Below are 55240 nucleotides of genomic sequence, written 5' to 3' on the forward strand. Positions count from 1 at the left end.
CTTTGGCATGATTTGCTCCCTAGAAATTGTGAAGCAATACATCCAGAATCAGTCAGAGGGTGCTATCCATCCCCACCCGGGTGGGGAATTCCGCACCTTACGTTAATCAAACTTTTCCCTGCGCCGCTCCCCAGATGGTGTGGTCAAAATGTGTTAGGAAGCCTCTCCCCTCACAGCCTTGGCCACGCGGCGGAAAAATTGCCCCACACCCTTCACCAGATTGGGCGCCGATTCTGGACGAGGTGGGATCCCTGCCATGAGGGTGTGGTAGTCATCCAAGAGGGTGTGCTCTTCTGGAGAGACTGTGTCGTCAGCCATCATCAGGTTGCCAATTGCTCCCAAAAGTTGTAAGCGCTCGGTTTCACTGGCCTGAGCAAGATAATCGGCCATCCAGCGCTCGGTTTGTTCCATCGGGATGGGCTTTTGGATCAGTTCTCGCAGCTCGGTATCGTGCTCCAAACCATAGCGGCGCAGCAGGGATCCCAAGTAGGCCAGTTCCTGGGGTTCCAAATGCCCATCGGCCCAAGCGGAGCCGGCCACAATTTTGAGTATGAGCTGATGCTGGGTCGTCGGGTTCATGATCCCTTGTTGCTAAACGGCACCGTTGCCCTGCTGGGTGAGCGCCAGAGAAGGTTGACGCTAACTTAGCCCTAACTATAGCCCTGCGGCGAGCCAGACCTCTAGGATTTGCCGCTAAGATCATGTTCTGTATTCACAAACACTGAGCTGATTTCTCTCCCCTTTCTGGCAATGCTGAGCGCCTCTTCTTGCAAATGGGATCTGGCCATTCCGGCCCCAGGCCGGCTGTACCGCGGCAGCGGCATCCTCGAGGCCGTACCTCTGACGATCCTGGGATCCCGCGTGTTGGTGATCGGGGGGGAGCGATCGCTAGCTGTGGCTGAACTGCCCCTGAAGCGCAATCTGGAGCGGGATCCCGCCGTTCAGGTCTACTGGAGCACCTATGGCGTCGATTGCAGCGAATCGGAGCTGGCTCGTCTCCAGGCTCTGGCCACAGCAGAATCCGTAACCGGCATTTTGGGGGTGGGGGGCGGCAAGGCGTTGGATACGGCCAAGTTGGTGGCCCATCGGTTGGGGATCCCGGTGGCGACGGTGCCCACCTCTGCTGCCACCTGTGCCGCCTGGAGCGCCCTGTCCAACATCTACTCGGAGGCCGGAGCTTTTCAGCGGGATGTGGCCCTAGATCAGGCTCCCGCTGCTTTGATCCTGGACTATGACTTGATTCTGCAAGCACCAGCATGCACTCTGGTGGCCGGGATCGGAGATGCCTTGGCCAAGTGGTACGAGTCTTCTGTGAGCAGCGGCAGTTCAGAAGATGCCCTGGTGATCGGCGCTGTGCAGCAGGCCCGCGTCTTACGGGATTTGCTCTTGCAAAAATCGGTGGCGGCCCTGCGGGAGCCAGGTGGGACTGCTTGGAGGCAGGTGGTGGACGCCTGCATTTGCCTAGCGGGGATCGTCGGCGGCATGGGAGGGGCCAAGTGTCGCACCGTGGCCGCCCATGCTGTCCACAACGGCCTTACCCATCTGTTGGGGCACCGGGCCACCCTGCACGGCGAGAAAGTGGCTTTTGGCATCTTGGCCCAGCTTCGCCTAGAGGAGATCCTGCAGGGAAGCCAGTTGGCGCTGGCCGCCCGCACCCAGCTGCTGGAGTTCTACCGCCAGGTGGGGCTGCCCCTCAACTTGCGGGATCTCCACCTGGATCACCTGGAATCCGCTGAGCTGCTGCAGGCTGCCCAAGTGGCCTGCCAGCCGGGATCCGATATTCACCATCTGCCCTTCCCCGTCAGCCCGGAAGCCCTGCTGGTGGCCCTCACCACCACCGACTTGACCAGCTCCAGTCCCGTTCTGCCGCGGCTCTAGGCTGGCCTAGAGATCTTCCCGCTTTCCAACTTTGCCAGTCCAGGCCGGGGTTTGGGCCCTCTGCAGCCGGGCTTCCCTGTAGGCCCCAGAGGTGGCGCCTGCCAAGACCAAGGCTCCGCCCATCCAAGTCCACCCATCCGGGATCTCGGCAAACACCCAGAACCCGATCAGGCTAGCCCAGAGGAGGCGGAAAAAATCAAGAGGCAGCAGCATGGTCACCTCGGCCAGCTTGTAGGCTTGGGTGAGGGCCACCTGGCCCAGGCTGCCCAGCAGCCCCATGGTTGCCATCCACAGCCACTGCTCCGGCGAAGGCCAGCTCCAAACCCAAACAGCAGCCAAGAAGGAAAGGGGAGTCTGCAACAGGCCCATGTAGGCGGTGATCGTGAGGCTGGACTCGGTGCGGGCGAGGATCTTGAGCACAATGGTTACCCAGGCAAAGAGGGCTGCCGCCGCCAAAGCTAGCCCTGTCCCTAAAGAGAGCTCCCGAAAGCCCGGCCTTAGCATCACCAAGGCCCCGGCAAACGCCAGGCCCAATCCCAGCCAGCGGGAGGGGCGCATCTGTTCGCCCAACACCCAGACCGCCATGAGGCTGGCAAACAAAAGCTGGACAAAGCTCAGCGCCGTTGCTTCCGCCAAAGGCAACAGGCTGGCTGCCCAGAAGGAAAGCAGCATCCCCAAGGTGCTGATTGCCGAGCGCAGGAGGTAGAAGCCCATCTTGGCGGTGCGCAGAGAGTGGATCCCTGCTCGCAAAAGCAGTGGCACCAGGGCAAGTAACCCAAATAGGTTGCGCAAGAACACAATTTCAAAAGGGTGCAGGGCGGGCGTGTTGAGCCGGATGATCGCCCCCAAACAGGCAAAGCAAAAGGTGGCCAGCAGCTTCAGGGCAACCCCTTGCCAGGCTCTCATTTGGCCCCCCTCCGCAAACCGGCCCACTTGCGCGTTCTCAACGTTACAGCTCACACCCAAACGGTTTAGGCACAGAGTTTTCAGCCTCGAACTCTCAGCCTAAGCGGACTGTCAGGGATCCGACCGGCGCTCCTGGGCCCTCTCTGCCACCCCCCTGGTCAGCAGGGAAAAAGACGGGGATCCCTGGGAGCTATGGCCATCTCGAATAGCCATGAACAACAGTTGTCCCCTCGCTCTGTAGCTCCCCTCTCCCAAAGGGAGAGGGGATGGGGGTGAGGGAAGAGATCGGCTGGAAGTCCTAGGTCTTCTTTAGAATCTCCTGCAGGTAGCCGATGACTGTTTCTGGCCGGAGGTGGGCCATGCAGGGGTGGCCCTCCACCAGGCAGGCTTCGTTTTTGAACTTGTTTTCCACGCAGACCCGGCATTTATAGGAAGTTTGGGTAACGTAAACGTGGGGCAGGCGAGGTGCCCACAGCCGCACCGGGCTAGCTCCATCGCCATCGGCATCGTTGCCAAACAGGGCAATGGTGGGGCAGCCCACGGCCGCCGCAATGTGCATCGGCCCCGCGTCCACGGAGATACAGAGCCGCGCCCGCTTCAGGGCCCCGGCCAATTCGATCAAGCTGGTTTTGCCCCGCAGGTCGATCATCCCCGTTTGCGCCAGCAGCTCATCTTCGCCGCCGCCGTGGTAGAGGGATCGCTGCAGCTCGGGGGCACTGCCAATTAGCCCCACCTGCAGGCCCTGGCCCTGGCACCACTGGATCACCTGGCGCCAGTGCTCCAAGGGCCACATCTTGGCGCGGCGGGTGGTGGTGATGTGCACCAGAACTTCCGGCACGGGAAAGTCGGGATCCCGGCTGGGCAGCTCCAGGCGGAAAAAATCTGTTTCCACATAAGCCAGGCGGCAGAAGATCTCGGCAATGTAGTTGCTAGTGAGGATGTCTTTGTAGCGCTGCAAAAACTCCAGGCTGTTCCAGTCGTCGTCCTGGAGCAGGCGCTGCACCGGGTCGGGGCCGGGATCCAGCTTGCGGCGAAAATCCAAGGTCAGGCCGGCGCCGGCAATGTACTGGGGTCGCAGGGCCGTCACCGCCACCAGGTTGAGCTCGCTGAACTCGTCGCAGTTGATGGCCAGATCGTAGGGCCCGGCCTGGGCCACACGATCCCGCACTGCTGCTGTTAGGGCCTCGAGGTAATCGGGGCGGCGGCTGTAGAGGGGGAAACTAAAGTCGATGTAGGGGCAGTGGAGCTCAAAGTCGCGCGTAATCTCGCTGCCAAAAAAATCCAGCACACAGCCGGGGTATTTTTCCTTGAGGCCCCGCAGGAGGGGGATGGTGACCACAAAGTTGCCCACCTTGCTGGAAGAAAATACCGCTAGATGGGGTCGTTCCCGCAGGGGCTGGTTGGCAAACCGTTGCATAGGGTTGGGATCCCCAGAAAAAGCCGTTTGCGTCGGCGGCGCGGAGCACGTTTGCTAGGCTAACATCCCCAGATCCCCTTCGAGGCCAGCGCCGGGATCCCTGGGCCAGACTTCAGGGCCGGCTGGCCTGGCTGCCATCCCAGATGACCACCACGGCAAAGCGATCCAGAAAGCCATTGCTGGCGTTCATCTGGCGCAGGTTGAAGGCGTCTTCGGCGGAGATCACCAGGTCGTAGCCTAGGGTGCGCATGGCGCGGATGCGGTGGGGCCGTTCCCCAATGCGGTTGACCAGCCAGCGGGCCTGCTCTTCTGAGGTGGTATAGGCGGCAGTGCCCTCGCTGCCCACAAAGGCAGCATTGAGATCCTGGCCAAGGTTGAGGGGCGGGTAAACTGGGTTGCCGTCGGGATCCAAAAGGCGCATCGATTGGCTAGGGAGAAAATCCAGGCCGCGGGCATCCACGATCAGCCCTGTTACCTGCGGGGTTTGCCGCTGGGATCCTGCTTCGAGGCCAGCTCCCCCCCCTGGCCCCTGGCCTGTGCCCACCCCCGAGCCAGGGCTGGAGCCGCGCCCCCCGCCAGGCCCGATCACTTCTCCCTGTCCAGAACCCGAGCCACCGCCCCCGCTGCCGAACTGGCGCAACAAGTCCAAATCGAAAATCGGCCCTTCCAAGCTTGTGTTCTCGCTAGAAAACGCCGACTCTACTTCTACCTGGTCGGGAGTAACCGGGCGCCAGGGCGTTTCTTCCGGGAAGGGTTGTTTCTCAACCGCTGGGGCAGGGGATCCCCCTTGCAGGCGGTAAAGGGGAGGAAACAGGGTTTGTGCTTCGACAGCTTCCCCCGGCCAGACCAGGATCCCCAGCGCTGCCAAGATCGCTCGGATCCCTGCGCCTTGAGTTCTATCTTTCCACCACCTCATGCCCCCACCTCACGGCCTGAAAACCTGTGGTTTGCTCTGCAGCCGCCCACCCTTCCCCCATGCTACCCAGGCAGGGCCGGTTCGGTAGGGGATCCCGCGCAGTCCTCCCTTTGGCTGGAGAGCAGCGGTCGATGTTTTTCCCTCGTGGGGCGGGATCCCTGGCTCAAGATGGCTGGGAAAGCCAGGCGTTGATCCCCAGCGATCCCCAAGCTCTTGACCGCCAGGCAAAAATACGCAAACATGTGTTCATCATTCTTTGTGATCCCCGTTGATCCCGACCTGGAATCATCAGGGGTTGGAGAGTGCAAAGCAGGCCGTCACGCCAGTAGGTTCAAGGCTGTACTGAGCCACAAGCTGGGATCGGCCTTTGGGTTAGAAGCTGGAGCATTGCACAAAGCCTGAGTTGTCGAAGACAGGAGACCCTGACCATGCCACCAGAGCGGATCCCGTTGGAAGAAATGACCATCCGGCAGTTGCGAGAAGAAGCTGCCCGCTATCAGATCCCCAAGTACAGCCGTATGACCAAAGACCAGCTTATCGAGGCCATTCGAGAAGCCCAAGCCAAAACTGGCTGCCCCACCGATGCGATGCCGGAGCCCAGCGGGCAAGAGTCGGTTACCGGGACGAAGTATGTCGGCCAAGTAGCTAGCAAGCCGGATCTGGCCGATGTAGACAAGGGGCTGGGGGATCTGCCCGACGGCTATGGCGAAAGCCGCATTGTCCTGCTACCGCGGGATCCCCAGTGGGCCTACGCCTATTGGGATGTGCCCAACGAAGCCAAGGAGAGCAAGCGCCGCGAGGGCGGCCAACAGTTGGCGCTGCGTCTGTACGATGTGACAGATATTGATTTCGACCGCCAACCGGCCCACAGCATGCAGGAGTACCCCTGCGACGAGCTGGCGCGGGAATGGTACTTGCCGATCCCGGTGAGCGACCGCTCCTATTTGGTGGAGATCGGCTACCGGACGGCAGATGGCCGCTGGCTGATGTTGGCCCGCTCGGCAGCGGTGATGGTGCCCCCGGTTTATCCTTCCGACTGGTTTGAAGAGCACTTCCTGACGGTGCCCTTCGACGTGGCACTGCAGGGCCGCACCCTCTACCAGCTCACCGAGCCCTACAAGCGCAGCGCCACCGGCATGGGCGTGGTGGCCTACAAAGGCGATGAGCCACAGCGGGAGGCGACGGCGGATCCCTTCCTGGATATGGTGGGCGGCTTCGAGGCAATGCGGGTGGCGGGATCCCTGTTTGGCAGCCACCAAATGGGCAGCCGTCAACTGGTGCCGGAGCAGGCCATCAGCTCGTTCATTATCCCCTCGGGTGTGGGTATGATGGGGATGGCTATGGCCGAAGTGCCTGCTGCTCCCTGGATGGCTTCCGGATCGGGCCTGGGGCTGTTCTCCGGCGCTTCCGAAGTCCTGCCGCGGCGCTCCCGCAAGTTCTGGCTGGTGGCTGATGCCGAGCTGATCGTCTACGGGGCCACGGAGCCGGATGCCACCGTCACCATCGCCGGGCGCAAGATCCAGCTCAACCCCGATGGCACCTTCCGTTTCCACATGGCTTTCCCCGATGGCAACATCGACTTCCCCATCTTTGCTGTGGCTGCCGACGGCGAGCAAAATCGGGAGATCCACATGACCTTCGACCGCCGCACCCTCTCCCGCCGCACCAACACCAAGGAGGAGGCCATCGAGGAGTTGTTGCCCTAGAGGATCCAACTTTTCGTTGCTTGCCCCCTGGAGCTGGCCGGGGGCTTTTTGTTGCCGAGTGAGAGTTATTTAACCGGTGATGCAACCCAACTCCCCTCTCCCTCAGGGAGAGGGGCTGGGGGTGAGGGGATCCCTCAGGGAGAGGGGCTGGGGGTGCCTCAATCCAGTTTGTGAACTTATGAAACAAGGGATCCCGGCCCTAGGAGCGGTCGATCAACTGGGCCAGTTGTTTCAGCTTCTTCATCACCTGTCCAGAGCAAAGCAGGTCTTGCGCCTGTTGGATCCCTTCCTGCAAAGAGGGAGAATGGCCGAGGAGCCACAGATAGCTGCCCCCATTCCAGAGAACGGCTGGGGTGAGTTGACAAGGATCGCCGCTGAGCACCTGCTGCATCTGCTGCTGCAGCTCTTTTTCGCCGGCAAGAGGGATCTCTGGGCCTGCCAAGTGGCAATCGCGAGCCTTCAGGAGCAGCCGTTGCCCGCCCTGGTTCAGGATAGCTGCTCGTTCTCGCGGCAGGTCGCAACTGCCTTCCAAACCCTTGACGGTGGTAAATTGCCCGATCTGCCGCAGGGCAAACAGCTCCAGCAGCGTGGCCTCGGTGGGCGGGTGCACATAGCCCGCCACCAGGTGAAAGGGGCCTTGGTAGGGCGCCCAGACCAGCTCCAAGGTGGCCAAGGGGGGGCGTTTGCCGATTTGATCCCGGTAGTCCATCAGGGCCTGGGCTTGGGGAAAACAGGTGGGCAAATACAAAAATCCCAACCCGGTTTGTTCCAGCAGTTGCCCCACCTGCCCCAGGGATAGCCCCCGCCAATCGACCCCCAAGAGGCGCCAGACGACCTCCAAAGGTAGACCATACTTGGTGGGACAAAAGCCGGAGCCATGCAGCAAAACGGCTGCCCCTGCCGCGGCCAACAGCAAAGCCACCAGCACCCCCAGCGGCGCAGTCCGCGAGCGGCCATCGTAGGGATGGCCAAAGATAATCAAAGGATGGGGCAAATCCCGTTGGGGCAGAAGAGGGCCGTATTCTGCGTAGGCATCCAACATACCGGCCAGCTCTTCGGCGGTGGGGCGCTTGATGCGGTGGGCAATTAAAAAAGCTCCGATCTGGGCGGGAGTGGCTTCCCCCCGCAAGAGCATGCGAGCAGCGCTGGCCGCTTCGGCTCGGCTGAGATCTTGGTGAGTATGGGTGCCGCTGCCGATTTTTTTCAACAGCTCGCGAAACTCTTGGCTCATAGCATCGGCGATCAGGAGGGCTGGGCTACTCAGGATACTGACAACAACCTGGCAGATGGCTGAGGGATGTGGGGATCTGTGCCGGAAGCGGGCTCAACCTCGGGCTGCCTGATGAGCTGGGCGGCCAACTGCAAAAACCGGCGAATGGGCGGAATCTGGTAGCGATCGCTGGTGGTGACCATCACCACCTGCCGCCTCAACAGGGGAGGCTCGGTGGGCCGCACCTGCAACTCCGGATCGGCGCAGCAGTCCACCAGGGCCGACTCCGGCAGGAGAGCGATCAACTGCCCCTGTCGCACCACTCCCCGAAAGGCATCTAGGGTGTTCAGTTCCAGGGCTGCTTTGAGAGGGAGCCCCTGCCGGGCCAGATGGGATCCCACCAAGGAGCGCATGGCGTAGCCATCCTTGAAGACAGCCTGAGGATACTCGGCCAGCGCCTTCCAGGGGATCTGCTCGTAGCGGCTGAGGGGATGGGTGGAGGGCATCAACACCTGAATCGGCTCGGAATACAGCGGCTCCACCACCAGTTCTGCCCCCCGCGTCATCAGGGGATTGTCCATGACCAGGGCCACATCCACCAGCCCATCCCTGAGCACCTTCAAGGCGCGGTCGCTGCCCAGAGCCGTGACCCGCAACTGCACCTCTGGGTGCTCTTGACAAAACTGTTGCAGCACGGGCGGCAGTTGATGGGCAATCAGGGAATGGATCCCAGCAATGCAGAGTTCGGTCTGCTGGCCCTGCAGCCATTCTCGAAGGCTCTCCTGAGCCCGCTGCCATTCCTGACAGATGCGACGGGCATGGGGCAAAAGCCGTTCTCCCGCCACAGTTGGGGCCACCGGGTTTTTGCGATGCAACAGCGGGGCGCCCACGGCCTCTTCCAGAGCCTGGATCTGGCGACTGATGGCCGATTGGGTCAGACCCCTGAGGCGAGCAGCGGCCAAAAAGCTGCCCGTCTCCACCACGTTCAAAAAGGCTTGCAACAACTCCAGCCGCATTCGGGATCCCTTGGGCAATGTAACCAGCCACGGTGGCATCCTAGCCAGGGAAACGGTAGGCTTTTGTAAACGCCGTTACCAGTTGTTGGCTTGAGGATCCCCAAGCCAGGGGGAGACGAAGCAGATGAGTTGGGATCCGGCCTTGCTGACGGAGCTGCTCAACTCCGCCGTCCCGCGCCTTTTCCCCGCTGCCCAGGTGGCCATTCGCCACCGGGGAAAGTGTATTTACTCAAGGGCGGCAGGCTATCTTGACCCTGAGACCCGGTGCCAACCGACAACCTTGGCCATCTGTTTTGACCTGGCCTCCCTGACCAAGCTCTACACCGCCACCGCCTGCATGGTCTTGGTGGAAGCTGGAGCGTTGCAGTTGGATCAGCCGGTCAGTCTCCTGTTGCCGGAGTTTCAGGGATCCCGCCCCATTGCCCCCTATGAGGATCCTCTGCAGCCGGGGAAATGGATTGCTGTGGAACCGGAAATCGAAGGCGAGCTGATCCCGGCAGGGCAGGTGACGGTGCGGCAGTTGCTAGCCCACACCGCCGGCTTGCCCGCCTGGCGACCCCTTTTTCGACAGCCCGACGCCGCATCGGCCCGGCACATGGCCCTGCACACTTTTTTTTCCTACAAGCCGGGATCCCGTGTGGTCTACAGCGATCTGGGATTGATCTTGCTGGGCCTGGCTTTGGAACGTCTGAGCGGGGCCAGCCTGGATCAGATCTTGCACGCCCAGGTCTTGCGGCCTCTGAGCCTGAGCCAAACCCGGTTTTGTCCGGGGGATCCCTTCCATCCACCCCTTGCCTCTGTCCCTTGCGCGCCCACCGAGCTGTGCCCCTGGAGAAGGCGCCGTTTGCAGGGGCAGGTTCACGACGAAAATGCCGCCCGCCTGGGCGGGATCGCCGGCCATGCCGGGCTGTTCGCTACGGCAGAGGAGGTGGCCGCCTTCGGAGAGAGTTTTTTGACGGGATCCCTACTGCAGCCGCAGACGGTGCGGGAAATGACCCGCGAGCAGTTGCCTCAGCCAAATGCTCCGCAGCGCGGTCGCGAACGTCGAGGCTTGGGGTTTGCCTTACGCTCTGCGGATCCCTTGGCCAGCAGCTACCCGTTCAGCCCCGGCGCCTTCGGCCACACCGGCTTCACCGGAACCTCCCTGTGGATCGATCCAGAGCGGGAACTGGTGGTGGCCCTGCTCACCAACGCCGTCTATCACGGTCGGCAGGAGAACGGGTTCCAGGCTTTTCGGGTTGCCTTCCATCAGGCCATTCTGAGAGGACTGGCTTGATCTTCGATCTTTGTATCGCCTATCTGGCTGGCTTTCGCATTTGGGTTCAGGACGACCGCCCGGACTGGGTAACCCCTCAGCGCTTTCCCGATGCCGAGCGGCTGTACCCACAGCCCTTTGCCCAGCTTATCCCCGATCTGCAGAGGATCCCGCAGCTCTACATTGCTCTTCTCACCCGCAGCTACAACCTCGATGGCCAAACCCTACGGGCCATTTATCACTCCGGCCCCCATTACTTGGGGATGATCGGTAGCCGCAAGCAGGTGCAAGCCGTCCTGCAAACTCTGGCCCAGGAAGGGATCCCCAAGACCGCCTTCAGCTAGAAACCGCAGGAGCCCCGCCGTGGGGTCAGGGTCGGGAGAAATGCGGACGACGTATGATTGCAACATGACCCAAGTTTTAACCATCTCCTGCAAGCTCAAGGTATCTGCTTCGCAAGCCGTGAAGCTAGAGGCAACCTTATCGGCTTTTGCACAAGCACTCAACTGGGTCAACCAAAACACACCAGAGAAGGTGGTCAACCCAGTCAAGCTTCAATCGCTCTGCTACCGCGCAATTCGTACCCGCTTTGGGCTATCCAGCAACCTGGCACAACAGGTGTGCAGAAGGTTGGCCGCTGCCCGCAAGGTTGCCCAGCAAAAGAATCGTCCGGTCAAAGCGTTCAAGTCTGGCTTTGTGACCTACGATGCCCGCATCTTCTCTTTCCGGGAGAGGGACTGGACGGTGTCGCTGACCACCGTTGAGGGACGCGAACGCTTTGAGCTGGATATAGGTAACTACCAGCGCGGCATGCTGGCGGGTTCTCATCCCAAAGCAGCCACGTTGGTCAAACGCCAAGACGGTTTTTACTACATCCAAATTGGCGTGGAGCAGGACCCACCGGAGCCACGAGACACCACCGAGGCGATTGGTGTGGACTTGGGTAGGAGAGATATTGCCCATACCAAGGACTCCGTCCCGCTGACGCGAACAGAAGGAGACCACTGGAATGGACAGCAGTTGAACCAGGTCAGAGACCACTACTCCCGCTTGAGAGCGGCTCTGCAACGCAAGGCCAGTATGGGCACACGCAGCACTCGGCGCAGGTGTCGGGAGCTGCTGCAACGGCTGTCTGGTCGGGAGAGACGTTTTCAAGCTTGGGTGAACCACCGCATCTCCAAGTCCATTGTTTCTAGGGCACAGGCCACCCGCAGCTTTATTGCCTTGGAAGACCTGACCGGGATCCGTGAACGAGTCAACCAACAGCCGCGCAGCAAGAGAGAGCGGCGGCGGGCCAATAGTTGGGCGTTCTACCAGTTGCGGCAGTTTGTGCACTACAAGGCAGCCAGAGCAGGGGTGAAGGTGGTGGTGGTGCCACCTGCCTACAGCTCGCAGACCTGCCATCAGTGTTTGTGGCTTGGGCAACGGGAAGGGAAGCATTTTCGCTGTGTGAACCCGGTCTGCGGTTGGGAAGGGGATGCAGATTTGAACGGTGCCAACGTGATTGCGCTTTTGGGGGTCGCTGTAAACCGGCCTAGAGGCCCGTGGTTGGCTTGCCAACTGCAGGGCTACGGAAAGCCCGCTCCGTACCGCTTAGCGGTCGGAGTCGGGTAGTTTACCCTCACCGTCCAGCTTATCCAAGTGTGACGGGGATCCCTGAAGCCAATACCCACCCAAAACGGCGAAACTCGGTTGACACTCCCACAGCTTGGCCGGGGAGTTCCCACGCAGTCCGGTACCCAGTCTCCCGAGGTGTAGGCTTGCCGGCTGACTGCTGGAGGGGCTAAGCTAGAAAAACAGCGCGGGGTAGAGCAGCCTGGTAGCTCGTCGGGCTCATAACCCGAAGGTCACTGGTTCAAATCCAGTCCCCGCTATACGTAATCTCTTGCTTGATAGGCTCAAGCGCAGTGGGCCTGGTAAGTACTCTGTGCCACCACCTCTAGGCTCTCTTCCAGAGGTCAGGGATCAGCCTGATATTTGATTTGATTTTGATAATGACCACGAAAGGCGGCGGTTAAACAACGGCGGCCCTTCTCAGAGGGATCCCACCCTCCTCGACCCAATGGCCAGGCCCGCCGGCTCTAAAGCTTGGTGCCGCACTCGGCGCAGAACTTGTGCAGGCTGGGGTTTTTGGCGCCGCAATTGGGGCAGTAGATGAGCTCGGCGGCCTGTTCCAGTTGCCGCTTTTCCGGCAGCCCAATCATCTGGTAGTTGGCTTTGCCGGCAGGCACCATCGGGTAGCAGTTCTCATCCCGCTTGACCACAAAATCGGCCAGCACCGGCCCCTCGTGGCGCAGCATCTCCTGGATGGCATCGTCCACTTGATCGGGGTGATCGACGCGCATGCCCTTGACGCCAAAGGCTTCGGCCAGCTTGACAAAATCCGGCATGCCCGGAGCCATATCCGAGTGGGAGTAGCGCTCGCCGTGGAAGGCCTGCTGCCACTGGCGCACCATGCCCTGCCAGCCATTGTTGATGATGGCCACCTTGGTGGCAATGCCGTACTGGGCCACCGTGCCCAGCTCCTGCATGTTCATCTGAAAGCTGGCATCGCCGCTGATGCAGATCACCTCGGCATGAGGCAAGGCCACTTTGACCCCCATGGCCGCCGGGAAGCCGTAGCCCATGGTGCCCAGGCCAGAACTGGAGATCCACTGGCGCGGCCCGTTGCGCAAAAACTGCGCCGCCCACATCTGGTGCTGGCCGACATCGGTGGTGTAGTAGGCATGGGGAGCGTGGCGACGAAACGCATCGATCACCTGCTGCGGGGCGATCACACCCTCATAGCGGGGCACCTGCAGGGGGTAGTCCTGCTTCCAGCGCTCGATCCGCTCCAGCCAAGCCTGCGTCTGGCCAGGGGTGTGGGGCATTTTGCTCAGTTGCGCCAACAGCTCCACCAAAACGGTGCGCACATCTCCCACAATCGGCACGTCCGGAGCGCGGTTTTTGCCCACCTCTGCCGGGTCAATGTCGATGTGGATCACCTTGGCGTGCTTGGCAAATTCGTCCAGCTTGCCGGTTACGCGGTCGTCGAAGCGGGCCCCCACTGCAATCAGCAGGTCGCACTCGGTAACGGCAAAGTTGGCGTAGGCAGTGCCGTGCATGCCCAGCATCCCCACCGAGAGGGGATCGTTCTCATCGAAGGCCCCCTTGCCCATGAGGGTGGTGGTCACCGGGATCTGATAGGTGTGGGCCAGCTCGGCAATCTCCGCATGGGCCCCGGAGATGATGGCCCCGCCGCCCACGTAGAGCAGGGGACGCTTGGCCTGCAAAATCAGCTTGGCCGCCGCGTGGATCTGGCGCGGGTTGCCCCGCACCGTGGGCCGGTAGCCGGGGATGTTGACTTCGCTAACCGGCTGGTAGTCGAACTCTTCCAGGCCCACATCTTTGGGAATGTCGATCAGCACCGGCCCTGGCCGCCCGGTGCCGGCAATGTGAAAAGCCTCGGCCACAATCCGAGACATTTGGCGCGGATCCCGCACCACGTAGGAGTGCTTGACGATGGGCAGGGTGATGCCAAAGATGTCGGTCTCCTGAAAGCCGTCGGTACCGATCAAATGGCGGGGCACCTGGCCGGTGATCACCACCATGGGCACAGAGTCCATCATGGCGTTGGCGATGCCTGTCACCAGGTTGGTCGCCCCTGGCCCCGAGGTGGCGAAGCACACCCCCACCTTGCCGGTGGCGCGGGCGTAGCCATCGGCAGCATGGGCCGCGGCCTGTTCGTGGCGAACTAGAAAATGTTTGAGCAGCCCCTGAGATTCGGCTTTGTAGAGCTCGTCGTAGACGGGGAGGATGGCTCCCCCCGGATAGCCAAAGATGTGCTGCACCCCGTGCCGGTGCAGGCTGTCCACCAACGCATATCCACCCGTTGCCACGATGTCTTCTCCCCACTGAGATGACCGGATGTCAAGCGCCCACTCTCAGGAGAGCCGGCGTAGGCAAAGCGGCCAGAAGTTGGCCAACTTTGGTATTTGTATTCAACTCCACAGTCTAGCAGCGGTTTGCTCTCAAATCGCTCAGATTTTCACGGTCGGCTAAAGTAACACTGGGGATCCCCATCGTCGTCTTGTTTGCTGCTGCCCATGACTTCCAAACCAACTCCTTCTCCCAGCGATCCAGAGCTGGCAAGGTCGGAAAGAGACGAGCTGCTGCCGGGTGGTAGGCGGGCCGCTGGCACTTCTTCTGCTGAGGTAGAGACTGTTGCTCCTGCTTTGTCCGGCGTCGGGTCAGAGGGATCGCGGCGGTGGCTGCTATGGGGGGCGCTGGGGATCTTTCTGGTGGGCCTGGGGTTGCGCCTGTGGCGGCTGGACGAGTTTCCGGCTCCGGTGTTCGACGAGGTGTATTTCCCCAAGTTTGCTCAAAATTATCTCGACGGCGAGCCTTTCTATGATGTGCATCCCCCCCTCGGGAAATACTTCATTGCCCTCAGCATTCAGGTGTTTGGCCGCAATGAGTGGGGGTTCCGCTTCGCTACCGCTTTTTGTGGATCCCTGATCCCCTTGTTGCTGACGGGCTTGGCCTACCGCCTCACTTACCACGTGGGCTTTGCCCTGTTGAGCGGGAGCCTGCTGCTCACGGATGGAGTGTTTCTGGTGGAATCCCGCTTTGGCCTGATCAACGTGTATCTGGTGGCCTTTGGGCTGGCGGCCACCATTCTGCTGCTGAGCGGTCTGGAGCGCCAAGGTTGGCAACGGGCCGTCCACTTTGCCGGCTCTGGGATCCTGTTGGGAGCGGCAGCTGCGGTGAAGTGGAATGGCCTCTGGTTTGCCTTCATGTTTGCCCTGCTGGGGATCCTCGTCTGGGGGGTGATCTGGCTGCGCCCGCAGTGGATCCCACGATTGGGCATTTTGATCCAAATCCGCCATCTGCGCTGGTGGCACTATGCGTTCTGCTTCGTCCTCGCCCCGCTGGCCTTTTATGCCATCCAGTGGATCCCCCATCTGCAGCTCAACCCGCAGCAGGGGCTAACCCTGGATTGGAGCTGGACGGGCATCCAGAATTATTTCCGATCCCTGGTGCTCATCAACCAATCCGTTTACGGCGGGCACCTGCATGCCGATCTCGTGGTGGATGAAAACACCCCTGTTCACCCCTACTGCTCCACCAGCTTGCGATCCCTGGTGGCTTGGTTCCCCGTCTTGCGTCCTTGGCTGACCACGCCCTTGGCTTCGGCGGGGGCCTGGTCCTGGCCGATCCTGGGCCGTCCCGTGGCCTACTACTTCAGCAGTCAGGGCGACCTGTGGCGAGCGGTTCATGGCCTGGGCAATCCCTGGCTGTGGTGGCTGGGGACGGGATCCATCTTGGTGCTCGTCTGGCGGGGGATCCGTCGCTTCCACGGCCTGGAAGCCTTCATTTTGATCGGCTACGCGGCCAATTACCTGCCCTGGTTTCGAGTTAGCCGCTGTGTTTTTATTTACCACTACATGAGCGCTCTGGCCTTTAGCACTCTGGCCCTGGCCTGGCTGGTGCTGCTGGGCTGGCAGAGTTATCGCCGCTTCTGGCGCGGGACGAGTATCACGGCAGTAGCCTTGGTTTTGGCATCTTTTCTTTTTTTTTCCCCGCTTTGGTTTGGCCTTCCCCTCAGTCCCGGCGGATTTTACGCCCGCATGTGGTTTCGCCCCACGCCGACCCCGCTCTTTTGCTTTAGCCCCCAGGCCTGTGAGCGAGCACCCCTACGCCTGTCGCCCATCCCTGGCTTGAACTGGATTTGAGAAAGGCATGGTAAGCTTTGTGAAGTTCGTTTCGTGAAATGCTGCCCGCTGTTACCAAAAAATAGGGTATGGTTCGCGAAACCCTTGTGGTGGAGGTATGTGGAAACGTCATGGACCGATCCTGCCCGAGTCCTGCCAACTCTCCCCGCCGTCCACCGGCCTATACAGGGCAAGCTGTCCCGGTTGGGGTAATCGGGGTCGGCAACATGGGCCAGCACCACACTCGCGTGTTCAGCTTGATGAAGGATGTGCGGGTCGTGGGGGTAGCCGATATCAATGTGGAACGGGGATTGGATGTGGCCAGCCGCCACCGCGTTCATTTCTATGAGGACTACCGCGATCTGCTGCCCCACGTAGCTGCCGTGGCCATCGCCGTACCAACGGTTCTCCACCACGAGGTGGGCATGGCCTGCCTAGAGGCCGGCGTCCATGTGCTGATCGAAAAGCCCATCGCCGCCAGCATCAGCGAAGCAGAATCGCTGGTGAACCGAGCTGCCGATTGCAACTGTATTTTGCAGGTGGGGCACATCGAGCGCTTCAGTCCCGTTTTCCAGAAGCTGGGCCAAGTCTTGCAAAGCGAGGAGCCGCTGGCTTTTGAGGCCCACCGCCTCAGCCCCTATTCCGACCGCGCCAGCGACGTGTCGGTGGTGTTTGACCTGATGATCCACGACATCGACCTGTTGTTGGAGCTGATCCCGTCTCCTGTGACCCAAATTACCGCCAGCGGCAACCGCGCCTCTAAGTTGGGCTACCTCGACTACGTCACCGCCACCCTCACTTTTGCCAACGGCGTCATTGCTACCCTCACCGCCAGCAAGGTCACCCACCGCAAGGTGCGCAGAATTGCTGTCCACTGCAAAAATGCCTTGGTAGAAGCGGATTTTTTGCACAACGAGATCTCCATCTATCGCCAGGGATCCGCCAGCAGCAGCAGCGACTACGGACAGATGCCCTACCAGCGGGATTGCTTGATTGAGAAAGTCCACACCGACAATATCGACAAGCTCCATGCCGAGCTGGAGCACTTCATTAACTGTGTGCGCGGGGGCAATCAGCCCTCTGTGGGTGGGGAGCAGGCTCTGAAGGCTTTAAAGCTGGCCTCGGAGGTAGAGCGGATTGCTCTGGACGGATGTGCCTGGAGCGAAGCCAAGCCCCGCCGCAGCCTTTTATCTTAGTCCATCCCACCAACAAAGTCATTTCAAGTAGCAATAAAACAGTTCGTTACGTCGTTATTGCTGGGCAACGCTGTCGAGAACGCGCTGCTCCAACTTCCCTCTCCCTTTGGGAGAGGGGGCGGGGGTGGCTGCCGCAGAGCACTTAGGCGGCCTCGCAGTCGATCCCCTCAGAGCGCTTGCCATCCTCAGGCATGAGGGCCAAACCTGAAGATGTGAAACGTGGCAGCTCGGTCCATGCGCGTTCTCCGTTTCAAATTTCTTCTAAGATGCGAAATTGCACATGGTTAATGGCTAGCTCTCCAATCGAGGCTTGATCGGTGTTGATCGTCTCAAACGGGATCCCTTTGGCGATCTCGGCATGGGTCCAGGGCAGGCCCATAAAGTAGCGCTGCGGATAGGGGCGCTCCCCCCGATCGTCGGGGTTTGACTCCATCGGCACCCAACCCCAACCGGGCAGGTAAAACTCGATCCACACGTGGTTGTATTGGGGAAACAGCGGGATCCCTTTCAGTTCGGGGTGGGGAGGACACTTGTAGCGCCCCACCGTGCGGCAGGGGATCCCATTGAGGCGGGCCAAGGCCAGCAGCACCCCCACATATTCGCCGCAGGAACCGGAGCCACGCCGCAAAACCTCATCCGGCGGGTCGATGCGGGAGGTGACCCGGTAGGAAAGCTTGTCGTAGACATAGGCGCGAATGTTAAGCATTTTGCGCAGCAGGTTGGTCTCGCTGCCGACGGCCCGCCGCGCCGCCTCCCGGACAATCGCAGTGTCCATAGCCAGGTAATCATCGTCCACCAAGTAGCGATCCCGCAGATCCGGGGGCACGGCGGCCTCTTCTACATCCAGCGGATCGATGCAGTACTTGATGCTGTAGAGATCCAGCACCGCCCGCCAGCCAAAGAGGCGCACCTCATCGGCCCCCAGGGATCCCAGCGAAAACACCGCCACCTGTTGGCCGGCTTGCTCCTCCAGCTCAAACGGCAGGCCTACCCAGTGGAGGCTGCGCACCCGTTGGCGAGGGCTGTTGCAGGGCAAGGCAATCCGCCAGACCAAATCGGGCAGGGCGCGCGGCTCTTCTTGGGCAATTTCTTCCATATAGGTCAGCTCCACCCGGTAGCCGTGGGAAAGGGTGTAGGTGGCGCGCTCCCCCAGGCGCTGGGGCTGAAAAACCACCGAACAAGCAATGGCGGGATCCGTGGACTTGCTGCTGCTGACCCAAGGGGGGTCTGGGGGGGGATCCAAGGGCCGCAGGCGCAGGGGGGCCACCCAGGTTTTGTTGCGCAAGGCCACCGACAAGGGATCCGGAGCGTTGGGGTTGTCGTGGATATAGGCTTCTTCGTGGGCGTAGGCCACCCAGAGTTGTCCCCGCCAATGGGCCAAGCCGGTCGGCCCAGGAGAAGGGGTGAGGATGCGGGCCAATTCCCGCCCGGTCTGGCGCTCCAGCACGTAGATCGTCTCTTCCACCCGATCGCTCACCCAAAGGTAGTCTCCCTGTACCGCAATCTGTTCTCGGCCAATCCCAGGGGCGGGCATCTCCTGCACAATGAGCCCACGACCGGGATCCAGGTGCAGGAGCTTTTCCCGTTTGTAGCAGGTGGCATAGAGGTGGCGGCTGCCTGTGTGGGGATCGATCCAAAGGGCGATCCCTTCGATGGGGCAGGGGCACCCGCACACTTGAAAGGCTTCCAGGGATCCCGGTTGCTGCAGTGCGGCCATGGGAATGCGCAAGATTTGCCCCTCCTGCTCCCGGCCACGACTCTGTCCCGCTGGCGCGGCCAGCCAGATCCAAGCTTGCTCCCCCTCTGACTCTATCCACAAACCATAAGCACCTTGGAAAGAATGGACGTGATGGGGGTTGAGCAGCAGGGTGTTGTGCTCCTGGATTTCTACTAAATAGCCCCTCACCCGATCCAGGCCCAACAGGCGCTCTCCCCAGGTGGCCAAGCCTTCCAGAGCGACCAACCCCAGGGGTTGTAGAGGAGCTGCAGTTGCCTGTGGCCGCCCAGAGAGGGGCCACCAAGCGGGCTGGGATACCGTGGAATCCGGATTTTTCTGAGCATCCAGATCGCTTGCCGAGTGGATGGCAACCATGGAGGCTTCCTTGCCTGCGAAGAGGCCAGCCTGCTCACGCAATCTACATTGGCAACAGGCCCAGGCCAGTACGACTGCCAACATTGTAGGATGTGCTCCCTTTTGGCTCCACCCCAAGGGATCCCTGGCCGTTTGTGTTGTCTGCCAGTCCTGCCGGGGACAGAGAATGCTACGATGACAAGCATTTTGTTATCAGCAAGGTCGGGAACCAGAAACCATGGAAAACAATCTGGCCTTGGCAGTTGGCGGCCTGGTGGCCGGGATCCTGGCCGGTTTTTTGGGCATTGGCGGCGGCACGATCCTGGTGCCCTTGCAGGTGAGCTTGGGGATCCCACCGGTTCAGGCTGTGGCCACCAGCAATCTTTCCATTGTGATGACCTCGATGGCGGGCAGCGTCCAAAACTGGCGCATGGGCTTGCTGGATCTGAAGCGGGTCATCTGGCTGGGGATCCCGGCGTTGCTCACGGCGCAGGTGGGAGCGAGCATCGCCAGCCGCATGCCCAGCCATCTGCTGTTGGCCGCCTTCGGGGTGTTGCTGCTGGCCAACACTTACCTGGTGGAGCTGCGCAAAACGGTGGCCACCCAAGCCTTGGAGACAGAGTTCTCGCCTGCTGCTCAAGTGCGGATGTCTCCCTGGTTGGCCCGCCTCCTGACCGGTGGCGCTGCCGGCTTGTTGGCCGGACTGTTCGGCATTGGCGGTGGGGTGATCATGGTGCCCATGCAGATCCTGCTGCTGCAAGAGACGATCAAGGTGGCGATTCAAACCAGTTTGGGGGCGATCGTGATCACAGCCGTTGCTGCCACCGCCAGCCATGCGGGTCTCAGCGATTGGATCTGGAATGGGCTGGGGTTTGGGGACGGCACCATCCACCGGAATGTGCGTTGGATCCCAGGCTTGATCCTGGGGACAGGCGGGTTAATCGGTGTGCAGATCAGCACCCGCACCCTGCCCAAGTTGCCCGATGAAACGGTCAGCCTGCTGTTTCGGGGCTTTCTGGCTATTCTTTCTCTCTACATTTTTTGGCAAGCCTGGCAAAGCTACCGAGTTCTGTGAAGCGATCCTGGTCTGCCCCAGCAGTCAGGACAGGAGTCCTGGTTCCAAATTATCCGGCGTCGCTCCCAACCTTCGGGCCTGCAATTTAGGGGGCGAGGTGGTTTTGAATGCCAGTTTAAGCCCAGCTGGGGCATACTAAGCCCAGAGTGGGCGCACAGACCTGCGTGTCTTCGCCGTTGACCCTTGTAGCCTAGTGCAGTGAAATAGAGACATTGATGTAGCAACAGGGTGGGTGGCCCAGCAGCATGAACGACCTTTCTACTCCTTTTACTGCTCGTCGTGGTGGCGTCAGCAAGGCCCTGGCCATCGCCAACGCCAGCATCACCCCCTTTGGCCGCAAGCTAAAAGAGCTGGGCTTTGCCGACGACAAGCAAATCCAGGACATTCAAAATGCCCTCAAAGCCAATCGCGAAGGGGGCAGCAAGGCCCTAGCTCTGGTGGTCAAAGAGATTGCCGGCAGAGAGATCACCCCCGACCTGGAGCGGGCCTACAAGCGGCAGCAGCTCTTTGAGCTAAAAATCATCTACGGGATCCCCTCCCTCGACATCGATCTGGAGCCGGTGGAGATCTCGGAGATGATCGGGCTCATCGACTCGCTCTTGCCCCTTGATATTTGCAACCGCTACAAGTTCTTGCCCGTCCGCCGCCAAGACAACCAGGTGCTGGTGGCGATGGTCAAGCCGGATAACCTGCAGGCGCTGGACGACATTCAGCGGCGCTTCCGCATCCAGGGGCTGAAGCTGCAGCGGCGGGTCTTCACCCAGCGGGATTTCGAGGCCCTGATCAACCGCTACATGGACGCGCAGGCGGAGCTGTTGGCCATCAAGGGCATCAACGACGCGGCTGCCGCCCAAGAGGAAGAAGAGGTGGTGGTCAACACCGCCGAAATCGATCTGGACGCCATCGAGGATACTACCGTCGATGAGGCCAGCGAGGGATCCCTGGAGCAGCAGCTCAAGTCGGCAGACGATGCCCCGATCATCAAATTGGCCAACCAAATCCTGATTAAGGCACTGCAGGACGGTGCGTCTGACATCCACATCGAGCCGCAAGAAGAATACCTGCGCATCCGCTTCCGCAAGGATGGGGTGCTGCGGCAGGCTTTTGAAAACTTTCCCAAAAAGATCGTCCCCGCCCTCACTGCCCGCTTCAAGATCATCTCCAACCTGAACATTGCCGAGCGGCGGATGCCCCAGGATGGACGGATTCGCCGGGTCTTCAAGGGGCGTAAGGTGGACTTCCGCGTCAGCACCCTGCCCTCCCGCTATGGGGAGAAGATCGTGCTGCGGATTCTGGACAACTCCGCCACCCAACTGGGTTTGGATAAGCTGATCACCGACCCGGAGACTTTGGCCAGCTTTAAGGAGGTTGTCAGGAGACCCTTTGGCTTGATCTTGGTAACCGGGCCCACCGGATCCGGGAAAACCACCACCCTTTACTCAGCTCTGGCGGAAGTGAACGATCCCGGCATCAACATCAGCACTGCCGAGGATCCCATCGAGTACTCCCTGCCGGGGATCACCCAGGTGCAGGTGATCCGCGAAAAGGGCATGGACTTTGCCATGATCCTGCGCGCTTTCTTGCGGCAAGACCCGGATGTGATCCTGGTGGGGGAAACCCGCGACCACGAGACGGCCAAAACCGCCATCGAAGCCTCCCTTACCGGCCACCTGGTGCTGACCACCCTGCACACCAACGATGCTCCCGGTGCCATCGCCCGTCTGACGGAGATGGGGATCGAGCCGTTCATGATCTCCAGCTCGCTGTTGGGAGTGCTGGCCCAGCGCTTGATGCGCCGGGTGTGTACCGAGTGTCGGATCCCGTACCACCCCACGTCTGAGGAATTGGCCCGCTATGGCCTCAGCCTCAGCGGTGATGGGGAGCAGCTCACCTTCTACAAAGCCAACAAGCTCTCCCCCAAAGAGGTGGAACAGCGCAAGGCCACCGGCAAGCCCATCTGCGAGAAATGCGGGGGCGTGGGCTACAAAGGCCGGGTGGGGGTGTACGAGTTCATGCGCATGAACGACCGCCTGGCGGATTTGATCAACAAAGAAGCTCCCACGGAGGTGATCAAAGAAGCAGCGGTGGAAAGTGGCATGAAAACCCTGTTGGCCTACAGTCTGATGTTGGTGAAGCAGGGCCTGACCACGCTGGAGGAGGTGGATCGGGTAACCCTCACCGATAAAGGATTGGAAAGCGAGCTGAAAGCCCGCGCCAAGGCTCTCAGCACCTGCCGCAACTGCGGTGCCGCCCTGCATGTAGACTGGATGGACTGCCCCTATTGCCTGACGCCGAAGTTTTAGAAAACCGGGCTTGTCACTTGACGAAGCTGGGGTGCCGACTATAACAGTCCTAGACAGGGATCCTGTACCGTTGTTTCTTCAACATCGCTTTGGCCGACGGCTCTTTGGATAGATAGCTTTACTTAGTTCTACTGACTTTGGAGAACCCAACCCTATGCCCCAACTGATGATCGAAGACTTGATGGAGGCAATCGTCCAGAAGGGCGGTTCCGACATTCATATTTCGGTGGGTTTGCCCCCCTACTTCCGCATCAATGGCGAACTCCAGCCAACAGAGCACGAGCCCCTCACGCCTGAAGAAGTGCAGCGGCTCATCTTCAGCATGTTGAACAACACCCAGCGCAAACACCTGGAGCAGAACTGGGAGTTGGACTGCTCCTACGGCGTGCGTGGGATCGGTCGCTTCCGCGTCAACGTCTATCGTGACCGCGGCACCTATGCCTGCGCGATGCGGGCGCTGGCCTCTGAGATCCCCAACATCGACAAGCTGGGCCTGCCGGATGTATGCAAAGAAGCCGCCCGCCTGCCACGGGGTCTGGTGCTGGTGACCGGCCCCACCGGATCCGGCAAATCCACTACGCTGGCCTCCATGATCGACATGATCAACCGCGAGCGGGCCGAGCATATCCTTACCATCGAGGATCCCATTGAGTACATCTACACCCCCATCCGCAGCATCATCCACCAGCGGCAGTTGGGGGAAGACACCAAGAGTTTTGCCAATGCCCTACGGGCGGCCATGCGGGAGGATCCGGATGTGATCCTGATCGGGGAGATGCGGGATCTGGAAACCATCCAGTTGGCCATTACCGCCGCCGAGACGGGCCACCTCTGCTTTGCCACGGTGCACACCAGCTCTGCTGCCCAGACGGTGGATCGCCTGGTGGACGTGTTCCCGCCGGAGCAGCAGCAACAAATCCGCGTGCAGCTCTCCAACTCCCTCAAAGCCGTCTTCTCGCAAACTTTGGCCCGCCGCCTCAACCCCAAGCCAGGAGAACCGGGGCGGGTGCTGGTGCAGGAGATCATGGTGGTGACGCCGGCCATCGCCAACTTGATTCGGGAGGGCAAGACCGCCCAGATCTACTCGGCCATCCAGACAGGGGGTAAGCAGGGCATGAAGACCCTGGAGCAGGATCTGGCCAACCTCTACCTGCAGGGCAAGATCGACTTCGATACGGCCATGTCCAAGACCTCTCGCCCTGAGGAGTTGCAGCGACTTTTGGGCAACGTCACCGGGCCATCGCCAGCCGCGGCAGCTCAACACCAGCGGCCCGCAGCGGCTGCCGCCCGTCGCTAAACGCTGGCTCCAGGGATCCCTGGCTGGAAGTTCCTCGCCAACCTCTGGCCGCCGGCCCCATTTGTAGCTAAGCTCTAGCTGAAGAGAGCGTCGGTTTGTCTAAGGTTGCGAGACTGAGCCAAGGGATCCCATTCCGGCGTGTCGAACTAACGATCCAAGCAGGGGTAAGCCATGCCGCGCTACAAGGTTCGGGGGCTAAAGGCCGGTCAGCCGGTGCGCCTGACAGTGGTGGCCAACAATTTGACCGAGGCCCGCGCACGGCTGCGCCGGGAGGGCGTTTTTGCCAAACAGGAAGACATCCAGGAAGAAAAGCCCTTCTTCTCCCTGGATACCTCTTTTGATTTCTCGATGATGGGATCCATCGACATTCGCGACAAGGCGGTGTTCTCGCGGCAATTTGCTGCCCTGATCAACGCCGGCGTGTCGATGGTGCGCTCCCTAACCATTATGGAGGAGCAGACCGGCAACCCCAAGCTCAAGAAATACCTGCGGGCGATTCGAGCGGAAGTGGAGGCGGGGAAGAACCTGTCCGATTCCATCCGCCCTTATCCGGATGCCTTTGACGGCCTCTACTGCAGCATGGTGCAGGCGGGGGAGGTGGGCGGTGTACTCGACGAGGTGCTCAACCGGCTGGCCAAGCTGCTGGAGGACATGGATCGCCTGCAGAAGCAGATTAAATCGGCCATGACCTACCCGGTGGTGGTGACCATTTTGGCCGTCTTAATCTTTTTGGGCATGGTGCTGTTCATCTTGCCCACTTTTGAGAGCATCTACAACGACTTGGGGGGGGAGCTGCCCGCCTTTACCCAGTTTTTTATCAACATCAGCAAGTTCCTGCGCACCCCCCAGTACAGCTTAGGCCTGGTGGGCTTTTTGGTGGCGGTCTTTTTTGCTTTCCAGCGCTTTTACCGCACCCCCGCCGGCAAGGAGACCATTGATGCTCTGGCCCTCAAGCTCCCCATTTTCGGGGATCTGATCCAGAAATCGGCGGTGGCCCGTTTTTGCCGCACCTTTGGGGCCCTCACCCGCTCCGGGGTGCCGGTGCTGACTTCTTTGGAGATCGTGCGCGACACTTCCGGCAACCAGGTGGTGGCCAACGCCATCGACGCTGCCCGCCAATCCATCTCAGAGGGGGGGCAGATCGCGCCGGCCCTGGATAAGGCCAAGGTCTTCCCGATCATGGCCATCCAGATGATCAGCGTGGGCGAAGAGACGGGGGAGCTGGATGCCATGTTGATGAAGACGGCGGACTTCTACGAGCTGGAGGTGGAGGAGGCGGTGCGCGCCCTCACCAGCTTGATCGAGCCGCTGATGATCGTGATCTTGGGCGGGATGGTGGGCTGCATCATCGTGGCCATGTACCTGCCCATGTTCAACGTGTTTGAGCTGGTGAAGTAGCGACTGAATCCCCAGGGCAACCAGAACCCATCGGGAGGAGGAAGGGATCCATGCTGCGGCGGTGGTTGGTGGCCCTGGTGGTGTTTTTGGGAGTGGGGCTGTCGGTCTTGCTTTCGGAACAGCCGACGGGATCCCTGCTGGGGCGGGTGGAGCTGCCGGCAGGGATGGCGCCGGGGAACGTCCAGGTGATTGCCGCCGGCCCGGTGAGCCGCAGCATCAGCCCGTCTGCGGAGGGCGAGTACCGCCTGGATCGATTGCCCGTTGGGGAATACCGGGTGACGGTGCGGGGATCCGGCCTAGAGACGGTCTCCAGCGAGAGACCCGTGCAGGTGCGGGAAGGGGCGATAGCTTCTGCTCCTCTCCTACGCCCGCAGCTTCTGCCCCCCAGCCTCTACCTCTACAGCCCCAGCTCGGTGTTCACGACCGCAGAGCCGGCACGGCTGCAGTGGCGGGCCAGTGGCCTGGGAGCGGTGCAGTTTGCCCTCTACCGCTTTTCCCTGGCTGATTTGGAAGGATCCCCTTTCTTGCGGGATCTGGCCGATGCTGGCTATGGATCCCTGGCTCCGGATTTGTATTCCATCCTGCGAGGAGAGCTGGTGCGCCGTTGGCAGCAGCTGCTGGGGGGAGAAGAGCTGACCCGCACCCTGGAGCTGGGGATCCTGCCGCCGGGGGCCTACTGGCTGGAGGCGGAAGGCCAACAGCCGCGGCAGGCGGCGGCACCGCTGCCTTGGTCGGGGGAGTGGCTTTTGGTGAGTGACCTGGGCCTCATCCAGAAACAGGATGCCAGCCAGTTGGTGGTGCAGGCGGTGCATTTGCGGGAATTGCGTCCTCTGCCGGGGATCCAGATCCAAGTTTTCGGGGAGTGGAGGGATCCCCTCATTGCCACCACCGACGAGGAGGGGCTGGCCCGGTTTAGCTTGCCGACAGGGGAGAGATCCTCGCTGGTGGTCTATGGCCACAGCGCCGACAACACGTTGCAGGCTTTGTCCCGCAGCTATGCCTATGGCTGGAACCAGCCCCACCGCATCTACGCCTACACGGATCGTCCCCTCTACCGCCCCGGCCAGACGGTCTATTTTCGCGCCCTGGTGCGGGAGCACGACCGCCTCACCTCGGCAGGCCAGCCGGTGCAAGTAACCCTCACCGCCCCCGACGGCGATGTGCTGGGCGAGCAAACCCTGGCCACCAACGCTTTCGGCAGCGTCCACGGGCAGTTTCAATTGCCGGAGGAAACCCCCCTGGGCAGCTACGGCCTGGAGTGGCGGGTGGCCGGGCCGCAGGGATCCAGCCGCGAGTACACCGCCTTTGAGGTGGGAGCCTACCGCAAACCGGAGTTTGAGGTGAGGGTGGTGCCCGACCGGCCTTGGCTGGTGCGGGGGGGATCCCTGAAGGTTCAGGTGGAGGCCGAGTATCTTTTCGGGGCGCCGGTGGCCACCGCCCAGCTTCGCTATCGGGTTTACAGCAGCCCCGACTGGAGCCTGCGCTACGGGCTGTTGCCCCGTTCGGGGGCAGAAGACTATTTTGCCGGCGACCTGGGAGAGGAGCAGGGCTACTACGGCGGCTACGGGAGGCTGGTGGCGGAAGGAGCAGGGGTGACGGATGCCCAGGGGCGGGCGGAGTTTCGCCTGGAGCGCCTGTTGCAGGATCTGGACTGGGAGGAAGACAGCTACTGGGGCCCGCAGGAGGTGCAGCAGTTGCGCATCGAGGTGGAGGTGAGCGATATCAGCCGCCGCAGCGTGACCGGAACGGCACGGGCCTGGGTGACGGCCGGCCAATTTGCCCTCTTTGCCGAGGCCGATCGCCACCTGCCCGCTCCAGGGGATGTCATCACCTACCGGCTGCAAGCCCGCGACTACGACGGCCAACCGGTCAGCACCGCCGGGGAGCTGAGCCTGGAGCGCTGGCGCTGGGATCCCCAGAGCAGCGCCTACCGACGGCAAGCCACTCTGCTGCGGCAATCTTTTCAGGTTGTCAACGGCGAGGGCAGCCTGGTTCTGCGCCTGCCCGCCGACCTGGAGCCGGGAGACTACCGGGTGCGGCTGACGGCCCAGGATCCTCGTCGCTACCGCGTGCAGGAGGTAGACCATCTCTGGGTGGTGGAGCCGGGCAACCCCCTGCCAAGTTGGGGATCCCTGCCCAGCCTGGAGGTGGTGGCGGATCGCCAGATCTACGAAGTGGGGGAAGAGGCCCAGCTCCTGATCGTCTCGCCGCTGCCGGATCTGCCGGTGCTGGTGGGTCTGGAGGGATCCCGGCTGCACCAGGTACAGGTGCTGCGCCTGCAGGGGCATACGGCCACCCTGCGCCTGCCCATCCGGGAGGAGTATCGCCCCAACCTCTACGTCACCGCCACCGTCCTCGGCCCGGAGCGGCGGCTGTACCAGAACGAGGCTCTGCTGCGGGTCTCGCCGTTGGATCGCTTTTTGCAGGTGGAGCTGCAGACGGATAAGCCCACTTATCAACCAGGGGAGACGGCCCAAATTCAAATCCGCACCCGCAACGCCCAAGGGCAGCCGGTCAGCGCCGAGGTGGGGTTGGGGATCGTGGACAACGCCCTCTACCTGCTGCGGCCCGACTTCACCCCCGATATCCGCCGCTTCTTCTACGGGCGCCAGGACAACCAAGTTACCACCACCACCTCTTTCCCTCAGCAATACCCCGGTGGTGCCGACAAGCTGGCCGGCCAGGTGCGGGAAGACTTTCGCGATACCGCCGCCTGGTTCCCGGATTTGGTGACCGATGCCGATGGCTTAGCCCAGGTCCAGGTGCGCTGGCCGGACAACCTGACTACCTGGCGCTTGACCGCCCGCGCCGCCACCGCCGACACCCAGGTGGGCTCCGCCCTAGCCACCGTCGCTGTCAGCAAAGACCTCTTGGTGCGCCTGGCCACCCCCCGCTTTTTCCGGGTGGGGGATCGGCTCACCTTAGCGGCCATCGTGCAAAACCGCACCGGTCAAGCCCAAGCAGTGGAAGTGGGGCTGGAAGTGCCCGGAAACCTAGAAGTGCAGGGCTCCCAACGGCAACGCCTGACCGTGCCCGCCCAAGGGGCGGAGCGGGTGGAATGGCCGCTGCAGGTGCTGGGGGCCGGCGATACCCCTGTGCGGGTTTGGGCGCAAGGGGAGGGGCTGCAGGATGCGCTGCAACTGCGGATCCCCAGCCAGCCCTTGGGAGCAGTACACCGCTTCTTCCAAACGGGGCGGCTGCAGGCGAACAGCCTTGAGCTGCCTTTGGATTGGCCGGCCACTTGGGTGCCGGGATCCCGACACCTGCATCTGGAACTGGCCGCCAGCCCGGCAGCGGAGCTTTTGGGGCCGTTGGACTATCTCGTCCAGTTCCCCTATGGCTGCACCGAGCAGACCTTGAGCCGCTTTTTGCCCGCCTTGGCGGTGGCCCAGGCCAGCAAGCAGTTGGGCTTGAACCTGCGCTCGCCCACCCTGGAGCGGCTGCCGCGGGTGGTTCGAGCCGGCCTGCAGCGGCTGGAGGACTCCCAGAACTACGACGGCAGCTGGGGCTGGTGGGCCTACGACACCAGCAACCCCTACCTGACCGCCTACATCCTGCAGGGCTATCATCTCGCCCAGGCCGCTGGCTATGCCCTCAAGGAGTGGCGGGTGCAGCGGGCTTTGGAGTACCTGGCTGGGCAGCAGTTCCAACCCCTCTCCCCCGATCTGCGGGCCTTTGTGGCCTACAGCCTGGCCCTCTGGGATCCGGCGCTGGTGACTGCCGAGCTGCCGCCGCCGCCGCAGCTTTCCACCTTTGGCCTGGCCTACCGCGGGCTGGCCGCCCTGCAACAGGGCCAGCGGGATCCCGCCCAAGCGGCTCTGGATGAGGTTCTAGAGCGGCGGCAAAGGGATCCCCAGGGGCGCTGGTTTCTTCCTGCCGCCTCCGCCCCGCCAACCGGCGAGCGCTCCACCTACGACGACCTGGAGGTGGCCGGGCCCCTCTTGCAACTGGCCGTGCGCCTGCAGGATGGCCGCGCTGGCGAGATCGCCACCGCCCTTCTCCAGCAGCGGCAGGACAACCGCTGGCGCACCACCAAAGCCACCGCCGACGCCCTCCTGGGCCTGGTGGCCTACTACCAAGCCCAGCAACAGCAACAGCCTGGCCCCGGCCAGGTGCGGGTGTTGGAGGAGGTGAGCGGAGCTGAACTGGTGCGTTGGCAGGCCGGCGGTGCGGATCCCCGCCAAGTGCTGGACTGGGACGACGCCGAAGTGAGCACCCTGCGCCGCCTGCGTTTGGAAAAATCCGGCCCCGGCCCCCTCTACTACAGCTTGAGGGGAGAAGCTTTTGTTCCCAACCCTCTGCCCTCTCAAAGCCAAGGCTTTGCCGTCGGCCGCAGCTACTTCCGCCTACAGCCCCAACCCCAAGCCAATGGAGAGATCCGCTACCGAGAACAGCTCCTGCGCCCCGGCGAGGCGGTGCGCGCCGGCGAGGTGCTCCTGGCCCGGCTGACGGTGGAAGCTGAGCGCGATAGCCACTATGTGGTGATCGAGGATCCCTTGCCCAGCGGCGCCGAGATCACCTCCCAGGATCCGCGGCTGCTCACCGGCTCGGCCCCCGACTACTGGTGGGACTGGTTTTGGACCCATCAAGAAAACCGCGACGACCGCGTGGCCTTCTTCAGCACCGAGCTCAGGCAGGGCCGCCACGAGTTCGTCTACCTCTTCCGTCCAGAGATCCCCGGCCAGTTCCAGGTGGCCCCTGCCCTGGCGGAAGAAATGTACGATCCCAGCCGCTATGGCCGCAGCGCCAGCCACTCCCTCAGCGTTCTTCCCTAAAGATGCCTGTTACAGCCACCTGACCGAAAACAGCGTCAGTGTTGCGCGAGGGCTGAGGCGATGAGGCATTGAGCACGGCTGGGGCGGCCCCAAAGCACCTGCTCCTGTTTGTAGACAACCATGCCGGGCGGGGATCCCTTCGGTTTGAACACCCATTTCGGGCGGGTATACACCACAGGCACCTGTTCGCTGAGGCGACCGCGGCTGAAATGAGCCGCCAAATCGGCAGCCGCCTGCAGATCCTCGCTTTCGGCCACGGCGCCGGGGGGCAAGCGCAGCAGCACATGGCTGCCGGGGATCTCCTGGGCGTGAAACCACCAATCGTGTTCCTGGGCCACGCGAAAGGTCAGTTGGTCATTTTGCAGGTTGTTGCGCCCCACCCAGATGGGGAAGCCACTGGGGCTGGTAAAGCGATGGGGGTTGAAGGGTTGTGGTGGGGAATGCTTTGATCCCATCCGTGAGGATTCTGTCCCGCTGTGGCGAGCAGGACTCTCCAAGTAGCGCTGTTGGATCAGCTCGGTCTCAATTTCCTTGAGGGCGGCCAAGTCTTGGGGATCCCGATAGGTTTCCAGATGCTGCAGAGACGCTTCCACCTGCTCCAGGTATCTGATCTCCTGCTCTACCGCCTCTTGCAAAGGCCGCACAGCTTCCTGAGCCCGTTTTTGTTTGCGGTGCTTGCGGTAGTAGGCTTGGGCATTGAGAATGGCATTTTTCTCCGGGTCGAGCGCGATCTTGATCGTCTGGCCGCTGGCAAAATCTGGCAGCTCGATGTGGTGCAGCCCTGGCCGCCAGAGGTGGAGGTGGGCCATCAACAAGTCGGCAGCTCGTTTCGAGGCTTCCGCTTGGGTGGATTCGGCCAGCATCGTCTCAAATTGCTCTCGCCGCTGATAGAGCTTTTTCAGCAGGGTGGACACCTTTTGCAGCAGGCGGTGGCGCTCTCGCTCAAACTGTTCGCGGTTGAGCTGAGCTTGGTAGTAGTCTTCCAGAAGTTGGTGCAAGGACTCCGTCGGGGGGCTGACGGGACGGCTTGCCCAACCGAGGACGGTGTATCCCTGGGGAGTGGGCGCCGGCTCAAACCGGCCTGTTTCCAGACGGGTGAGCCAGTCCTGCCACCTGGCAAACAGCGCCTGCCAATCATGGACAGACAGGTGATCGCTGGGGGTCTGCGGCGGGATCCCAGCCTGATGACACATCGCTTCCACCAAATGCCGACTGAGACCGCGATAACAGTGCAACAGCCGTTGGCCGATGGGGCCGGGGATCAAGGCGATGCGTTCTTGCCAAGAGGAGAAAGGCTCGGATCGCTGTGGGATCGGCGCAGTCAGGGCTGGAGGGGACTCGTAGGGAAGGCCTGGCTGCACCGGACGCACCCGCGATTGCCGCTCGCTCACCCCATGGCCGCTGGCCAAAATCAGGCCTGCCTCGTCCACCAAAATGGCGTTGCTGTGCTTGCCCATCACCTCTAGGTAGAGATGGCGCTGCGGGGGATCCCCGGGCCGAGGGGCAAAGCGACAGTCGATCACCCGTTCCCACTCGTCTGTGAGAGCCAGCTCCGTCAGCGCCAAACCCCTCAGTTGCCGTTGGAGAAACTGGCTAAATTGAAAGCCGTCCGGCTCTTTGGCAGGAGGCTGACAGAGGTGGAGACGCGCCGCTTGGGGATGCCAGCACAACAGCAGGCAGGGGCGGGCAGTGAGCGTGCGCAAACCGATGACCACCGTCCACAGATCGGTCTGTTGGACCCATTCCACGCGGGCGGGCAACCAAGAATCCCGCCCTACCGCTGCCCCCGTCAGATCCGCCAGCACCGCACGCAGGGTGGTCAGATCAACCGGCTGCATCCCTGTTGCTCCTGGTCGCTACCCAACCCTTGAGGGTTCACTCACGGCCTAATCTTCGTCCTCCTCTTCTTCGTCATCCTCGCCTTCCCATTCCTCGTCCAGATCCAGCAGCAGAGCATAGAGCTGATCGAAAAGCTCTGGAGGCTCATCCGGGGTGAGCAGATAGGGATCCCCTTCCTCGGGCAAAGCAGCATAGATCAAAACGGGATCCAGGGGAGCAAAGATGCCGTATTTCTTCTCTTGGTAGAAAAACGTAGCCAGCAGTTGAAACTCCTGGGCATCTTCTTCGCTCTCGCCCAGCTCGAACACATCTTCCTCTTCGACGGGGGGCAGCTCTCCCTGAACCGTAAGGATGTCAAAGCCATTCTGCTGCAAGGTCAGGTTCAACTCCCCCAAGACCGCCTGGATGGTGGGGATGGCAGCCTGTAGCTCTTCCGGATCCGGCTCGTCCAGGATCCCTTCCATGTCGGCGTCTCCGTTCACCGCCTGGTTGGGTTCCCCTTCCCAAACCAGCACTTTGATCACGGCATCGACAGGAGTGACCAGCGCATAGGTCTGCCCATCGATGACCACCTGCCGCAGAATCTCGCACTTGAGAGGCTGGTTCTGCTCGTCGCGGAGCATCAAGGTTTCATGCGATTCAGTCATTGAAAACAGCCCAGGTTAGGAAAGATGGGGGTGTACAGAAGCCCATTCTCCCATGTTCTGCCCCCTCGCAAAGTTCAGGGATCCCCTGCCAACTCGCCATCAGCACTTTGTGCTTCGGCTGCTCGTTCTGCCTGGGTTAGGGCTTCCAGGGCCAACAAAATCTCTTCTTCTCGGCGGGCGTAGGTGTCTTCGTCAATTTCTCCCAAATCTAGCTGGATTTGCAAGGCTGTAAGCTCTTTTTGCAGGTTTTCTTTGTTATCCAGTTGTGCTTCGGCGCGTTCTTGAATTTGCTCCGCTAGCCAAAGCAAGCTTTGGGCCGGCCACGTCAACAACTGCCAAACCATCTCACATCTCCCAAAGCTAATAAACAACCCCTGCGATCCTATCAACTCGGCTCCTCAGATGCCGTCGCCCCAGCTTAGCGCAGAGAGGAGACTAATTGTCCCGGCAGTGCTGCTCGATCCAATCCATCAACTCCCTATCGGAATGGGTGCACAGCCGCTCCCCTGTAATCAGGTCTTGGACAGACCACCAGACCCTGCCGCTACCATCTACCCATTGACGCACGCGCAGCTCATCGCAAGCCGTCAAAACCGCTTTTAGGCTCTGCCAAAGGCGGCGCCATCCTCCAAACAGCGCTGGAGAGGAAGGATCCCTGCTGCCGTACTCGGCTGCCAGTTGCCGCTCCTCTTGCTCTAACAATTCCACCAAGCGGGTGTTGTTGGCCGCTCTGGCTGCTGCCAAACGATGGGCCAGGGAAGCTGCCATGTTGTGGCGATGGCGGGCAAGGAGACTCACCCCACCCCTTTCAGCGGCTGCATTCATGAGGCTGCTCTCCAGCATCAGGAGCTCTACACGATCAATCCTACCGAAAAATCTGTAGTTAAAGATACGGAAAATACCCAAACCATCGATAACGTGTTTTGGAAAGTGGGATTACGGTCATTCCGATCTAGACCCACCTCGGTGAAGCTGAACATTAGTCGGGCCTGCTAGGGATGGATGGTTCCGTCGGGGAGGATGGCCCCGCTCAAGTCGACAAATCGATCCCAGCCGGGACTTAGTTTTGCGCCCTTTAGGTTTGCTCCTTTGAGAGAAACGTTCAGCAAGTCTGCCTCCTGCAGGTCTGCCCCGCCCAGGTCGGCTCCTTCCAGGTTTGCCCCCCTCAGGTCTGCTGCCCTTAAGTCGGCCCCGCTGAGGTTTTTCACATCAGCCTGGCCGTTAACAATCTCCCAGACCAGCCGCCACTTGGGATCCATCTGCGTTTCGGCAGAGACTAGGGATCCCTCTAGGCTGACCCGGCTCAAGTCGGCCCCGCTCAAGTTGGCTCCGCTGAGATCAGCCTGGCTCAGGTCAGCCCCGCTCAAGTTGGCTCCGTTGAGGTTGGCTGCTCTCAAGTTAGCCTGCTTCAAATTGGCCCGGCTCAGGTTGGCTCCGCTGAGGTTGGCCCCACTGAGGTCTAATCCTCTCAGATAGGTCTGGGCCAAGCTGGCCTCGCTTAGATCGACCCCTCGCAGATATGTTCCGTTTAGGTTAGCTCCGCTCAGGTTGGATCCTCTCAGACATGCCTGACGTATCCGGCTCAGGTTAACCCCCCTCAAGTTGGCTTGCCTGAGGTTGACCCCCTCCAGGTTAGCTTCACTCAGATCGGCTTCGGTTAAGTTGGCGTTGTCCAGGTTCGCTCCCCTTAAGTAGGCTCGGCTTAGGTTTGCGGAGCGCAAATCGGCCCCCTCTAAGTCGGCCTCGCCTAGGTATGCTGCACTCAGGTTTGCGCGGCTTAGCTTGGCCCTGCTCAGGCGTGCTGCTTTCAAGTTTGCCCGGCTTAGGTTGGCCCCCTCTAGGTATACCTCGCTCAGGTTAGCCCAGCTCAGATCAGCCCGGCTCAGGTCAGCCTGGTACAGACGGGCTGCTCCCCCCCCCTCTCCTTTCCCTAGGTCGGCTCCCCTCAAGTCTGCCCCACTTAAGTCAAGCCTATCTAGACTGGCTCCCCTCAGGTCAGCCCAGCGGAAGTCTCGCTCTCCGGCTCTGTATCTGGCTTGGATATCTTCGACTTTACGGAGAGGAAGCGGATGCGCTTTTGCTACCTGCACAAGCTCCGGATCCGCTGACTCCAGCAGTGTTTTCCAGGCTGCAAATTGAACTTTCCAAGCCAAACCTTTTTGCATGACGGTTTGGATAACAAGTTGAGCCCCTTTTTCGCCATATTGGAGCGCTTCCTCAATCGCTCGGATTCGCACTTCCAGATCGGGACTGGCTAGGTCTTGCTCAATAGCCACCAAGCCTCCCATGACTGGATCGGAGCCGGCCAGTTGCTGCCCACCCAGAACAGGATCAAAGGTTTCCGCCATCCCTACACCTCAAGTTAACCTTCCAACTACCTGCTGCTGCATAAGCCATAGGCCCGGTCAGTTTTGGCAATTACTTCAGCTCGGTAAGCTTCCAGCCCCCAAATCGACCACCAAAATCAGGGATCCCGTAGCCCAAAGCAGCCGCTGTCTGTTGGATCCCTGGGGAGCTAATGGTTTTGGTAGGGCTGCTACATCCCGCCAGAAGACCAGGACTGAGAACTTAGGAGGGGAAAAACGAAGAAGGGCTGTCGACTTCGATGGGGCCCAGCCCTCTTTTTTGCACCAGCGTTCGCAGCTCCTGCACAAGCTGTTGGTCTTGGGAGGCTGTGCGCGCCCCGGACTCGGCAGCCCATGCCTTTAAGTCCTGAATCTGGTCGCGGGCGATGGCGGCCAGAGGAACGGTTTGGCGAATGGCGCTGAGGATGTCCTCCTGGGTAAACTCGCGGGGTGGATCCTGGTTGAAGGCCATGTGCATGGCATCGTAGATGGTCTGTTCAATTTCTGCCCCGCTGAAATCTTCGCTGGCCATGGCCAGCTCAGGGTAGGAGAAATCCCGCAAGCGGTTGGGCCGCAACCGCTGGATGTGGACTTGGAAGATCTCCTCCCGCTCCCGTTGGTTGGGCAAATTGACAAAGAAAATCTCATCAAACCGGCCTTTGCGCAGCAACTCAGCCGGCAAGATGCGGACATTATTGGCGGTGGCAACAATAAAAACGGGTTTGGTTTTTTCCTGCATCCAGGTAATTAGGCTGCCGAAGACCCGCTTGCTGGTGCCCGAATCTCCTGAAAACTCGCTGTTGACGCCGCCAAAGGCCTTATCCAACTCATCAATCCACAAAACACAGGGGGCCATAGCTTCGGCAATTTGGATCATCTGGCGCACGCGGCTTTCACTTTCGCCGACGATCCCGCCGAAGAGTCGCCCCACATCCAGCCGGAGCAAGGGCATGCGCCACTCGCGGGCTATGGTTTTGGCACAGAGGGACTTGCCGGTACCCTGGATCCCGGCCAGCAAAATGCCCTTGGGGCTGGGCAAGCCATAGTCGCGGGCCTGGGCACTAAAGCTGTTGCGGCGCTGGCGAATCCAGGCTTTGAGGTTTTCCAGGCCGCCGACATTTTGCAGGGTCTCGGAGGGGTTGTAAAACTCCAGGATTTCCGTCTGGCGGATGTATTGCTTTTTCTCTTCCAGAACCAGGTCAATATCGCCCTCGCTGACCTTGCCTTTGGCGGCTAGGGCGCGGGCCAGGATCCGCTCAATGCGCTGCCGGGTCAGCCCTTGACAGGCTCGAACCAGTTGTTCCCGCGCTGGGCCGCTTAGCTCCAGTTGACGGGCAGGGATCGCGCGGGTAACGATCCGCTCAATTTCGTCGATGCTGGGCAGGGGAAAATCATAGACTACAATTTCCTCGCGCAGCTCGGCAGGGACAACGGCTTCTTGGCCTAGGAGGATGATGGACTTGCGGCTGTGGCGGCTCTCTCTGGCCAGGGTTTTTAGGTAGCGGATAACGGGATAGTTATCTGAGCGTTCTGGATTTCTCAGGGTAGGGTTTAGATCCTTGAGAACACAAATAACCGCCTCGTCCTCTTTGATAGCGCCGATGCGGCCCAGAGCAGGCATCAATTGACCTTTGTTTTGGCCGTTGTCTGACCAGCCAGAGACGATATCCCAGATTAGGAGTTTGCGCTTGGGTTTGAGAGAATCGGCCAGAACTTGTAGCAGCTCCTCTGCTGGGGCTTCTTCGGGAGTAACCAGGTAGATCAAAGGGTAGCGAGCGCGAACCACCAAGTCCAGCAGCGTGAGAATGTCTTGGTGATTGCTGGCAAAGGCGAGATCTAAGGAACTCATGGATCTAGCTGCTAGCTGTAGGTAGTCTAGCAAAGGGATCCGGCTAGGGATGGATGGTTCCGTCGGGGAGGATGGCCCTGCTCAAGTCGACAAATCGATTCCAGCCGGGACTTAGTTTTGCGCCCTTTAGGTTTGCTCCTCTCAGATCCGTGCCGTCCAGGTTTGCTTCCCTTAGCTCGGCCCCACTCAGGTTGGCTTGCCACAGGTCGGCCCCACTCAGGTTGGCTTGCCACAGCTTGGCCTCGCTCAGGTTGGCCCCGCTCAGGTTGGTCCCGCTCAGGTTGGCCCCGCTCAGGTCGGCCCCGCTCAGGTCGGCTCCACTCAGGTCGGCCCCGCTCAGGTTCTTGGCATTCGCCTGACCGTTGACAATTTCCCAGACCAGCCGCCACTTGGGATCCATCTGCGTCTCGGCAGAGACCAGAGTCCCCTTCAACGTGGCCCGGTGCAAGTCGGATCCCTGAAGATTCACTCCCCTCAGGTTCGCCCCGCTCAGGTCGGCCCAGTTCAGGTTGGCCCTGCTCAGGTCAGCCCTGCTCAGGTTGGCTTGCCACAGCTTGGCCCCGCTCAGGTCGGCCCCGCTCAGCTTGGCTTGGTTCAGGTTGGCCCCGCTCAGCTTGGCCGAGATCAAGTTAGCCCTGCTCAGGTCCGCCCCGCTCAGGTTGGCCCCGCTCAGCTTGGCCAAGATCAAGTTAGCCCTGCTCAGGTCCGCCCCGCTCAGGTTGGCCCCGCTCAGGTCAGCCTCGCTCAGGTTGGCCCCGCTCAGGTTGGTCCCGCTCAGGTTGGCCCCGCTCAGGTCAGCCCTGCTTAGCTGGGCCCAGCGGAAATCTCGCTCTCCCGCTTCATACCTTGCTCGGACATCTCCAACCTGTCGGAGGGGAAGGCGATAGGACCTTGCCACCTGCACGTGCTGCGGATCCTCCGCTTCCAGCAGCGTCTCCCAAGCCGCAAACTGCACCTCCCAGTTGGGATCATTTCGCATGGCCTGGATAACAAGCTCGGCCCCTCTGGATCCGTACTTCAGAGCACCCTTGATTGCTTGGATTCTCACCTTGGGATCCGGACTGTCTAGGGCTTGCTCAACGGCTACCCAGCCTCCCATGACCGGATCGGAGCCGGCCAATTGCTGCCCACCCAGAACGGGATCAAAGTTTTCCGCCATCCCTAACCTCAAGTTAACCTCCCAACCACCTGCTGCTGCATAAGGGTCTTTTGAGTTTGCAAATCTACTACCGTTACCCGCAAAGTTCGCCCAGCATCGACGGCAAAGGTGACCTGCAAACGATCCACTCCTACCTGCCCTGGGGGCTTGAGAGGAATGGAAAGCTGCTTGTGGCTCCCAAGGGGACGAAAGCTAGAAGCTGCGCTGCTGTTGCGAATCTGCATCCGACCGTCGGGACCGTAAACAACCTCGGTTGCCCCTTCCTCGGCCATCTCACCAACCACCAGGTTGATGTGGCTTTGTCCATTGGCGTTAGCCTGCAAGGGAGGCAGTTCCACCGTGGCAGGATAGGCCGTGCCGCTCTTAAAGAGAGGGAAAAAGTCGGGCGCCTGCAAATAGGGATTCCAGAGCCGCAGGGCGTAGGTATGGCGGAGATGATCTTGAAGGCGGGCAAACTGGGTGAAGGCCAGAGCGCCGTGGGCCACTGCCTCAAACGGCTTGTGGTACTTAACCTTGTCGCGGCCAAAGAGGCTAATGACCTGATGCTGCACCCCTGGAATGAGGCTGGTGCCACCCACCAACACCACCTGGTGGATATCTCGTTTAGAGATCCCTTTGTTGTGGGCTTTCTCGATGACCTCATCGATGGCTTCTCTTAGCCGCGTCAGCAGGCCGCGCTCTTCCAACAGCTCCTGGAGTTGTTCGCGCTGAAGCATTAAAGTGTGGGTCTCAAAGGAGTCTTCATCCAGCCAGGCCTCGCTGGCCTGAGAATGGCTGGAGAGGCGGATCTTGAGCCGCTCGGCAACCTCGCACAAAACCTGGAAGCTGCTGGCCGGAACCTGCTGTCGCTTGCGGCCCAACTGCTCCAGCAGCCATTCGGCAATCCAGATATCGATATCGACGCCGCCACAGCCATAGGCCCGGTCAGTTTTGGCAATGACCTCAGCTCGGTAAGCAGTGCCCTGCTTTGGCTTCAAGATTTTGACCAAAGAGAGGTCGAGAGTTCCGCCCCCCAAATCGACCACCAAAATCAGGGATCCCGGTTCCTGCACCCCGTAACCCAAAGCAGCCGCGGTGGACTCGTCGAGGAACACAACCTGTTGGATCCCTAGGGAGCCAAACACCTCTTGCAGGTTGTGCAAATAGGCCTCGTAGGCTCCCACCGGCACGGTCAAGATCACCTTATCGGGCTGCCAGCCCTCCGCCTTGAGTTTGGCAAGAAGCTGCTGCAGAAAGATCCGCGTGGCCTCTTGGGCTGTGTAGGCCTGTCCATCCACATAGGTTGGGGCCGGCTGGAATTGTTGAGAGAGATCCCGCTTAAAGCCTTTGAATAGGCGCTTGGGATCCCGTTTGGCCTGGGCAGGTGCCCCAATCAAAAATTGCTGGTTTTGGCCGACAAAGAGAACCGAGGGAATTAGAGGCGGGCTGCCGTCGTAGCGGTGGGTGATCCCTGGTATGTCGATCACAATGGGCTTTCGATTTTGATAGGCACAGACCACCGTATTGGAAGTGCCAAAATCAATAGCCAACGTCGTCATGCTGCCAAGGAAGGTAGAGTGCGACTGACTTTGGCTCGAACTAAAACTTGATCCCTAAGTCGATAGCCCACAAAGCGAACGTAGACCGGCTCGCCCGCCTGGATATCCTCCTCATCTGCCTGGTGGCTTTCTGGGTCATAGGCCACCTGTTGCCACACCTGGCCAATGGTTTCCAACTGCCAGTCTTCCAACAAGTTGCCCAGACAGTTCAGCAAAGCCAAGACTTGCTGGGCAGGGTAATCCGGTCGCCTCTGCACAACCTGCTGCAGGGTGGGGTATTGCATCAAAAGAGGCTTGAGCTTTTCCACTAGTTCGGCGCGGATTTGATGGCGCAATTGCCCTTCCTGCTGTTCTAGCTGTTTGTGCAGCCGCTGCACTTCCTGAGCCGTTTCTGCAGGCTCCAATGCTAGCTCGATTCCGCTGAAATCTTGAATAAGGCTCGGCAAGGGCACTTGCAAAATGCTGGCCGCTCGATTGAGATCGGCTAACTTCAGCTTTTCGGCCTGGCCAGTTCTCAGGGCATTTAGGGCTCCTCGACTCAGTTTGGCCTTTTGTCGAAGCTCTCGCCAGGTTGAGATACCGGCAGCCTGCATGAGATTGCGCAGCAGGGTATCATGACTTTTCATTTCACTCCAAAATGGAATCCTAGCCAGAGTCCTTTGGATCCCTTTGGTTAAACCAGACAAGGGATCCAGAAAGGGGTTTGGGGCATTCATAAACGCTCTACCTGACGCTGGACATCTCCTTCTATGACTGGGGCCTGGTCATATTCAGGCAACAGCTCCCTTTTTTGAACTGTGCCCAATGCCCTTTCTATTTCCTCAGTTAGGTCAAGGCAGCCCTTGCCTTTGACATTAAGCACGCGCTCAATCACGTTGCCATCTTTGTCGATGATGTATTCAACCTGTTGATATTCCGCCACGATTCCTCCTCAGGCCCAACGCCCCAATACAATTCTGACTTGCCCTTTTTCGTCCACAGATTCCGACTCTACGGTAAACCCCTTCTCCGCTGCCGTTGCAAGGACGGCGTGATAAGCATACCTGCGCTGAATTTTGGGGATAAAGTCGGGAAAGACCTGGCGGTCATATTCAGAGATTATTGCCTCGTAGTGATCGCCCTTCCACTTAAAGCCAATATCGTTGCTAGCAGCACTTAAGTGCTTTCTTCGGATAACAATGTCTGCCGTCTGAGGTCGCCTATCGCCTCGGTAGCCATATAGAGGAAGGTCGGATCCCTCTTCTATGTGAGAGTAGCCAACATCGTTTAGAGCCTTTATCAAAGCCTCTCGGTTCTTAAACTGAGTTTGGATGTACGTGAAGTGCGACATTCTCTCCTCCTAAAGTTAGAGTCTTTCTTGCTTCACCTCACCTGGCTATGGGTGCCCTCTGTTTTTTGACCGAGGAGCACTTGGGCCATCTCTATCTTCGCACTATCCCCTACCAAAGCCCTTAGCTCAGCAAAGGCTGCTTCAAAGTCTCCTTACTTTTTAAAGCAGGCTTCATCCAAAAATCTCCAGAATCCCGCCATAGCAAGGCCACGCCTCTATCCTAAAGCAGCTCTCTTGGATCAAAAAGTGTTTGCTAGGATACAAACCTGCGTGGCCCTAGCCAAAGAACAGAAGCGTTCACTTCTCCTTGTTCTTCTCGGCTGGGAGACGCCGATTGGGATCCGACGTAGCAGGAGGAGGCAGTTGAGGGGTACTGGGGTAACCAAACCAGATGCTCGCCAAACCTTTGAACCAAAGGGAGAGCCAGATCCACTGCCACTGAAAATCAAGTTTTGCGCCTTCCAGGATGGCATTGTCTAGGTTGGATCCCTCCAAGTTGGCGTAGCTCAAATTGGCCTTCCTCAGATTGGCTTGGCTGAGGTTGGATCCTCCTAGATCCGCTCCAATGAGGCTGGCTCCACTTAGGTTTGCCCCGACCAGTTGCACCCCGTTGAGCTTGGCCCAATTCAAGTTAGCGCCGCTCAGGTCAACCCCACTCAAGTTTCTCTTGGAGGCTTGACCGTTGACGATCTCCCACACCAGACGCCACTTGGCCTCGATCTGGGTTGCAGGAGAAAGGATCACCCGCTGCAGACTGGCCAGCTCCAGATCTGCCCCCCTCAGGTCGGCACCGCTGAGGTTGGCTCCGGCCAGATAGGCCCTACTCAGCTTGGCTCCACCGAGATCGGCGTGGGTTAGGTTGGCCTCGCCCAGCTTGGCCCTCTTTAGATTGGCTCCACCTAGGCTGGCCTCGCTTAGATCTGCCCCAATCAAATAAGCCTGGCTTAGGTTAGCTCCACTGAGCCTTACCCCGCTGAGGTCTGCCCGGCTGAGGTTGGCCTTTCTCAAGTCCGCCCCTCTCAAGTCTGTTTGGCTCAGCTCCTGCGTATGGGCGCCAGCATGGAAAATCATGAACCACCAGCTACTCTCCGGACTGGCCTCTACAGAAATCACCGTCCATCTCAAGCTAGGCAAGTTCAGGTCCGTCTTGCCCAGTTTGGCTTCGCTGAGGTCGGCCCCGATGAGGCTGGCCCCCCTTAGATCCGCGCCGTTGAGTTTAGCCCGTCTCAGCTTGGCTCCGACGAGGTTGGCTTGCGTCAACTTGGCCCCCACAAGTTTGGCCTGGGCTAGTTCGGCCTTGATCAAGCTGCTTCCACTGAGGTTGGCACCGCTTAGGTCTGCCCCGCTGAGATCCGCTTGGTTTAAGTTGGCCCCCCTCAGATCCGCCTGGCTTAGATTGGCTTTGCTCAACTCTGCCCACTGTAGGTCTACGCCGCAGAGGTTGGCCCCGCTCAGGTCGGCTCCCACCAAGCTCACGCCAGGGAGCCTGATCCCGCTCAGATTTGCCCAGCTCAAGTTTGCCCCGCTCAAGTCCGCCTGAGCTAGGTTTTTTCCCTGAGCGTGGCCGTTGACAATTTCCCAGACCAGCCGCCACTTGCGGTCAATTTGGGTTTCAGGGGAAAGGATAGCTCCCCGCAGGCTGGCCAGTTGCAGGCAAGCTGCGCCCAAATCGGCCCGACTGAGGTTGGCTCCCTCCAAGCTGGCCCACCGGAGGTCGGCTCCCTGGAGGTCGGCTTCCTGCAAGTTAGCACCGACAAGCCTTGCCCCCCTTAGGTCTGCTTGCGCCAAGTTGGCCCCCCTCAGGTCAGCCCAATCCAGGTCTGCCCCGCTCAAGTCTGCCTGAGCTAGGTTTTTCCCCTGAGCGTGGTCGTTGACAATTTCCCAGACCAGCCGCCACTTGCGGTCAATTTGAGTTTCGGGGGAAAGGATAGCTCCCCGCAGGCTGGCCAGTTGCAGGCAAGCTGCGCCCAAATCGGCCCGACTGAGGTTGGCTCCCTCCAAGCTGGCCCACCGGAGGTCGGCTCCCTGGAGGTCGGCTTCCTGCAAGTTAGCACCGACAAGCCTTGCCCCCCTTAGGTCTGCTTGCGCCAAGTTGGCCCCCCTCAGGTCAGCCCAATCCAGGTCTGCCCCGCTCAAGTCTGCCTGAGCTAGGTTTTTTCCCTGAGCGTGGCCGTTGACAATTTCCCAGACCAGCCGCCACTTGCGGTCAATTTGCGTTTCGGGGGAAATGACGACCCACTTCAGGTTGGCGTCTGCCAGATTGGCTCCTTGCAAGTTGGCGCCAATGAGATTGGCCCCCATCAGGTTAGCTCCCTTTAAGTTGGCTCCTCTCAGATCTGCGCCGCTGAGGTCTGCCTGGCTGAGGTTGGCTCCAATCAGGCTGGTGTGGCTTAGATTGACCTGGCTCAGCCTTGCCCGAACTAAACTGGCCCCGCTTAAGTCGAGCCCCCTTAGATCTAGCCGGCTGAGGTTGCCCCCCCTCAGATCTGCCCAGCGAAAGTCCCGCTCCCCGGCTCGATATCTCTCTTCAGGGTTTCCAACTGGACGTAGGGGAACGGGATATCTTTTTGCTACTTGCACCAGTTGAGGGATGCCAGAGTTCAGTAGGGTTTTCCAAACCGCAAACTGCACTTCCCAATCCAGGGGTTGTAGCATTGTCTGTAGAAAAAGCTTTCTGCTTCTTTCGCCAAAACTTCCCATAGCTCCATTTCCGCTAACGAGATCCCCCCTTCTAGGAACTAACTGAACGGCTTCTGAACCACCGGCAACTCCCTCAGCTTCAGCCTGTCCACAGTCTCTTGTAGCCACGGCCCACCCCCTGTTGGCTAGCTTCGTCTCTATTTTTACCTTGACCCTGGAGAGAGCTCAAGTCAAACTTGAGGGGTTCTCTCCAGGAAGCCAGTCTTAATCGAGTCTTAAGATTGTCTAGAGCATTTCAAGCACGCCAGGCTTGAGAAGAGGAGTTCAAACCTGGAAAAGGGATCCCTTGTGCTAGACAATTGAATTGATGGTTATTTCAAACTCGATTAAGACGTTCTCTAGGCACTCCGCGCTGCCGGTGCGTTTGCGACTGCGTTGTGTAGCAGTAACAACATAACGAACCGTTTCAGCTACCCATGCCTCAGTCGGTCTGGGCCAGGGGATCCCGGCAACGCTCGCAGGCAGCAGGTAGATAAAGGGTGTCGCGGCGGCCAAACCACTCGTAGCGGTGATCCCGGATCTGGGCGTAGCCCCAGTCTCCCAAAAGCCTGAGGCCGGGGAGGTTGCGGTAGAGGGCCAGCCACAGGGATCCGCTGGGCAAGAGGGCGGCAATGTGTTCGACGGCGTCGGATCCCTGCCAGCGGCGCTCTGGCTGCTCCAGGTCGATCAGGATCATCCCCAGTTCCATCTGCTCGGGTGGGATCCCCCATTGGGCCAGGGTGGCCGTGTCTTGCATGGGGGCGTAGCGAAACTGCTGGCCGCGATCCAGTTGCTCTAAAAGCTTGACCCCATTGGCGCAAAGGTTGCACAGGCCGTCGTAGATGACCAGGTAGGGCATAGGGATCCTCAGGCAGGGGGCTGGGCCAAAATCCGGGCTTGGTAGTCGGCCTCAGAAAGCAGTTGCTGCGGCTGCCGATCCAGGAACAACCGGCCCAAGAGGTGATCGTATTCGTGCTGGAAGATGCGGGCCGGAAAGTCTCGCCAGACCACCTGCTGCCGCGATCCCGCAGGGGTGTAATACTCCACCTCCACCTCGCGGGCACGGGCCACCAGGCCGCGGCAGTTGGGCACGCTCAAGCAGCCCTCCCACCCCAACACCTGCTCGTCACTCAAGGCCAAGGGACGGGGGTTAATCATGACCAGGGGCTCCATCTGGGGTGCATCGGGATAGCGAGGGTTGGGACGGGAAGCCACGATGAGGATCTGGAGAGGGGATCCCACCTGAGGGGCGGCCAGACCCACCCCTTGCGCCTCTTTCAAAGTGGCGAGCATCTCTTCAATTAGGCTTTGCAAAGCCGGCGTCCCAAACTCGGCGACCGGCTCAGCCACCTGCGTCAGGATGGGATCCCCCAGTTGTCGCAGGCGCAAGGTCATAGCGTGCTCTCAGACCCCCTCTGCAGACTCTCCAGCATTTGCTAGCGATCTTTGCGGCTGGCTACCGTTTCCAAAGCCAGCTTGGAGCGCTTCAGCCCCTCAGGAATGGGGATGGGGTAGTGGCCGGTAAAGCAAGCCGAGCAAAAGGAATTGGGATCCCGACCTGTGGCGGCCAGCATGCCTTCCCAGCTCAAGTAGGCCAATGAGTCCACCCCGATTTTCTCGGCAATTTCTGCTACCGAATACTTGGCGGCAATGAGCTGGTCTTGGCTGTCGGTGTCAATGCCGTAGAAGCAGGGATGGGTAACGGGGGGGCTGGAGATGCGCATGTGGACCTCCGTAGCTCCTGCCTGGTGCAGGGCTTTGACGATCTTCTGGCTGGTGGTGCCCCGCACAATCGAGTCGTCTACAATCACAATCCGCTGCCCCCGCAGCACGTCTTCGAGGGGGTTGAGCTTCATGCGAATGCCCCGCTCCCGCATCGACTGGGTGGGCTGAATAAAGGTGCGGCCCACATAGCGGTTTTTAATCAGCCCTTCCGTGTAGGGGATCCCCAGTTGGCGGGCATAGCCAATGGCTGCCGGTGTGCCGGAGTCGGGCACCGAGATCACCCAGTCGGCCTCTGCCGGAGCTTCTTTGGCCAGTTGTTCTCCCAGCCGCACCCGGTAGGAGTAGAGGCTCTCCCCGTGCATGCAACTGTCGGGGCGGGCAAAGTAGATCATCTCAAAGATGCACAGTTTGGGGGTGGCCTCGGCCCAGCGCAGCGATTGCAGCCCTTGACGGTCAATCCACACCAGCTCCCCCGGCTCCACCTGGCGCAGATAATCCGCTCCAATGATATCCAAAGCACAGGTTTCCGAAGCCAACACGTAGTGCAGTGGCTGGGCTTCTGGGTGGTTGAGCGTGCCGTCGCTGCAGAGGATCCCCAGCCTCTGCGGTTGCAGCAGCTCCTGTCTGGCGGGGTTGCTGCTCAAAAGCCCCAACACCAGCGGACGCACGCCGTAGGGATCCCGCGCCCCAATCAGACCCTCTGGCGTGCCGATAACCAGACTGAAAGCCCCGCGGCAGCGGCGCAAAGCTTGACAGGTGGCTCCCACCCAGTCTTGACCTTGGTTCACTGCCTGGGCAATGGTGTGGGCAATACATTCCGAGTCGGTGCTACCGGTGAGGTGGCACTCGGCAGCTTCCAGTTCTCTGCGCAGCTCTTCGGCATTGACCAAGTTCCCATTGTGAGCCAAAGCCAGCGGCCCCAAGCGGGTTTCCACAATCACCGGCTGGGCGTTGGCCATGCGGCTGGATCCCGTAGTGGAGTAGCGGGTGTGGCCTACTGCCAGATCGCCGCTGAGCTGGCCTAAGTTCACCTCGTCAAACACTTGGGAAACCAGCCCCATTGCCTTGTGGACTCGGCAAAAGGCCCCCTCAAAGGTGGCAATCCCCGCCGATTCCTGGCCGCGGTGCTGCAGGGCAAACAGCCCAAAGTAGGTCAGCTTGGCCACCTCCTCGCCGGGGGCCAAAATGCCGAACACGCCGCAGGCCTCTTTGGGCCCTTCCTGAGCTGGCGATGGTTCTGCTTCCACCTTTGCTGCCATGGATCCCCTCTTGCTGTGGCACTTATCAGTCTAACCCGAGCGCTCTTGAGATCTCACCGCCAAGGCGGATCCCATGCGATTGGTGACACCCATAGTGTTTGCAAAAAATTGAGGCTCTATCTATAGTGTTAGGAGCACTTGCGAGACTCTGCTTTCGCGGTTGAGGGAGCAGGACGGTGCGGGTTTTTGAGTTGAACGCTGCCGAGACTCGGTTTTCCTAACAAACCCCCAAGCTCGTGTTGTGAGGAGCTAAAGCCCATGAAACAGCAGCCCCCTAGGTTCCGTCAGAGCTGGATGTTGGCAATCTCTGCGATGAAAGCCAGTGTAGCCGCTTTTGTGTCGTTGTCACTGGTGGCCTGCCAAGAAGATGGCCGCGAGCAACCCTCGGTTACCATTACTCCTGTGCCGGTAACGGTTGTGGCACCGACGCCCACGCCTTTTCTCGTCCCCAGTCCCCTCCCGACGCTCACTCCCGTCCCGACGCCTCTGCTCACCCCGACCCCCACTCCACTCTTGAATCCGTTCCCCAGTCCTTCCCCCACCGCATCCTTCTCGGCGGAGCCACCTTCGATTGCCGTGGTATCGCTGGCGGACGCGCGACAGACGGTTCCTTTTAATGTCTTGGTGGCCGTGACAACTCCTGCGGGTTTGGGAGCTGGCATCAGCTTCCGGGTGGAAATCCGGCGGAACCCTCTCACGCTGACGTTTGATTTCACCGCCGCTGCCGTCGGCTGTCAGGCCAACAGCAAAACCTGCATTGGCACCATCCCCATTACCATTCCCGCTTCTGCTCCCACCGGGGAGTATGAAGTGACGGCGATGGTGGCAGATACCCAAGGCCGCATCGCCTCCGCCAAGGCTCCTCTGCGGGTGTTGCCTGCGCCCAGCCCTTCCCCTTCACCAACGCCAGCCGGCACCCCCAATCCCTTTCCCTCGGTATCGCCTTCGCCTAGCCCCAGTCCTACTCCCAGCCCTTCGCCAACGCCGACGGCCAACCAAAGGAGCGCCCCAACTCCCTAGGGCAGCTCTTGAAGGACTTGCCTCAAGGTGGCGACCAAGCGTTCAATGTGGGTTTCCTCGATGATCAAAGGTGGGGAAAGGGCGATGGTATCACCTGTGGTGCGGATCAGCACGCCCCGTTCGTAGCAGCGTAAGAAAGCTTCAAAAGCCTGCGCTGTCGGTCGGCCAGGGATCCCTTCCAGTTCAATGGCCCCCACCAAGCCGAGGTTGCGCACATCGATGACATGGGGCAAGCCCCGCAGAGAATGGAGAGCTTCTTCCCAGAGGGGGGCGAGGCTGGCGGCCCGCTCCAACAAGCCTTCTTCTTGATACAGGTTCAGGGTGGCCAAGCCGGCGGCACTGGCAACCGGGTGGCCGGAGTAGGTATAGCCGTGGAAAAACTCGATGGGGCGATCCTAATCGGCTTGGGATACCTCTGGAAAGTTAGTATTTCCGCTCCTGAGGAAGAAAGCGGGTGATCACCACGGGACGATAGCTGATCTGGGGGGATCCCTCGCGAAAAGCGGCCAAGGTGTGCTGTAAAAACCGTTGATCATCCCGCTGGGGATAGTCTTCCCGCGCGTGGGAGCCGCGACTTTCCCGCCGTTCCAGAGCGCTGGCGAGGATCAAGGCCCCCACCGTCATGAGGTTGTCCAGCTCCAGGGCTTCGATGAGCTCGGTGTTCCACACGCTGCCCCGATCGTCCAGGCGCAAATCCTGCTCGTAACGCCGGCGGATCCGGTGCCATTTTTGGATCCCTTCTTGAAGAACCGATTCGCTGCGATAGACCCCACAATGCTCGGTCATGCAATCTTGAAACTGCCGCCGCACCTGATCAATGCGGCTTGCCCCGGATCGCTCCAGCAGCCTGGCGATCCGCTCGGCGGCCTGGTTGAGCAGGGATCCCTCGTCCAACTTCGGCAAGGCTCGCCCCCTGACGGCTTCTACCATAGCTGCCCCTGTGCGCCGCCCGAAGACCACGCACTCCAGAAGAGAGTTGCTGCCCAGCCGGTTGGCCCCATGCACCGAAACACAGGCCGTTTCACCGGCAGCAAACAGCCCTTCCACGCGGGTATGGGCATCCCGCAGCACCTGCCCATCCACCGTCACCGGGATCCCGCCCATGCAGTAGTGCACCGTCGGTCGCACCGGAATGGGATCCACAACCGCATCGATGCCCAGGTGGCGATGGGCCTCCTCCCAACAAAAGGGCAGCCGCATGTGAATGGTTTCTGCCCCCAGATGCCGCAGATCCAAATAGACAAAATCTTTTCCGTCGATCCCGCGTCCGGCCCGCACCTCCGTAACAATCGCCCGCGACGTGATATCCCGGGGGGCCAACTCCATCTGGCTGGGGGCATAGGCAGCCATAAAGCGCTCTCCTTTCCCGTTGATCAGATAAGCCCCCTCCCCGCGCACCGCCTCCGAGATCAACACCCCCACCGGATACAGGCCCGTGGGATGAAACTGCACAAACTCCATATCCTGCAGAGGCAGGCCGGCCCGCGCCACCATCGCCATGCCGTCGCCGGTCGAGGCAAAGTCGTTGGAGGTGGAGTTGTAGATGCGCCCATAGCCGCCCGTGGCCAACATGACTGCCTTGGCCCGCACCACCTCCAGCCGTCCGCTGGCCAGCTCCAGCATCACCACTCCCTTGACCTGGTTTTCTTCCAGAATGAGCTCCAGCACATACCATTCGCTGTAGAGCTTGACCCCAAAACGCTGGAGGTTGCTCACCAACTCGTGCAAAATGGCGTGCCCGGTTTTGTCGGCGGCATAACAGGTGCGCGGGTGGCTGTGTCCCCCAAAGGCCCGCTGGGCAATGCGGCCATCCGGCAGGCGGGAGAACAAAACCCCCAAGTGCTCCAGATCGATAATCACCTCAGGGGCTTCTCGGGCCAGAATCTCCACCGCATCCTGATCCGCCAGATAATCGGATCCCTTGACGGTATCGAAGGCATGGGCTTCCCAGGAATCTCGCGGATCGACATTTTGCAGGGCAGCGGCAATGCCCCCCTGCGCTGCTACCGAGTGGCTGCGAATCGGATGGGTTTTGGATACCAAGGCCAGGTCGAGGCCGGGATCCCGCCGCATGGCCTCCAAAGCCGCCCGGCAACCGGCCAGCCCCCCGCCAACGATGACAATGTCGTGCTCCAGCATGAATGGATGTGGGCAAACCCTCACAACGGAGAACCACCGCAGGCAAGATGGCGTCTTCCCATTATGCCTGCCCCCATGGCAGCGGCAACCGAACGTGGCTCATTCGCACCGGCAGTGCGGTTCCCGGCAATAGCCCTTTCTGGGGAACCCATCCAACAGGCTTGTCTGGATAGGATAGAAGCTGGAGCCTGCCCTTGATTTGGCTCTGAAGTTTGCTCTGGGCAACCGGTGCTCCTACGGTCAGCGCCTGGAAATACCGTTGACCTCAGCCCGGCAGGCAGCCCTAAACGGTTAACGTCAAGATTGAGTGCGGAGGATGGCTATGCGCATTGCTCAGATTGCCCCTTTGCATGAGAGCGTGCCCCCCAAGCTCTACGGCGGCACCGAGCGAGTGGTGTCCTGGCTAACCGAAGAGCTGGTGCGGCGCGGGCACGAGGTGACCCTATTTGCCAGCGGCGACTCCCAAACCCAAGCTCGCCTGATCCCTTTTCGGGAGCGGGCTTTGCGCTTGGATCCCACGGCCATCGACACGGTGGCGCCCCACATCCTGATGGTAGAGAAAGCCTTTCAGATGGCCGATGAGTTTGACATCATCCACGGCCACATTGACTACTACCCCTACGCCCTGGCCCGCCGCCATCCCCAAGTCTCTTTTTTGGCCACCCTGCACGGGCGGCTGGACATTCCGGAGCTGCAGCCGCTCTACACCGAGTTTCAGGACATCCCGGTGGTCTCCATCTCCAATGCCCAGCGGCGGCCCCTGCCCCAGGCGCGCTGGGTGGGGACAGTCTATCATGGTTTGCCCCTGAATCTGCACCGTTTCTATCCAGAAAAGGGAGATTACCTGGCTTTTCTGGGCCGGGTCTCGCCGGAGAAAGGGCTGGACACGGCCATTGAAATTGCCGCGCGGGCCGGGATGCCGCTGAAAGCTGCTATCAAGATTGACGCCGTGGATCGCCAGTACTATGAGTTAGAGATTAAGCCTTTGGCCAGCCGCCACCCCAATGTGGAGATCGTGGGGGAAATCACCGAGCAAGAGAAGAGCGAGTTCTTGGGCAAGGCCTATGCGGTGCTGTTTCCCATCCGCTGGCCGGAACCCTTTGGGCTGGTAATGATTGAAGCGATGGCCTGTGGCACGCCGGTGATTGCCACTCGCTTTGGCTCGGTGCCAGAAGTGATGGCCGACCGCCGCTCCGGCTTTATTGTGGACTCGGTGGAGGAGGCAGTGGAGGCAGTAGAAAAGGTGGGATCCCTTGACCGAGCTGGGGTGCGGCAGGTGTTTGAGGAGCGGTTTAGCGTTGAGAGGATGGTGTCGGAGTACGAGGCTCTTTACAACCAATTGGTGAACGAACGGCAGGAGCGCTCGAAGAAAGCCACCCCCGGCCTGTCAACCCTGCCTAGGTAAAGCCGGGGCTATCTGGGGGGCTACTGTTTTGCTCCTTTGGTTGGGTGGGAAGACGCAGATGGCCGAAGACATCATCCAGATTCAGGATCAGTACTACATCCGCGCCAGCGCTTCCATGGTGGAGGCGCGTCCCCATGTCCTCAAGCAGGACAACTGCTTTGCTATTTTTGACCGCTTGGGCAACATGCGCCCCCTAGGCATCCGGGATCACGGCCTGTTTCGCGACGATACCCGCTTCTTGTCACGGCTGGTCTTGGATTTGCAGGGGAAACAGTTTTTGCTGCTCAGCTCAGAGGTGCGGGAAGACAAGGATATTCTGGCGGTGGATCTGACCAACCCCGAGTTCACCACCTCGAAGGGGCAGTTTATCGGTCAAGATACTCTGCATGTTCTGCGGACTACTTTTTTGTGGAACAACGTGGCCTACGAGCGGATTCGCATCCACAACTACGGCTCGGAGCCGTTTCGGGTGCCGCTTACCCTGCGCTTTGAGGCCGATTTTGCCGATATGTTTGAGATTCGCGGCATCCGGCGGACAAAGCGGGGACAACTGCTGCCAGCCCAGGTGAGCTCAGAAGGGGTAACCTTGTGCTACCACGGCCTGGACGGGGTGGAGCGGCAAACCCGGATCTTGTTTTCTCCTGCGCCGGACGTGGTTTCGGAAAAGCTGGCGCAGTGGTGGGTGCCGCTGGCGCCGCAGGAGGAGCGGGACTTAGAGGTGAGGGTCGTCTGCAGCTATGGCGGCGAGGAGATCCCGCTCTTGAGCTACCAGGAGGCGCTGCAGGCGGAGCGGGAGCAGCGGGCCGTGTTGCGCTCTCTGGCCCACCGCATCGATACTGGCAACGCCCAGTTTAACGAGTGGCTCAACGCCTCGCGGGACGACCTGGTGATGATGCTGGCCCGCACCCCCTATGGGCTCTATCCCCACGCCGGGGTGCCTTGGTTTGCCACGGTCTTTGGCCGCGACGCGCTAATTACCGCCTTGGCCACCCTCTGGTGGTTCCCCGACTTGGCCCGGGGGGTGTTGCTGTACCTAGCAGCCCACCAGGCTCAGGAGGTGGATCCCAGCCGCGATGCTGAGCCGGGCAAGATCCTGCACGAGCAGCGCTACAGCGAGATGGCCAAGACGCGTGAGATCCCCTTTGGCAATTATTTCGGCAGCATCGACGCCACTCCTTTGTTTGTGGTGCTAGCAGGGCGCTATGTGCGCCGCAGTGGGGATCTCGAGCTGTTGCGGCAGTTGTGGCCGAATATCGAGGCAGCTCTCCACTGGATGGACACCTACGGGGATCCCGACGGCGACGGCTTTTTGGAGTATGCCGGTAAGGCGCGGCGGGGCCTGCGCAACCAGGGCTGGAAAGACTCGGAAGATGCCATCTTCTATGCCGACGGATCCCTGGCCGAGCCACCCATAGCCCTGTGCGAGGTGCAGGGCTACGCCTACGAGGCCAAGCTGTTGGCGGCGGAGATGGCGGAGCTGTTGGGGCGGCACGAGCAAGCAGCGCAACTGCGGCAGCAGGCCCAGAAACTGCAGCAGCGGTTTTGGGAGCAGTTTTGGTGCGAGGAGCTGGGCGGCTATGTCCTGGCTTTGGACGGGCGCAAGCAGCCCTGCCGCGTGCGCAGCTCCAACATGGGCCACTGCCTGTTTTCTGGGATCGCCCACCCGCAGCATGCCGAGCGCATCGCGCGGCAACTTTTGGAGCCGGCTTTTTTCAGCGGCTGGGGCATCCGCACGCTGGCAGAAGGGGAAGGGCGCTACAACCCCATGTCTTACCACAACGGCTCCATCTGGCCCCACGACAACGCCCTGATTGCAGCCGGACTCTCCCGCTATGGCCACAAGGCGGCGGCGGCCCAGGTGTTGACGGCCTTGTTCGATGCCAGCCAGTTTCTGGAGCTGCGGCGGCTGCCGGAGCTGTTCTGTGGCTTTCGCCGGCGCCAGCGGGAAGGCCCCACCCTCTACCCGGTGGCCTGTCTGCCCCAGTCCTGGGCGGCGGCCAGCGTGTTCCTGCTGCTGCAGGCCTGCCTAGGCCTGGAGATCGACGGGCTGGCCCAACAGGTGCGCCTCACCCAGCCCACCCTGCCCCTGTGGCTGCCCCATGTAACTCTTGAGAACATCCAGGTGGGGCGGGGATCCCTGGACATCGGTCTGTATCTCCAGGCAGGAGGGGTGGGGATCAACGTCCTCAGGAGCACGGGGGAGGTGGAGCTGACGCTGAGGTAGGCTACCGCTCCTGCAGCATGTCCTGGATGGAAAGCTGATCCAGGTTCCAGAGAGGGCCGAGGATGGGGCGGGGATCCACCCCTTGCAGGCGGTTGCGCAGGGCCGAGAGCACCAGGGGGTTGAAGGTGCCGATCTGGGGCAGTTGTTCCTGGATGATCACTTGAAAGCGGTCGTAGAGGGCCTTGCGCTTTTCAAAGTCCAGCTCCCGCACCCCCGCAATAAAGATGCGGTCGATCTCCCGCTCCCAATCGCTCACTTCCACCCCTTCGGCGGGATTGCCGGGCAGATCCCCCAGGTTAAACAGGTGCAGGCGGCCATCGCTGCGCCAGATGTTGGAGCCGTTGTTGGGCTCGGTGCCGCCGCCGCCAAAGCCCAGCAACAAGGTTTCCCAGTCGCGGCTGTCGGTGCGCTGCACCACCGTGTTGAAGGCAATGGGGGTGAAGTCAACGGTGATGCCGATCCGTGCCAGGTCGGCCTTGATCAGGGCGCCGGTGGCCTCCCGCTGGTTGTTGCCGGCGTTGGTGATGAGACTGAAGCGGACGCGGTTGCCGTCGGGATCCCGTAGGTGGCCTTCGGCGTCGTAGGTATAGCCGGCAGCCAAGAGCAGTTGCCGCGCCTTTTCGGGATCGTAGTCGTAGGTGGGCAGGCCCTCTGCCGGGCTGAGGTAAAAGGGGCTGGCGGGGGAGAAGACCGAGTGCTGGATCTCGCCCAGCCCCTGCAGGACGCTCTCGACGTAAAATTGCCGGTTCAGGGCGTGGGCCACCGCCCGGCGGAAGTTCAAATCGTTGAACCAGCGGCTTTTGACGGGATCCACAAAGGGCCGTCCGGTTTGGGGGTTGCGGGCCCGGCTGAGGTTGAAGGCAAAGAAATTGTTGTTGAGGGTGGGGCCGAGATTGTAAATCCTGAACTGATCCCGTTCTTCCTCCCGCTTCAGGAGCTGAAAATCTCTGCCTCGCACCGAAAACACGTCGGTCTCGCCGGAGCGAAACTGCAACAGGGCCGTATCTTCCGAGTCCACGATGCGCAGGATGACCCGCTCGATGCGCGGGATCCCTTCCCCTTTCCAGTAGTAGGGGTTGGGACGGTACACCAGCCGCTGTCCGGGGGTATATTCCTGCAAGATGTAGGGGCCGGCCCCCACCAATTCCTGCACCGGCGTGTCAACTCCCCAGGTCTGGAGAAAGAGGGGGTTGCCCTGGCCGTCCACCTGCTCCACAGTGGGCTGCAGAATGTGCTTGGGCAAGAGAGGGGACCCGGCCTGCAACAGGAAAGGGGCAAAGGGCTCCGGCAGGACAAACTCAACCCGCCGCTCGTCCAAGGCCCGCACCTGGGGCAGCGCCCCCGCCTCGCCGATGCGCAACACATCCCGCGCCGAGGTCGGGATCCGCTCGTCAAAGATGATGCGGTTGAAGGTAAAGTCCACATCTGCCGCTGTCAGGGGCTCCCCGTCCGACCAGCGCAGCCCCTCCCGCAAGGTGAAGACATAGCGCAAGCCGTCCTCAGACACTTCCCAGCCTTCCGCCAGCTCCGGCTTGGGCAGGAGGGTATCTTCATCGAGGGTGACCAGGCCCGCCTCCAGGTAAGCGATGGCGTCGCGGCTGGAGCTCTCGGTGGCCAGATAGGTGTTGAAGGTTTTGGGATCCGAGGTGACGGTGGCAATCAGGTGGGGCGGGCGAGCGGGGGCAGCACAGGCGCTAAGCCAGAGAAGGAGGATCCCTAGGAATAGGGGGGCAAAAAGGCTGCTCTTGAGCTGCTCTGTTGAGGTATTGCTTTGGCCTGCCATTTCCTTTGCTGAGTATCCGAGCAAGTTTGAGGAGGCCCGCCGGCGGCCCAAGCGCTCCGCGCCGCTCACGCGACCACCCCCGGCCCCTCTCCCGGCGGCCCTCACCCCCGACCCCTCTCCCGGCGGCCCTCACCCCCGGCCCCTCTCCCGGCGGCCCTCACCCCCGGCCCCTCTCCCAGAGGGAGAG

The 55240-nt window shown here is 60.7% G+C and carries 42 protein-coding genes, 1 tRNA gene and 1 pseudogene; 17 read left to right on the forward strand and 27 right to left on the reverse strand.

The genetic code is table 11. From position 1 onward, the window contains the following. Nucleotides 1-153: 153 nt before the first annotated feature. Nucleotides 154-579 (reverse strand): TerB family tellurite resistance protein, encoded by a 426-nt coding sequence (locus NW851_RS10540; protein WP_414336125.1) that lies wholly within the window; start codon nt 577-579, stop codon nt 154-156. A 171-nt stretch (nt 580-750) separates the two neighbouring features. On the opposite strand from NW851_RS10540, the gene NW851_RS10545 reads away from it, so the two are divergent. After that, nucleotides 751-1878 (forward strand): iron-containing alcohol dehydrogenase family protein, encoded by a 1128-nt coding sequence (locus NW851_RS10545; RefSeq protein WP_414338354.1) that lies wholly within the window; start codon nt 751-753, stop codon nt 1876-1878. A 6-nt stretch (nt 1879-1884) separates the two neighbouring features. Here NW851_RS10545 and NW851_RS10550 read toward each other — a convergent pair whose 3' ends face one another. The 3 genes from NW851_RS10550 to NW851_RS10560 all read right to left on the reverse strand — a co-directional run bounded on the left by NW851_RS10550 (nt 1885) and on the right by NW851_RS10560 (nt 5117). Further along, nucleotides 1885-2784 carry a DMT family transporter gene (locus NW851_RS10550; RefSeq protein ID WP_414336121.1) on the reverse strand — a complete coding sequence of 300 codons (900 nt, stop codon included), beginning with the start codon at nt 2782-2784 and terminating at the stop codon, nt 1885-1887. A 298-nt stretch (nt 2785-3082) separates the two neighbouring features. Further along, entirely contained in the window at nt 3083-4201 is a 1119-nt protein-coding gene (locus NW851_RS10555; RefSeq protein WP_414338357.1) for a glycosyltransferase family 9 protein, read from the reverse strand. A gap of 112 nt (nt 4202-4313) precedes the next feature. Beyond that, nucleotides 4314-5117, reverse strand: a complete 804-nt coding sequence (locus NW851_RS10560; protein ID WP_414338359.1) for a hypothetical protein — start codon at nt 5115-5117, stop codon at nt 4314-4316. A gap of 131 nt (nt 5118-5248) precedes the next feature. Here NW851_RS10560 and NW851_RS10565 point away from each other — a divergent pair, with 131 nt between their 5' ends. Further along, nucleotides 5249-5389 (forward strand): hypothetical protein, encoded by a 141-nt coding sequence (locus tag NW851_RS10565; protein ID WP_414338361.1) that lies wholly within the window; start codon nt 5249-5251, stop codon nt 5387-5389. A gap of 156 nt (nt 5390-5545) precedes the next feature. After that, nucleotides 5546-6823: a DUF4912 domain-containing protein gene (locus NW851_RS10570; protein WP_414336173.1), complete on the forward strand. Its 1278-nt coding sequence runs from the start codon at nt 5546-5548 to the stop codon at nt 6821-6823. 199 nt (nt 6824-7022) lie between these two features. Here the strand turns inward: NW851_RS10570 and NW851_RS10575 are convergent, their stop codons facing one another. Next, on the reverse strand, nt 7023-8054 hold the full coding sequence (locus NW851_RS10575) for an anthranilate phosphoribosyltransferase family protein (protein ID WP_414338364.1): 1032 nt from the start codon (nt 8052-8054) through the stop codon (nt 7023-7025). 29 nt (nt 8055-8083) lie between these two features. Then, nucleotides 8084-9049 (reverse strand): LysR family transcriptional regulator, encoded by a 966-nt coding sequence (locus NW851_RS10580; RefSeq protein WP_414336079.1) that lies wholly within the window; start codon nt 9047-9049, stop codon nt 8084-8086. A 124-nt stretch (nt 9050-9173) separates the two neighbouring features. On the opposite strand from NW851_RS10580, the gene NW851_RS10585 reads away from it, so the two are divergent. The 4 genes from NW851_RS10585 to NW851_RS10600 all read left to right on the forward strand — a co-directional run bounded on the left by NW851_RS10585 (nt 9174) and on the right by NW851_RS10600 (nt 12178). Next, entirely contained in the window at nt 9174-10325 is a 1152-nt protein-coding gene (locus tag NW851_RS10585) for a serine hydrolase domain-containing protein (RefSeq protein ID WP_414336081.1), read from the forward strand. Then, nucleotides 10322-10648: an XdhC family protein gene (locus NW851_RS10590; protein ID WP_414338368.1), complete on the forward strand. Its 327-nt coding sequence runs from the start codon at nt 10322-10324 to the stop codon at nt 10646-10648. Before NW851_RS10585 ends, NW851_RS10590 begins: the two co-directional genes overlap by 4 nt. 64 nt (nt 10649-10712) lie before the next feature. After that, nucleotides 10713-11918, forward strand: a complete 1206-nt coding sequence (locus tag NW851_RS10595; RefSeq protein WP_414338370.1) for an RNA-guided endonuclease InsQ/TnpB family protein — start codon at nt 10713-10715, stop codon at nt 11916-11918. Between the two features lie 186 nt (nt 11919-12104). Further along, nucleotides 12105-12178, forward strand: a tRNA-Met gene (locus tag NW851_RS10600). A gap of 207 nt (nt 12179-12385) precedes the next feature. Here the strand turns inward: NW851_RS10600 and ilvB are convergent. Then, nucleotides 12386-14212: a biosynthetic-type acetolactate synthase large subunit gene (gene ilvB, locus NW851_RS10605; protein ID WP_414338424.1), complete on the reverse strand. Its 1827-nt coding sequence runs from the start codon at nt 14210-14212 to the stop codon at nt 12386-12388. Nucleotides 14213-14389: 177 nt separating this feature from the next. On the opposite strand from ilvB, the gene NW851_RS10610 reads away from it, so the two are divergent. Both NW851_RS10610 and NW851_RS10615 read left to right on the forward strand, forming a co-directional pair. Continuing rightward, nucleotides 14390-16018, forward strand: coding sequence for a phospholipid carrier-dependent glycosyltransferase (locus tag NW851_RS10610; protein ID WP_414334107.1), 1629 nt, complete (start codon nt 14390-14392; stop codon nt 16016-16018). A gap of 110 nt (nt 16019-16128) precedes the next feature. Beyond that, nucleotides 16129-17193 (forward strand): Gfo/Idh/MocA family oxidoreductase, encoded by a 1065-nt coding sequence (locus NW851_RS10615; protein WP_414334108.1) that lies wholly within the window; start codon nt 16129-16131, stop codon nt 17191-17193. A gap of 250 nt (nt 17194-17443) precedes the next feature. On the opposite strand, the gene NW851_RS10620 is transcribed toward NW851_RS10615, so the two are convergent. Next, complete coding sequence (locus NW851_RS10620; RefSeq protein ID WP_414334110.1) at nt 17444-19285, reverse strand: transglutaminase domain-containing protein; 1842 nt, start codon at nt 19283-19285, stop codon at nt 17444-17446. Nucleotides 19286-19502: 217 nt separating this feature from the next. Here NW851_RS10620 and NW851_RS10625 point away from each other — a divergent pair, with 217 nt between their 5' ends. The 5 genes from NW851_RS10625 (at nt 19503) to NW851_RS10645 (ending at nt 30112) form a co-directional block, all read left to right on the forward strand. Beyond that, nucleotides 19503-20339 carry a sulfite exporter TauE/SafE family protein gene (locus tag NW851_RS10625; protein WP_414334112.1) on the forward strand — a complete coding sequence of 279 codons (837 nt, stop codon included), beginning with the start codon at nt 19503-19505 and terminating at the stop codon, nt 20337-20339. A 245-nt stretch (nt 20340-20584) separates the two neighbouring features. Further along, nucleotides 20585-22642, forward strand: coding sequence for a GspE/PulE family protein (locus NW851_RS10630; protein WP_414338375.1), 2058 nt, complete (start codon nt 20585-20587; stop codon nt 22640-22642). A gap of 154 nt (nt 22643-22796) precedes the next feature. Beyond that, entirely contained in the window at nt 22797-23939 is a 1143-nt protein-coding gene (locus tag NW851_RS10635) for a type IV pilus twitching motility protein PilT (RefSeq protein WP_414338378.1), read from the forward strand. A 171-nt stretch (nt 23940-24110) separates the two neighbouring features. Then, nucleotides 24111-25337, forward strand: a complete 1227-nt coding sequence (locus tag NW851_RS10640) for a type II secretion system F family protein (protein WP_414334118.1) — start codon at nt 24111-24113, stop codon at nt 25335-25337. Nucleotides 25338-25387: 50 nt separating this feature from the next. Then, a complete protein-coding gene (locus NW851_RS10645; RefSeq protein WP_414338381.1) occupies nt 25388-30112 on the forward strand; it encodes an MG2 domain-containing protein in 4725 nt (1574 codons plus the stop codon). Between the two features lie 35 nt (nt 30113-30147). Here the strand turns inward: NW851_RS10645 and NW851_RS10650 are convergent, their stop codons facing one another. The 16 genes and pseudogenes from NW851_RS10650 to purF form a co-directional block, all read right to left on the reverse strand. Then, nucleotides 30148-31950, reverse strand: coding sequence for an NFACT family protein (locus NW851_RS10650; protein ID WP_414338384.1), 1803 nt, complete (start codon nt 31948-31950; stop codon nt 30148-30150). 48 nt (nt 31951-31998) lie between these two features. Next, a complete protein-coding gene (locus NW851_RS10655; RefSeq protein ID WP_414334123.1) occupies nt 31999-32598 on the reverse strand; it encodes a DUF3727 domain-containing protein in 600 nt (199 codons plus the stop codon). Nucleotides 32599-32672: 74 nt separating this feature from the next. Continuing rightward, nucleotides 32673-32942, reverse strand: a complete 270-nt coding sequence (locus NW851_RS10660; protein WP_414334125.1) for a gas vesicle protein GvpG — start codon at nt 32940-32942, stop codon at nt 32673-32675. A gap of 91 nt (nt 32943-33033) precedes the next feature. Continuing rightward, complete coding sequence (locus tag NW851_RS10665; RefSeq protein WP_414334126.1) at nt 33034-33423, reverse strand: hypothetical protein; 390 nt, start codon at nt 33421-33423, stop codon at nt 33034-33036. A 167-nt stretch (nt 33424-33590) separates the two neighbouring features. Continuing rightward, on the reverse strand, nt 33591-34946 hold the full coding sequence (locus tag NW851_RS10670) for a pentapeptide repeat-containing protein (RefSeq protein WP_414338388.1): 1356 nt from the start codon (nt 34944-34946) through the stop codon (nt 33591-33593). A 220-nt stretch (nt 34947-35166) separates the two neighbouring features. Continuing rightward, nucleotides 35167-36792: an AAA family ATPase gene (locus tag NW851_RS10675; RefSeq protein WP_414338391.1), complete on the reverse strand. Its 1626-nt coding sequence runs from the start codon at nt 36790-36792 to the stop codon at nt 35167-35169. Between the two features lie 43 nt (nt 36793-36835). Further along, on the reverse strand, nt 36836-37951 hold the full coding sequence (locus NW851_RS10680; protein ID WP_414338395.1) for a pentapeptide repeat-containing protein: 1116 nt from the start codon (nt 37949-37951) through the stop codon (nt 36836-36838). An 8-nt stretch (nt 37952-37959) separates the two neighbouring features. Further along, the gene (locus NW851_RS10685) at nt 37960-39489 is read right to left on the reverse strand and encodes an Hsp70 family protein (RefSeq protein ID WP_414334675.1); all 1530 of its coding nucleotides are present in this window, start codon (nt 39487-39489) and stop codon (nt 37960-37962) included. Beyond that, complete coding sequence (locus NW851_RS10690; protein ID WP_414338399.1) at nt 39486-40115, reverse strand: helix-turn-helix domain-containing protein; 630 nt, start codon at nt 40113-40115, stop codon at nt 39486-39488. Before NW851_RS10690 ends, NW851_RS10685 begins: the two co-directional genes overlap by 4 nt. Nucleotides 40116-40201: 86 nt before the next feature. Beyond that, nucleotides 40202-40411, reverse strand: coding sequence for a DUF2997 domain-containing protein (locus NW851_RS10695; RefSeq protein WP_414338402.1), 210 nt, complete (start codon nt 40409-40411; stop codon nt 40202-40204). A 9-nt stretch (nt 40412-40420) separates the two neighbouring features. Beyond that, a complete protein-coding gene (locus NW851_RS10700; protein WP_414338405.1) occupies nt 40421-40819 on the reverse strand; it encodes a DUF1257 domain-containing protein in 399 nt (132 codons plus the stop codon). Nucleotides 40820-41116: 297 nt separating this feature from the next. Continuing rightward, nucleotides 41117-43120: a pentapeptide repeat-containing protein gene (locus NW851_RS10705; protein ID WP_414338427.1), complete on the reverse strand. Its 2004-nt coding sequence runs from the start codon at nt 43118-43120 to the stop codon at nt 41117-41119. A 54-nt stretch (nt 43121-43174) separates the two neighbouring features. Then, a pseudogene (locus tag NW851_RS10710) lies at nt 43175-43519 on the reverse strand (pentapeptide repeat-containing protein); the annotation flags it as partial. A gap of 421 nt (nt 43520-43940) precedes the next feature. After that, nucleotides 43941-44357, reverse strand: a complete 417-nt coding sequence (locus tag NW851_RS10715) for a thiol-disulfide oxidoreductase DCC family protein (protein WP_414338407.1) — start codon at nt 44355-44357, stop codon at nt 43941-43943. 8 nt (nt 44358-44365) lie between these two features. Then, complete coding sequence (def, locus tag NW851_RS10720; protein ID WP_414338410.1) at nt 44366-44893, reverse strand: peptide deformylase; 528 nt, start codon at nt 44891-44893, stop codon at nt 44366-44368. A gap of 41 nt (nt 44894-44934) precedes the next feature. After that, the gene (gene purF / locus NW851_RS10725) at nt 44935-46482 is read right to left on the reverse strand and encodes an amidophosphoribosyltransferase (protein ID WP_414338412.1); all 1548 of its coding nucleotides are present in this window, start codon (nt 46480-46482) and stop codon (nt 44935-44937) included. Nucleotides 46483-46794: 312 nt separating this feature from the next. Between purF and NW851_RS10730 the strand changes: the two genes are divergently transcribed. After that, nucleotides 46795-47502 carry a hypothetical protein gene (locus NW851_RS10730; RefSeq protein ID WP_414338414.1) on the forward strand — a complete coding sequence of 236 codons (708 nt, stop codon included), beginning with the start codon at nt 46795-46797 and terminating at the stop codon, nt 47500-47502. Here NW851_RS10730 and NW851_RS10735 read toward each other — a convergent pair. Beyond that, on the reverse strand, nt 47499-47831 hold the full coding sequence (locus tag NW851_RS10735; protein WP_414334662.1) for an aminotransferase class III-fold pyridoxal phosphate-dependent enzyme: 333 nt from the start codon (nt 47829-47831) through the stop codon (nt 47499-47501). The genes NW851_RS10730 and NW851_RS10735 overlap by 4 nt on opposite strands. A gap of 94 nt (nt 47832-47925) precedes the next feature. After that, entirely contained in the window at nt 47926-49641 is a 1716-nt protein-coding gene (locus NW851_RS10740; RefSeq protein ID WP_414338417.1) for a succinate dehydrogenase/fumarate reductase flavoprotein subunit, read from the reverse strand. Between the two features lie 322 nt (nt 49642-49963). Between NW851_RS10740 and NW851_RS10745 the strand changes: the two genes are divergently transcribed. Together NW851_RS10745 and NW851_RS10750 are read left to right on the forward strand one after the other, a co-directional pair. Continuing rightward, the gene (locus NW851_RS10745) at nt 49964-51046 is read left to right on the forward strand and encodes a glycosyltransferase family 4 protein (RefSeq protein ID WP_414334659.1); all 1083 of its coding nucleotides are present in this window, start codon (nt 49964-49966) and stop codon (nt 51044-51046) included. A 58-nt stretch (nt 51047-51104) separates the two neighbouring features. After that, nucleotides 51105-53270 carry a glycogen debranching N-terminal domain-containing protein gene (locus tag NW851_RS10750; protein WP_414338420.1) on the forward strand — a complete coding sequence of 722 codons (2166 nt, stop codon included), beginning with the start codon at nt 51105-51107 and terminating at the stop codon, nt 53268-53270. A 1-nt stretch (nt 53271) separates the two neighbouring features. On the opposite strand, the gene NW851_RS10755 is transcribed toward NW851_RS10750, so the two are convergent. Continuing rightward, nucleotides 53272-55053 carry an ABC transporter substrate-binding protein gene (locus NW851_RS10755; RefSeq protein WP_414334655.1) on the reverse strand — a complete coding sequence of 594 codons (1782 nt, stop codon included), beginning with the start codon at nt 55051-55053 and terminating at the stop codon, nt 53272-53274. Nucleotides 55054-55240 lie beyond the last annotated feature (187 nt).

This window comes from Synechococcus sp. H55.7 (genome assembly GCF_047462395.1).
In the GTDB taxonomy this organism is placed as follows: Bacteria; Cyanobacteriota; Cyanobacteriia; order Thermostichales; family Thermostichaceae; genus Thermostichus.

Bases quoted from the DNA above. Each gene is read 5' to 3' on its own strand.
- NW851_RS10650 (WP_414338384.1), bottom strand. From the start codon at position 31,950: ATGCAGCCGGTTGATCTGACCACCCTGCGTGCGGTGCTGGCGGATCTG.
- NW851_RS10615 (WP_414334108.1), top strand. From the start codon at position 16,129: ATGGACCGATCCTGCCCGAGTCCTGCCAACTCTCCCCGCCGTCCACCG.
- NW851_RS10675 (WP_414338391.1), bottom strand. From the start codon at position 36,792: ATGAGTTCCTTAGATCTCGCCTTTGCCAGCAATCACCAAGACATTCTC.
- NW851_RS10700 (WP_414338405.1), bottom strand. From the start codon at position 40,819: ATGTCGCACTTCACGTACATCCAAACTCAGTTTAAGAACCGAGAGGCT.
- NW851_RS10585 (WP_414336081.1), top strand. From the start codon at position 9,174: ATGAGTTGGGATCCGGCCTTGCTGACGGAGCTGCTCAACTCCGCCGTC.
- def (WP_414338410.1), bottom strand. From the start codon at position 44,893: ATGACCTTGCGCCTGCGACAACTGGGGGATCCCATCCTGACGCAGGTG.
- NW851_RS10545 (WP_414338354.1), top strand. From the start codon at position 751: ATGCTGAGCGCCTCTTCTTGCAAATGGGATCTGGCCATTCCGGCCCCA.
- NW851_RS10660 (WP_414334125.1), bottom strand. From the start codon at position 32,942: ATGGTTTGGCAGTTGTTGACGTGGCCGGCCCAAAGCTTGCTTTGGCTA.
- NW851_RS10750 (WP_414338420.1), top strand. From the start codon at position 51,105: ATGGCCGAAGACATCATCCAGATTCAGGATCAGTACTACATCCGCGCC.
- NW851_RS10635 (WP_414338378.1), top strand. From the start codon at position 22,797: ATGCCCCAACTGATGATCGAAGACTTGATGGAGGCAATCGTCCAGAAG.
- NW851_RS10670 (WP_414338388.1), bottom strand. From the start codon at position 34,946: ATGGCGGAAACCTTTGATCCTGTTCTGGGTGGGCAGCAACTGGCCGGC.
- purF (WP_414338412.1), bottom strand. From the start codon at position 46,482: ATGGCAGCAAAGGTGGAAGCAGAACCATCGCCAGCTCAGGAAGGGCCC.
- NW851_RS10655 (WP_414334123.1), bottom strand. From the start codon at position 32,598: ATGACTGAATCGCATGAAACCTTGATGCTCCGCGACGAGCAGAACCAG.
- NW851_RS10540 (WP_414336125.1), bottom strand. From the start codon at position 579: ATGAACCCGACGACCCAGCATCAGCTCATACTCAAAATTGTGGCCGGC.
- NW851_RS10565 (WP_414338361.1), top strand. From the start codon at position 5,249: ATGTTTTTCCCTCGTGGGGCGGGATCCCTGGCTCAAGATGGCTGGGAA.
- NW851_RS10730 (WP_414338414.1), top strand. From the start codon at position 46,795: ATGAAAGCCAGTGTAGCCGCTTTTGTGTCGTTGTCACTGGTGGCCTGC.
- NW851_RS10685 (WP_414334675.1), bottom strand. From the start codon at position 39,489: ATGACGACGTTGGCTATTGATTTTGGCACTTCCAATACGGTGGTCTGT.
- NW851_RS10560 (WP_414338359.1), bottom strand. From the start codon at position 5,117: ATGAGGTGGTGGAAAGATAGAACTCAAGGCGCAGGGATCCGAGCGATC.
- NW851_RS10575 (WP_414338364.1), bottom strand. From the start codon at position 8,054: ATGAGCCAAGAGTTTCGCGAGCTGTTGAAAAAAATCGGCAGCGGCACC.
- NW851_RS10745 (WP_414334659.1), top strand. From the start codon at position 49,964: ATGCGCATTGCTCAGATTGCCCCTTTGCATGAGAGCGTGCCCCCCAAG.
- NW851_RS10570 (WP_414336173.1), top strand. From the start codon at position 5,546: ATGCCACCAGAGCGGATCCCGTTGGAAGAAATGACCATCCGGCAGTTG.
- NW851_RS10620 (WP_414334110.1), bottom strand. From the start codon at position 19,285: ATGGTTGCCATCCACTCGGCAAGCGATCTGGATGCTCAGAAAAATCCG.
- NW851_RS10645 (WP_414338381.1), top strand. From the start codon at position 25,388: ATGCTGCGGCGGTGGTTGGTGGCCCTGGTGGTGTTTTTGGGAGTGGGG.
- NW851_RS10665 (WP_414334126.1), bottom strand. From the start codon at position 33,423: ATGAATGCAGCCGCTGAAAGGGGTGGGGTGAGTCTCCTTGCCCGCCAT.
- NW851_RS10690 (WP_414338399.1), bottom strand. From the start codon at position 40,115: ATGAAAAGTCATGATACCCTGCTGCGCAATCTCATGCAGGCTGCCGGT.
- NW851_RS10550 (WP_414336121.1), bottom strand. From the start codon at position 2,784: ATGAGAGCCTGGCAAGGGGTTGCCCTGAAGCTGCTGGCCACCTTTTGC.
- NW851_RS10630 (WP_414338375.1), top strand. From the start codon at position 20,585: ATGAACGACCTTTCTACTCCTTTTACTGCTCGTCGTGGTGGCGTCAGC.
- NW851_RS10640 (WP_414334118.1), top strand. From the start codon at position 24,111: ATGCCGCGCTACAAGGTTCGGGGGCTAAAGGCCGGTCAGCCGGTGCGC.
- NW851_RS10680 (WP_414338395.1), bottom strand. From the start codon at position 37,951: ATGGCGGAAAACTTTGATCCCGTTCTGGGTGGGCAGCAATTGGCCGGC.
- NW851_RS10555 (WP_414338357.1), bottom strand. From the start codon at position 4,201: ATGCAACGGTTTGCCAACCAGCCCCTGCGGGAACGACCCCATCTAGCG.
- NW851_RS10740 (WP_414338417.1), bottom strand. From the start codon at position 49,641: ATGCTGGAGCACGACATTGTCATCGTTGGCGGGGGGCTGGCCGGTTGC.
- NW851_RS10580 (WP_414336079.1), bottom strand. From the start codon at position 9,049: ATGCGGCTGGAGTTGTTGCAAGCCTTTTTGAACGTGGTGGAGACGGGC.
- NW851_RS10625 (WP_414334112.1), top strand. From the start codon at position 19,503: ATGGAAAACAATCTGGCCTTGGCAGTTGGCGGCCTGGTGGCCGGGATC.
- NW851_RS10705 (WP_414338427.1), bottom strand. From the start codon at position 43,120: ATGGGGGCCAATCTCATTGGCGCCAACTTGCAAGGAGCCAATCTGGCA.
- NW851_RS10715 (WP_414338407.1), bottom strand. From the start codon at position 44,357: ATGCCCTACCTGGTCATCTACGACGGCCTGTGCAACCTTTGCGCCAAT.
- NW851_RS10595 (WP_414338370.1), top strand. From the start codon at position 10,713: ATGACCCAAGTTTTAACCATCTCCTGCAAGCTCAAGGTATCTGCTTCG.
- NW851_RS10755 (WP_414334655.1), bottom strand. From the start codon at position 55,053: ATGGCAGGCCAAAGCAATACCTCAACAGAGCAGCTCAAGAGCAGCCTT.
- NW851_RS10610 (WP_414334107.1), top strand. From the start codon at position 14,390: ATGACTTCCAAACCAACTCCTTCTCCCAGCGATCCAGAGCTGGCAAGG.